We start from the raw sequence: 41,543 nt of genomic DNA on the forward strand, positions 1-41,543 counted from the left end.
GGCCGCATAAGAGACACCAAACTGCAGCGCCTCTTTCAGCCAGAGATGATGTTGTGCCCCTTGAATGCGCAATACGGCATGCCAGCCGTCAGATGCCTGTCTGATGGCGCCCGATGAAAGGTCGGCAAGCTGTAGCCCCGCGCCGACCGTTTTTGAGCCGGACGCGCTGCGAACGACCGGCACCACCGTCGGCAACGCCTCAGGTGCCCAGAAGATAGTCTGTTGGTGAAAGGACCCCTGCGGGTCATGGGCGAAAGCAGACGCCCCATCTCCTTCGGAACTCGGAGGTCATCTGGGATCGATTTTCACGATAGGAAGCTCGATAGTTCGGGCTGCGCCGCAGTGACTCCCAGGCGAAATCCGCCATCTCGCCCGACTTGATAGCGTGCTGATACGCCTCCGGTGAGCGCCAGTCGAACTCAGACATTGCTGTTATCTCCTGCCGTAACTCGATTGCGGCGCAATGTCTATGAAGCTTGGGATTGTCGGGGAAGTCACCAATTATGCATTGCGTGATGCCTGCAGGCGATCACGCGTCAGCGGGGAAATCTGTTCTCAAGTGCGAATTCTTCATGACAGATTTTGCTATTTAGGAGCGCCGCCGCGAAGCAAGTCACGGTAGCCGTGGTCTGCCATCCATTTTGCGCGGGCCAGATGACTATCAAACGCATTGCGAGCGCGATCCGGTTCACGATCGGGATCGATGTGCAACACGATCCGGGTCACTTCTTTCCAATCCGCGCCATCGGCTTCGGCATCAAGAAGTCGCCAGTACGTCACGAGATGCTGCTCGTCATAGGTCGTCAGCACCGGCTCATGCGGCGCAACATCCGCGACATCGGGATCTAACGGTGGCTTCGTCATGTAGGCTTATGCGCGCACTTCGCTAATCTGCATTGTAAGCGAAACTTACCAAAATAGTTCGGTTATAGCCAGTGGTTTGATGGTCTGCCTAATGGCTGTTTGAGCGCATGAAAGCTCGTGCGCTCGTTGCCTGGAATGTGCGCCGGATCCGCGTGGATCGCGGTATTCCGCAAGAGCAACTGGCCTACGATGCCGGGATCGACCGCTCATATATGAGCGGCCTTGAGCGGCAATCCGAGAATCCGACAATTGATCTTCTCGACCGGCTCGCCGAGACGCTAGGCGTTCATTTATCTGAATTCTTTGTTCAGCCACCCAGGGGAGCGGCCACACCCAAGACATTGCCTAAGGGTCGCAAGTCAGCGCGTCTGCGTTCCAAGAAGCAATAGCATCTGGGCGAGTTCAAGCCATGCGGACAAGCGCCACGTAAGTGCGTGTCTTAAACTTGAAAATCGACGCGACCAAGCCGGTCCAGCTGCAGCTTTGCTCGGTCGGCTTTTCTCCAAGAGGGAGCCCCGCCCGAGGTCGTCGGGAGGGGCTTGGCGGTAATGAGCCTCACTCTCCGTTCTTGCGCGGCCGCGACCAGAGCAAGGTGTAGCCTTCGCCGCCTTCCTCATCGAACAGGTTCGCGTAGATCGGCGCGTTGAACGAGGGGTCGTCGAGCTTGAGCGAGAGGTAGTCGCGTCCCTCTTCGGAGCGCTTCGACCAGGCTGCCCCGATCTCCGCCCGGCCTACATAGATGCGGTGGCTGGGAGCGTTGTCGTTGGAGCGGTTGGTCTCGGCGACGATGCGGACGCCCTTGGCCTGCAAGCTCAGGGTGATGATCTCGCCCTGGAAATCGTTGCCGACCTTCTTGAAAGAACCGATGTTAGCCATGTCTCTTCTCCTGTTGTGTTTCGAGCCCGCGACCACCGCGGCCTCGATGGCGATCTAGAGGCCGAAGACGATTGGCGACGCACCCGCTCGCGGGCCGTAGCGCAGCGGAGGACGTCGTTGTGGCGACTTTCTTGTCTCGCGCGGAATGGGCGAAGCCCAGGGGAAGAAAGTCGCGTCAACGGCGTTGCGGCTCAGACGATCGAGGCGCAGCCGGTCTTCGGCCAGATCAAGCCATCAAAGAGGCCACGTGGTCCGCGTGCTGAACCGCAATCTTAGGAAGAAGACTGGCGAATCTCGGTTGCGCTGAACAAGGGGTTGGTACGGTTCGGCGCAGAAAGAGAAACAATCTGCCGCAAAGGGCGGTATCGTCCCGGAAGGAATGATCGAACGGAGCGCGTCGCTTCACCGCAGCTATGTGGGCCAGACAGAGACCGGTACGGCTTGCTTAAGCGCCCCGAGGAGGGAACGCGGTTACCTCTCGCTCAAGCTCGATGATCCCTCGTTCAACGTGACGCCCTGTGCCGTCTTGCTCGGCCGATGATGGCGACGAAGCCTCACCGCTCGTGCGCGGCGGCTGTGAGAACTGGTTCAGGCGCATTCTCCACCACCCCGGCCGACTCCGACGGGAGGGTCCCCGCAAAAACGACCAAGCGTGTCCATGCCGTGCCGCCGATGCAAACCGCTCCTAGGCATGCGAACGCCTCGCGCCAAGCCAATGAAGGCACCCCGATCTGCGACAGGGCAAAAATCACCTGATAGCCGGCGATCGCTGCAGGGACCGTGAATACGGTTGCGATGGCGACGCGCAAGGTCAAGGACCGGCTAACGGCGACGGCGACCTGACCAGCGGCAAGCGTCAGCGTGCCAGAAGCAATTCCGATAAGCAGTGCGCCGAAGACGCCCGCGCCATGACGAAATACCAACATCCCGACACTGAGTGCGACGAAAAATGGCAGGGCATACACAGCGAGCGCAAAGATGGCCCAGCAGAACAAGCCAATGCCGAGTGTGTTGAGAACAAGTCCAAGCGCGAGCATGGTGGTGGCTCCATGTGCATGGATTTATCGATCGCGCCTTCCACCACCACCACGGCGCAGTTTTGGATGTAAAAACGAAACGAGGCGGAGTTGCGGCGTGCAACTCCACCTTGGCGTCTTGGAGGCGACGGCGCTCACGCGCCGCCGAACCTCCAGACGGGAATGCCGAGCCGCTTCGCCTTGTCGGCGAGATTGTCCTGGATTCCCGTGCCCGGGAAATGCATGACGCCGATCGGCAGGAGTTCGAGCATCGCATCGTTGCGCTTGAACGGCGCCGCCTTGGCGTGTTTCGTCCAATCGGGTTTGAAGGCGATCTGTGGCACCTTGCGATTGGTCGCCCATTTCGAGGCGATCAGTTCGGCGCCTTTCGGGGAGCCGCCATGCAGGAGGACCATGTCGGGATGCTTGGCATGTACCTTGTCGAGCCGATCCCAGACGAGGTGGTGGTCGTTGAAGTCGAGCCCACCGGTGAGTGCGATTTTCGGCCCTGGTGGCAACATGACCTCAGTCTCGGAACGACGCTTGGCGGCGATGAAGTCGCGGGAGTCGATCATTGCCGCGGTGAGCGTTCGGTGATTGACCAATGATCCCGACCGAGGACGCCAAGCTGAGCCGGTGTTGACCTCAAATCGCGCGATGGCCTGATCCCGGAACAGTTCCAGGCAATTGCGGCGCTCGATCAGCGTGATGCCTTCGGTCGTCAGGCGCTCGAGTTCGACCGAACGTACTTCGGAGCCGTTCTGTTCGCGCTGGCTTTGGTGCTGCGCCTGCTCGTTGTCGTCGAGGTGGCGTTCGATGCGATCGACGGCACGGTGGAACAGGTTCACGGTCGACCAGAGCAGATCGTCGAGGTCCGGCTCGAGCCGCGTGTCGTTCAAGGTCGCAACCAGGGCATCGAAGATATCGGCCACGGCGCCGGCGATCATTTTGTCCTCCGGAAGGGGTCTTGGATCGGGCTGGTCGTCGAAGGGGCGGTAGCCGAAGAGCTGCAATTCGGTGAGGACGTGGTCGGTCGGGGAAGAGGCATGCGGCGGTTCGATGTCGTCATGGTCGGTCATGGAAGGGTCCTTTGCCGGATCGGCCGCGACCATCGCGGCCTTCGTGGCGATCCTCTGACGGCAGGCGGAACGGGCCAGAACCCGACAGGGCCGAAGCGGTAGCGGAGGATGGCGGAGGCCGGCTATTTTGCTTCGCGATGCAAAGCGCGCTGGCCACATGCACAATGTGTCTTTCCGTCGCTGGCGCGCGGCGGAAAATAGCCGGACGCAGCCATTGCCGGCCCGGGCCGCTTGCCGTCCGATCGCCCTCTAGAAGGCCGAGGTCGCGTTCTCTTCCGGTATTGGCCTCGCCTACGACCGGCCGATACACCGTCGATCGGAGACCAAGAGCTATTCCGCGGCCACCGTCGACGAATGCAGAAAGCGAACGACGTCCTCTGGCACGAGCTGAAGCCGCAATGCTGCTCGGAGGGCGTCGAGGCCGAAGACATGCAGATCTTCGTTGAAGTCGCCCAGCTGGGGCGACAGTACGACCGCTTCAATGCCGGCGTCTGCTGCGCGCTGGCTGAGAATTGCCAGCACCGCATCACCGGCGGCATCGGCATCTCGCGCAACATAGAGCCGGCGCAGGCTAGACGGGAGCATCATGGCTGAGAGGTGATTGGCCGAAAGCGCAGCCGCCATCGGCATGCTCGGCAGCACGTAGCGCAACGACAGCATGGTTTCGATACCCTCGCCGGCAGCGAGCACGTCGTCCACCACGCCGAACCGAACGGCATTGCCGAGAAGGTCGCCCATGGCGCGTCGTGGAGTATCGATCGGAGCCTTGCCGAGCCGAACACGATCGAAGCTGTCCGGATCGAGCCAGGTGCGATGTACGCCGGTGATCTGTCCTTCGAGATCCGTGACGCAGGCGATCATCGCCGGCCAGGTCTCGGTCGGCAGATGATCGTCCGGTCGATAGTAGCAGCGTGGATGGAAGCGCAGGCTGCCACCATGGTGGATGCGCCCTATTCCGCGACGCTGCAAATATGCGTCGACCACGGTCCCCTCGATCGGTTGCGATATGACAAAAAGCCGTCTTGCCGTCTCTTGCGATCCAGCCGGTGCTAATGGACGAAAGGGTTTCGGGACGAGTTCCGGTTCAGTACGAGGCAGCCTCAGAAATCGCCTCGCCTCCTCGGCGACTTCGTGGAAGTCTCGCAAAGCCAGGCTTTCGCGGATGATGTCGAGGAGGTCGCCATGTTCCCCCGTTGCCGCATCGGTCCACTTGCCCGCCGGCCCCTTCGGCGATTCCTGGAGCCGCACGAATAGCGAGCGGCCCGGGGTGTTGTGGACGTCGCCGACCAGCCAGTACCGGCCCGCCCGCTTGCCATTGGAGAGATAGTGTCGGCACACCGCCTCCGCCTCGCGCGCGAGGCGGCCTGCCAGTTCGGAAGCATCGCGGGGCATCAGGCGGCCTCCCGCTCACCGATGCGCGCAACCGGATAGGTATCGAGCACCTTCGACAGGATCTCGACGCCGCTCGCGTCCGTCGGCACGAACATGCGCAGCTTCCAGGAGATGATCTCTCCAAAGAGGCCGTAAGCCCGCAAGCGATCGCGCATGGTGTCGTTGAAGCCCGAGAGTTCGATGCGGTGTGCGCCCATCACTCGGACACGGCGAAGTTGGAGTCCCTCCGCAAGCTCGAGGACGGTCCGTCCCTCCATCAGCGCGGCGAAGGCAGCGTCCGGCGTCAACGCCGGCGCGTCCGCCGCAAGGGCATTCGCGACCCAGGTCGCCGAGACCTTGCGGCCGATGATCCGCTCACCCGCATCGGTCTGCAGCCGATAGACCCGGGTCGACTCGTTCGGCAGCCGCGTCCAAATCGGCAGCAGCAAGCCGGCCACGACGTGGATCGTGCTGTCCGTGAACTCGGGCACCTCGGCAAGCTCCGCGAGCCAAGCCGCGGCGAAGCGTTCACGGTCCGCCCCGACCCAATGGCTTTCCGCCATCATGTCGAGGGGGATGCTGTGCTGCTCCATCGGCCGGATCAGGCGGACGCGCCGCTCGATCTCGCCGTCGTCGAGCATAAAGCTTGGGGCTGGGACATGCACCGCGGCTCGCCCCGAGCGCTCATTGATCATCAAGACAGCACGAAGATCGGAAAGACGACCGAGAGCGTCATCCAGGCTCACAGGATGATTGCGCTGGCGCTGGGTGATCGTGAGCAGCCGGGTCTCGGCGCTTGTGCTCGGATGGACGTAGATCGTCCGCCGATCGGTGACGACAAAGCTCTCAGCTCGGAGCGTTTCCAGCCCGACGTCATAGCTGCCCGACGCGACCGCGCCGTCGATCCGATCGGTCAACAGCTGCTCGAAGACGGTGAACAGGATATTCTGAAGATCGATCGTGAGCGCCAGCAACCTGTTCAGGAAAGTCGTGATCGGCGGCAGGTCATCCCTGAGCCCATTGGGATCCGTGAGCTTCAGGCCGGTCGCATCCTCGAACCTCTCGAGCAAGCAGCCCTCGACCTTGCCGCGCGCGAGCAGCGTGTGGAGTTGGCGCAACGCATCACGCCCGTACTGACTTTCGAGATTGTTCTCGGGCCGGAACAGGCCCTGCCCTCCGGTCTGGCGCTGGCCGCGCGTGATCGCGCCCAACGTGTCGAGCCGACGGGCAATGGTGCTCAGAAATCGCTTTTCGGCCTTCACGTCGGTAGCGATAGGACGAAACAGCGGCGGCTGCCCCTCGTTGGTCCGGTTGGCGCGGCCGAGCCCCTGGATCGCGGCGTCCGCTTTCCAGCCGGGCTCGAGCAAATAGTGGACGCGCAGGCGGCGATTCCGCGCCGACAGCTCGGCATGGTAGCTCCTCCCCGTGCCGCCCGCGTCGGAGAACACGAGGATCCGCTTAACCTCATCCATGAAGGCCGACGTCTCGGCGAGGTTTGCGGAAGCGGCCCGGTTTTCAACGACCAGCCGGTCTCCTTTGCGAACGATACGGCGCGAGCGGCCGGTCACTTCGGCGACCATGTCGGTGCCGAAGCGCTGGACGACCTGGTCTAGCGCCCCAGGCACCGGCGGCAGCGAGGCGAGCTTCTCGATGAGGCGGTCCCGGCGGGCGACGGCCTCCCGGCTCTCGACCGGTTGGCCGTCGCGATAGACGGGCCGGGAGCAGAGGTTGCCCTCCGAGTCCGAGAAGGGCTCGTAGAGCTGGATCGGAAAGGAATGGGCGAGGTAATCGAGGACATACTCGCGTGGGGTGATGTCGACCCGGACGTCGCCCCACTCCTCGGTCGGGATCTCGGCGAGCCGGCGCTCCATCAGCGCTTCGCCCCTCGAGACAATCTGGATGACGGCGGTATGGCCGGCGTCGAGATCGCGTTCTATCGATCGGATCAGCGACGGCGTCTTCATCGAGGTCAGGAGGTGGCCAAAGAAGCGCTGCTTGGCGCTCTCAAAAGCAGATCGCGCGGCCGATTTGGCCTGGCGGTTCAGCGTGCCGGTCTCGCCGGTGATGTTTGCGGCCCGCATCGCGGCATCGAGATTACTATGGATGACGCTGAACGCGCCCGCGTAGGCATCGTAGATGCGAACCTGCTCGGGCGTGAGCTGGTGCTCGATGAGCTCATAGGCGACGCCCTCGTAAGAGAGCGAGCGGGCCGTGTAGAGACCGAGCGCCTTAAGGTCGCGCGCGAGGACCTCCGTGGCGGCGACGCCACCCTCCTCGATCGCCTCGACGAACTCGGCACGCGTGGCGAACGGGAAATCGGCGCCGCCCCATAAGCCCAGCCGCTGGCCATAGGCCAGATTGTGCACGGTCGTGGCACCGGTCGCCGAGACATAGACGACGCGGGCATTCGGCAAGGCGTGCTGGAGCCTCAGCCCCGCGCGCCCCTGCTGGGAGGCCGCCTGGTCGCCGCGCTCGCCCTTCTGGCCTGCCGCGTTCTGCATCGCGTGGCTCTCGTCGAAGACGATCATTCCGTCGAAGTCGGAGCCCAACCATTCGACGATCTGCCGCACGCGCGAAAGCTTCTCGCCGCGCTCGTCGGTGCGCAGCGTAGCGTAGGTGGTGAATAGGACGCCTTCCGCGAGCCGGATCGGTGTGCCCTGCCGGAAACGTGACAACGGCGTCACCAGCAACCGCTCCATGCCGAGCGCGGACCAATCGCGCTGCGCGTCTTCGGTCAACTTGTCGGATTTGCTGATCCAGACGGCACGGCGCCGCCCCTTGAACCAGTTATCGAGCAGGATGCCGGCGACCTGCCGCCCCTTGCCCGCGCCGGTGCCGTCGCCCAAAAACCAGCCGCGGCGAAAACGCACGGCATTCTCTGCGTCGTCGCGCGCGGCCGCCACCACGTCAAAGGTCGCATCGACCGTCCAGGAGCCCGCAAGAAATTCGGAATGCGCCTCGCCTGCATAGATGACACTTTCAAGTTGGGCGTCGGACAGGATGCCGTCCGCCACGACATTGGCCGGCAGATGTAGCCGATGCGACGGCTTCGGCGGCGCGACCGAGGCCATCGCGGCAGACTGCACGAGTTTCGTCGGAAGCGCACGCGAGTCCGGAATGCGGATCGCCTGCAGTCCATATTCCTCATAAAGCGCGTCGGTCAGTCGGGCGCCTTCGGGCGGCGACCATTCGACCGTCTCGTTGATCAGTTCTACGCCTTCGGGCGCTACGCGGCTCGAAGCGGACGATGGGCGTGGCGCAAATGCGCCGACCACTCGTGATACTGCAGGGCGCCTGATGACGTCGACCGCTATCGGCGTCGCGATGGGCAGCCTCGGCGGCACATACTGGGTCACCCAGTCAAGCAAGGTGGCGACATCGCGAAGTGAAGCCGGAAGGACTTTCGAATCTGCGGCGGGCAACTTGTCGATCACAAGCAGCCTTGTGTCGGTCTGCGTTCCGTGTTTCGCATAGACCGCGCCGTCGATGGCGACAGAAAATACCACCCGCCCGCTCTCCTGGAGACGAACGAAGGCGTCTCGCCACGCCGGATTGTCCGGCGCAAAGCTCGCGCCGGTAATGGCGACCAGACGCCCGCCATCGCAAAGGCGCGCCAAGGCTGAGGCGATGTGCCGGAAAGCCGCGTCCGCCATCCGTCGATCGACGTTCGCCAACGCGGAGAACGGCGGGTTCATCAAGACGACGCTCGGTACGACACTCGCATCGAGGTGATCATTGATCTGGGCGGCGTCGAACCGCGTGACCGTAACCTTGGCAAATAGTTGGTCGAGCAACGCCGCGCGGGTCTCGGCCAGTTCGTTCAGTACCAAGGTGCCTCCAGCGAGCTCGGCAAAGATGGCGAGCAAGCCGGTCCCCGCAGAGGGCTCCAAAACCCGATCGGACGGCGTGATGCCGGCCGCGGTGCATGCGGCGAGCCCAAGCGGGATCGGCGGCGAGAATTGTTGAAGGGCCTGGCTGTCCTCCGAGCGGCGTGTGTGGGTGGGAAGAAGACTGGCGATCTTCGCGAGCATCGGCGGCATCGCGGCCGTCGAGTCAGCCTTGGTCCGGATGGCCGGACCGAACTTGCGAAGGAACAGAACGGTTGCCGCCTCGCAGACATCGTAGGCGGTCTTCCAGTTCCAGACGCCAGTGGCGTCGGAAGCGCGGACGGCAGCTTCCATGGCGCCGCGCAGGACAGCGGCATCGATGCGCCGGCCGCGCTCGAGATCGGTCGAGAGCTGTCGGGCGGCCCTGACGGCGGCGGAGGTGAGAGATGCAGCGGCGCGCATCGAGAGCGGCGCGGCGGCCGCGCCGCCGGCGAGAGATTCGGTCATGGCAGGGTTCTTTCGGAGAGCAGGAAACGGGTCGAACCATCAGGTGCTCTCCTTAAGACCCGACGGCTCAAACCCTTCCCGGCCCGGCTCTCCCTCTCAGCTCTCGCCCATAAAAATGGGGACCGGCACGGCACACCGGTCCCCAAGCAATTGCCGGACGGCCGGAGCCGTCCCTTCTGCGATGTCACTCAGCCGCGTCGAGCTGTTGCGGATCATCGTCGCTCGCGTTGTCCCGATCCTCGTCCTCGGCGAGGAATTAGGGCAGCGGGCCCGCTTCACTCTCCTGCTCCCCTGACGCCGCATTGGGATCGACAAGACGCAGTGGCTCCGGCAACCAGCCCGAACCATCGAGAAGACGCTCGGCCTCCTTGGCCATGTCCGCCTTTTTCAGGTGGTCGATCAGTTGCGCGGACGATTCGCCTCTTGCTTCCCGCACCGCCTCCAGAATGCGCGGCTTGGTGACCCGGCCGAGATAATTGTCGACGGAGGGCTTCCAGCTCGCTTGAACCATGTCGAGGCCGGGCCGGCCGCTCGTGCCAGCACGTCAGCCCGGGCGAGCCGGGTGCGGACGCCGGGGGCGGATACGCGGCCCTGATTGTAGCGGTTGGCCGGCTCATGGACGGCGTTGACCGCAAATGACGCACAGTGAGCGAACAGGGATGCCTGTGCGGCGCCGTCGAGGGCTGTGAGCGCATCCCAGAGATCATTCTCGCCCTTCGGCAACCGTGCTTTCCAGGAATCGTGCCGGGCCTCCACGGCCTTCGCGGACGCGCTTTCCCTCAAGCCAGTCGCTTGAGCCGGAAAGGTCGGCGTGCGAAGGCTGATCTCAAGGCAGCTTCCGGTCGATGCGAACCGGTAAAAAGCCATCAGCACGAAGTTGTACAGCACCGCCTGGAACGCAATTGCAGGATTTTCCGCCAGCGCATCCCGCAATGCCAGCGTGCGATGCGCTGTCAACTCCGTGATCAGGCGACCCGGCAGAGGTTTGGTCGCGTCCTCGTCATCGTCTTCAGTATCAGCAGCGCTGCCAGCAAACGCGATGACCGTGCGCTGGACGGAGCTACCTGCCTCCTTCGCCTCGATCCATTGTGTATCGGCGCCCTGACCGACATCAGGATCGACCGCGGCCACCTCGTCCTCCGGCCGGACGTAACCCCGATCCACCGAGAGGCGCACTTCGAAATCGATGCTGACGAAGACGCCGGCGCGGGCGATCTCGGCCGGATCGTAAACCATCGGCCGGTCTTCGAACGCGAGTAGTGCCGTCTCGATTTCGCCGAGACGCTGGTCGACGTCGTCGGGCAACTCGATAGTCGGCTTCAAGCTTGGCTTGCTCCGCGCCGAGGGTGTCGACGGTGGCCTGATCCTCCAGGGAAAGATCGACAGGTTTGCCGTCGATTTTGCGCAGGGCCTCCGTGTGGCCGTAGGGGAATTCGACGGCGACCGAAATCCACTTCCAGCCTTCGGCTGCAATCGTCTCGGCTTCGGCTTTGAGCTTTTCTGTCACGAGACGGTCGAGCAAAGCAACGTCCTGAAGCCAACCGCCATCATCGTGCTCGAACAGATCCCGCAAAACGCCGCCACCAGCCTGCTCGTAAGCATCCAGCCCAATGAACTAAACGCGGCGATCGGACGCGCGCACGGTATTTTCCGTGAGCATTCGCCGGATCTGATAGGACTCATCATAGCCGGATCGGCTGACGTTCTCCCAGACCTGCTCCTGCCTGGCGTGGTCGGCTGTAACAGAGAAAGCCATGAGCTGCTCGAGTGTCATGCCGTCTTCGGCATAGACGTCGTGGAGCTTTGGCGACACCGACGCCAGCCGGAGGCGTGGCTTCACGACGGCCGGTGTCACGAAATGCCGGGCAGCGATATCCTCGTCGGACAATCCGGAGCCACTCAAGGTCTGGAATGCCCGGAACTGATCGAGCGGATGAAGCCCAATTCGCTCGCCATTCTCCGCAAGCGAATCGTCCTCAGCGATGCCCCCTCTCGCACAACGCAAGGAACTGCCTGGGTCTTTGCCATGCGCTTCTGCTTGACGAGAAGCTCCAGCGCCCGATAACGCCTGCCGCCTGCCGGCACCTCGAACATGCCGGTTTCATTGCCTTCGGTGTCCACAACCGCCCGCACATTTAGACTTTGCAGCAGCGTACGCTGCGCGATGCTTTCAGCGAGCTGCTCGATGGAAATGCCCGCCTTCACATGCCGGACGTTGGACTGGCTGAGGACCAGCTTGTTGAACGGAATGTCGCGTGAGGGGGACAGCGTGATCTTTTGGACAGCCTTCGTCATATCGATTCTCCACGACGGGCAGCCGAGAGCCTCTCTCTCGACCTCCAACCCGTCGCGGAAACGCCCCTGCCCTCTCACTCTCGTGCTCGCGGTGACGGAGGAGAACCTCACGCCGCTTCCTGATCCGCTCTTTCCGTGGTGATGTCGACAACCACTTCCGGCAAGAATCCAAGGAGATAGTCCGCGACCTTGCTGGCCTGGGAAGCGGCCCGGACAATTGCACGATTGTCCTCGCGCAAGACTTCAAGCCACGAGCCGATATAGTCGGCGTGCCGCACCGTGGGCACGATACCGAGCGAGGCGCAACCGAACGCGGACGAGATTTCCGCAACCAACTCCTCGAAGGCGTACTTCCTGGTACCAAAGCTGCCCGACAAGTCGCGGTTGAGACGTGATGGATGGCCGCTGGCATGCACGTTATGCCGATATCGGCATAAGGCGCATAATGCCGCGATCCAGATTATGCCGCATCTGCTCGGCTGGGCCCGGTTGGCGGCATGATCCCGCCAATCCCATTCGGCATAATCTTCGTCGCTCCAACAACAAGGAGCACGAAGATCATGTCTCAATATTTGCAGACCTGCATCGAGCCGCATCTTGGCTCGTTCGCAGCGAGTTTTGCGGCGGAGAATTACAGCGCCGGCACGGTCAAGACCTACCTATCGATCCTACGAAAGGTGGGTCACGCGATGGATGTCCAGGGCATCGGTCCTTCAGCGTTGACGCTCGATATGGCCGAGCATCTGGGACGCAAGGTGCCGCGTAAGAAAACCGGCACGATATGGCCGTATAGGTTGGTCCGCCGGTTCGCGCAGCATCTTCTCGATATCGGCGTGACGCATCCAGTGCCGTTGAGCGAGGCGCAGCAAGCGCGTGCGGCCCTACTGGCGGACTTCGAGACCTATTTGGTCAAGCATCGCGGCCTTAGTCCGCGGACGATCTATCACACGCTGCGGTTCGCCAACCGGTTCCTCGATCATCGCTTTGGCGATGCGATGGTTGATCCGGGGCGGTTGCGGCCCGCCGACGTGATCAGCTTCCTTGAGCACGTAATGGCAAGTGCGCGGCGCGACAAGACGGTAGCGACGCATGTTCGTATCTTCCTGCAATATCTGTTCGGCAGTGGCGCGACAGCGACCAATCTAGCTCTGAGTCTGCCTAGAACGGCGAAACGCTGGGGAGCACGACTGCCGCGCCATCTGGTGCCCGAGGGCGTTGAGGCGGTGCTCGCCTGCGTGCGCCACAACCCGCGGCACGGGGCTCGGGACTATGCGATGCTGCTCATCATGGCCCGGCTTGGCTTGCGTGCTGCCGAGGTCATCGCGATCCGGTTGGACGACGTCGACTGGCGCGCGGGCGAACTCTTGGTTCGTGGCAAGGGCAAACTCCACGATCGCGTGCCGATCAGCTCGGAGGTTGGCGATGCGCTGAGCCGCTATCTGCGCGAGGAGCGCGGCCCCACGTCCTGCCGCATGATGTTCGTTACCCATCGCGCGCCACATCGTCCGTTCAATGACGGCCAAATCGTCAACGCCGTCCTAAAGGATGCCCTGAAGGCGACCGGCCAGAAACCGGTGACGCCCTATGTGGGATCGCACCTGCTGCGTCATAGCCTTGCGGTCCAGTTGGTGAACTCGGGTGCATCGCTCGACGAGGTGGGCGACGTGCTGCGGCATCGCTCACGCACATCGACCATGATATATGCCCGTCTCGACATAGATGGGCTGCGATCGATAGCAATGCCCTGGCCCGTAGTGGGAGGCGCGCAATGAGCCTCACCTCCCAACTCGATCGCTATCTGGCCGTGCGGCGCAGCCTCGGCTACGACCTGAGCACCAGCGAGCGCATCCTCCGCCGCTTCACGCGGTTTGCCGACCGCGAGCGTGCGACGCATATCGACACGGCGCTGTTCCTGCGCTGGCATGCTACGCTCGACGAGGCCAACGGCAGGACGCGAGCGGCGCGGCTTACCGTCGTGCGCCTCTTCGCGCAGTGGCTAAGTAGCTTCGAGCTGGCGCATGAAGCCCCGCCCCGGGGATTGTTGCCGAATACCGTGATGCGCTCCCGACCGTATATCTACAGCGACGCGGAAGTCGCTTCGATCATCGCGGCCGCAATGGCACTTCCGTCGATTTGCGGATTGCGCGGGCTGACCTGCTCGACGCTGTTCGCACTCATCGCGATCACGGGCCTGCGCGTCAGCGAGGCGCTCGCGCTCGATGGAGACGACCTCGATGCCGATAGTGGTGCGTTACGCGTCCGACAAGGTAAGAACGGTAAGGAGCGACTGCTGCCGCTCGACCCCAGCGCCGTCGAGCGACTGCTAGACTATCGCGTCAAACGCGACCGGTTGATCGGTCATCCGGCGAAGCCGATGTTCATAACTGACAAGGCGACTCGGCTCACCGACTGTGGGGCCCGCTACAACTTTGCGCAAGCATGCCAGCAGATCGGATTGCGATCCGAGCAGCAGTACCAGCGTCACGGCCGGGGACCGCGCATCCACGACCTGCGCCACACCTTCGCCGTGCGTACGATGATCAACTGGTACCGGACTGGCAAGGACCCGGCGCGCGAGATGATCCGGCTGACGACCTATTTGGGTCATAGCAACCCTTCTGGAACATATTGGTATCTGGAGGCGGTCCCGGAGCTGCTCGATCTAGCGATGGGCCGCGCCACCGCGAGCGGCGGGGAGATGGCACAATGAGCACCATCGCCTTACCTGCGCTGATCCAGCGCTTCTTCACCGAGCGGCTTTGCACGCAACTGGAGGCGAGCCGACATACGGTCGCTGGCTATCGCGATACGTTCCGGCTACTGCTCAGGTACGCGAGCACTCGCCGCAACAAGCCGCCCAACCTGACGGTCGAAGATATCGACGCCGATCTGGTCGCGGACTTCCTCGCCCATACCGAGACCACGCGGGGCAATAGCGCCCGCAGCCGCAACACCCGGCTCGCGGCGATCCGATCGTTCTTCCGCTTCGTCGCGATGACCGATCCGACCTGGCTACTACACTGCCAGCGTATCCTGGCCATGCCCAACAAGCGCTATGTGAAGCGTGCAGTTACGTTCCTCGATGCCGACGAGATGGCGGCGTTGCTGGCGGCTCCGGATCGCACCACATGGGCGGGCCGGCGCGATCATGCTCTGCTGTTGCTCGCAATCCAGACAGGCCTGCGAGCTTCCGAACTGGTCGGCCTTACCCGGGGCGATGTCGCGCTTGGAACCGGCGCTCACATCCGTTGCATGGGCAAGGGCCGCAAGGAGCGCGCCACCCCACTTCGCCGCGAGACAGCCAAGCTGCTGGCGACGTGGATCGGCAACGACAAAGACCAGAGCAAGCCGCTGTTCCCGTCGATCCGGGGCGAACGGCTGAGCCGTGACGCTCTTGAGCATCTGGTCCGCAAGCACTGCCTCACGGCGTCGCGCGCGTGCCCGAGCATCGGCACCAAGCGGGTCACACCGCATACGCTGCGCCACAGCACGGCGATGGACCTGCTCCATCATGGCGTCGATCCTGCGGTGATCGCGCTCTGGCTTGGTCACGAGAACGTCGAGACCACCTAGATCTACATCCACGCCGATATGCGGATGAAGGAAAAGGCGCTCGCTCTCGTCGCCGCACCATCCGCGCCGCCGGGTCGGTTCCGGCCGGACGACAAACTGCTCGCGTTCCTTGAAGGGCTCTGATTATGCCGAACAGCCGCATGGCCAACACCGGGATATCCAGCCTCCAACAGAGGCCATGCGGCATAATCTGGATCGCGGCATTATGCGCCAATTCGTGCAGGGCCGTTCGATGCCAATTGATCGGTTCGAAATAGGCTTGCGGTGGGGGCACCTGCACATAATCTTCCGTCGGCGCATAGAAGGCGCGGTTGCCGCCGATCCGGAAGTCGATGCCGCTCGCCTTGATCAGAGCATCGACCGTCGGCTCGATCATGCCGGGTGGCGGTGGTGGCGCAGCGGTTACGATGTCCGAAGCCAGCCCGTCGCATTGATCGAGATTGAAAACTGTGAAGCGCTTCAAAAATGGAACAGCTTGTGCCTCTTCGCCGGTCTCATGTGCGCGGCGCTTTTCGTCGACCGGCACAAAGCGGTCGGCATAGACGACGGTCGTGCCGCGCTCGCCCTTGCGGACGTGACCACCGAGCGACAGCGCCTGGCGGAAGGTAAGCCAGCTCTGACCGCTGGATCCACGTTCCGTGGCGGTACCCCAGAGAATTAGAATGTTTATGCCGCTGTATTGACGGCCGGACGCTGCGCTTTTCGGCATGGCCAGAGGCGCCTTCGCCGCCGCGGTACCCCAAGGCTGCACCCATGGCACTCGGCCAGCCTCCAGTTCGGTGATGATCTTGTTGGTGATTTCGTCATAAAGGTTTGCCCGGTCCTCACCGGTGCGCGCCCGAGTATGGTGTCTGGACATCGCGGATCTCCGCGACGGGCGCCGCGAGCCTCTCTCGCAGCCTGTAACCCGTCACGGCAAAACCCGGCCGACACTCTGACTCTCGCCTCTACCTGAGAGAATGCGACATCTGCGACGCGGCCCGCCTTTGGCATTGAGTCTCTAGGCCGCAGGCCCGACCAGGCGTGCGCCAGGGGCGCATCGCCTCCCAATGGCACCCGGAGAGCGTGAGCATAGCGACCCGAAGGGGCACGCGGGTCCGAGTGCCGTGACGAGACCGGTTCAATAGCGGCACCCGGGAACGGGGCAGTGATAGCGATCGCCGCAGGCGAGCCCCTTTTCCGAGTGCCCCCGGCGAGGAGCTCCGCATCCCCTTGCGCGAGGGATTAAAGCCGGATCGCCGAGACGCAAAGCGGCTCGGTTCACGAAAGCCCGATGCGGCGGAGCCGCACGCGCGCGAGCGGAAGAACTCCCCCAAAGCTTGAGTCGGAGAACCTAGATTTCCTCGCGCGCATGCGTCTGCGCGTCATAGATCCTGATCTGAAGCATGGGAAAACGCTTCTTGAGCTCTTCGCCACCTGCCCTGGCGCCGTCTCTCGTTGTAAATTCGGCTTTGAGCCGGCCGTCCACTTCAAGCGCGTAACCAGAGGCCGGCAATTCACGGGTGGCAGCAACCATTTCATTCCCATTGTGCAGTGAGGTGACTGGGAATGATGGGTAGCGTGAGTCGCCCAAACCGCGCCAGAGCCACCGGCCCAAGTTCGGTGATTGGCCAATGCACGTTGTGGATTGGCGCCTTGCCGGGATCGCATCAAGGATGGGCATTTGCATCATCCGAACAGGCGGACGGCTTTCCACGTGCGCGGATGCATGCACGATAGAGCCACGGCTCCACGTAACTGCCGTTCCAGAGACCCTGGCCGGTGCGCTCAGCCTCGCGCAGAGCTTCGCGATATCTGCCCTTCGAGTATTGGGGCCAATCCAACGCAAGACCGTTGCGTACAAGCCATTCCCCGAGATCCACACTAGCGACCGAGCAGGTCGCAACCGTGCGGCCATACGGGTCGAGGCTGACCGGGACACAATTGACAGGACGGCGGGCAATGAAGGCGTCAAGGTCGTTTGCGGCCTGCGCACCGCAACGATATTGCAAGCTGTCTTCGCCGCGGCACAGCTGGCTGCTTTCCGGTGCATCAATGCCCCAAAGCCGGATGCGCACGCCATGCATGTCCAGCGTGTCGCCGTCGATCACGCTGGCCTGTCCGACAAAATCATCGGCCAAGGCCCCGCTCGACAGAATGGCGAGAATCAATGCGACAGCGGTTCGACGCATTTGCAATGACCTTGTAGGTACCGCAAACCATGCGGACTGGATTTCGGCCAGTTATCGAATGTGCAGCGCCGGCGGGTGTTCCAGCCGCTTGGAATCATGAAACTGGCGTGCCGCGCAGCCAGCGCCCCTCGAAACGAGGCCAGAACAGAATTACGTCCGGCTGCCAAGTGAATTCATAAGCCTTTCAGACGCCGTCATTCTTTATATCTTGGCCGGTCGCGTTGACTGCCAGGCCGCCCAGCCGGCAAAATCGCGTAAATTTCGTCCCGGCGCGCCCGTTGGGATGAGGCAAAGGCGCTGCAGCGCCCTTACCGGACCTAGCGCTGAAAGTCGTCATGCGCGAGGTGGACAAGGAAGACAAGATTGCTGCGTGGCTGGTCTTGCACAGAGCGGCGGAACACGTGGACAAGCACCCGCCCCGACGATTTGGAATCGCTGCTCTGTGTTAGCAACCGGAACGAATCGAGGGCTGCAAGGATTCGTCCCTTGGCGGAGGAGCGATCGTGATGCTGATGACCAAGGAGAGCCGATTGATCCCTCGCCCGCCATCGACCAAGCCGTGAATGGCGACTTCCCCTGGCTGGAGATCCGGTGCGCCCGCTGCAAAACGCCGAGCGACGTCGACCTCGCGGCGATGAAGCATCCGCCGACCACCTTCGTGCACGATCTCGCCAGCCGGCTTCGTTGCCGCACATGCGCCAAGGCGGGCCGGCGTCCGTCCACGACTCTGTTAAACTTTGCGTGGCAGCCGCGCCACCTTCGTACCGAAGGCTGACCGATGTGCTGGTGTGGACGGCCTCTCATCCCCACGGTTTGATGGCGCTCTTGGCGTCACAGAAGATGAGAGGAAAGTCTAATGAATGTCCCGTTCGTATCGACATGGATACTTCGAAGTCCGTGTTCCAGCTTCACGGTGTTGATGAGAATGAGATAGTGGTCGTTCGGCGCCAGTTTCGGCGAGCCGAGATGATCCGCTACTTCGAGCGGCTTCCGCCAGTTCTCGTCGCCATAGAGTCCTGCGGCAGCTTGCATCATTGGGGGCGCCTGCTGCAATCGTTTGGACACGATGGGTCGAGGGCGGTCACACCCAGAGCAGCGCGGCTCAGCGCTTCCTTGCGTCATAGGCCGACCAACTGGGAAATTCTGACTTGGGCGGAAGCCGATTGGCATAATGCGAATAAGAGTATTGGGGCCAATACTCTCGCCGATACGGCGAAACGACGGGAGAAATTGATCATATAGCAACAACCATAGGCGCGTCGTGTTATCCTACAGGCGCGAAGCCCACGTCGCAAAACCAGTCACTCGCTGCCCAGGCTTTATATGTGGCGGCACGCCAACCGTTACGTCGAGCCAGCGAGCAACTCGCCGCGCGCGTCTCCAGCTCGCTACGCACGACTTCTAGCCCTCCGTCGCGATGCATCTCAACCAGCTGATGGCGAATATTGACAAGTTCTTCCGCCGCTTCCGACGCATAGAGTTTTCCGAGGCCAAGCGTTTGGAAATGGTTCTTCACGCGTGCCGCGAGAACGCCATCCCGGCCGGCGGGCGTGACCACATGAAAACGCAGTGCCGCTGGTGCCGTCTCCACGACGCGTGCGGCAAGCCAGACCTCGTCATCAATTTCATCGTAATACGGATGCAGGCCGACCTCAGTGGCCTTTTGGGGGACAGCGCTTAGCTTCGCCTTGTTACAATCGGAGCAGGATGGAACGAGGTTTAGAGGAGTAACAGCCAATGCTGGATAATGCGCCTTGGGAAGGTGATGATCTAGCGTTGCCACGGGGCGCTGGGCACATAATGGGCATCGCCCTTGGGGTGAGGAACTAAAAATCTCGTCGTAGATGGCGCGCCCCGGAGCGCCGCTCTTCGCCATGCGCTGGGTATATACCTTCTCCATCTCCTTCGTGGTGACGGTGCCACCGACGAGTGGATCCTGCCCGAGTTGATGCAAGGCGTGCCGCTTCGCGGCTGCATCAAATGCAGTCGATGCATCGACGACTGCCTGAGTTACACCCTCCAAGCGCGCCTTAAGCGCTTGATTCCGCACCCGGCTGATGCAAGCAGTGAAGGATGCACGTGGCGTCGGTGCCGGTCGATCAAGCGTCCACATTAATTATCGTCTTCGCCATCAGCGCCGCGCGCGGCGAGTAGCCCTCGAATAATGGCCCTCGCCTCACCACCGAGCTCATTATTGAAACTTTCGACTATGGCGTCAAAATCGGCCTCGCGAGCAACCGCGTCTCTGAGCATCTTGTGAAAGCCAGAGTTTGTAACCTCGAGACCAAAAACTTCACGCGTTAGAATTCCTACATTCTCGCCCGAAAGTCTCGATGTCGGGTCGCTCTGCTACCGAGCGCGCACCGGTACGACGAATCTTCCAGGCGCAACTTCGCGGCACCTCTTGGAGAACGACGGGAGAATGGGTGGCGATGACTGCCACTCCGTTTCGGTTGATTAAAAGATCGGACAGTGCGCGCACAAAAGCTGATAGAAGAGGTGGATGAAGGTGCGCTTCCGGTTCGTCGAGAAGGACGAGGGTCTTTTCTTCAACAGTTTCGACGAGCCGGGTAATCGTCAGCAGAACAATCTTGTGTCCAGAACTCAGCTTTGCGAACAGCTTACGCGCTTGCACTTTCAGTTCATCGTCGTCGATAATGTCATCGGCCAAGGCTGCGACTTCGGCGTCACGGAAGATCGGGTCAGCCTCCAACATCTCGAGCGCGCGGCGCCATCTGCTAGCCCGAGCCCCTTGCCGGCAAACTGAAACGCTGGTCCCGAACTCGATCGACAAGCGCTCCGGCGATTTTGGCGGAAGCGGCTTCCCGTCTTTGCTGAGGCCTGCCCGTTTGAGACCAATATATGCGTATTGCACACCTTCCGATTTATCCTGCCGAACCGGTAGTGGCTCGAATGGATCGAACGCACTGAAAGTCACTGACACCAAATTGGTGAAGAGCCGCTCCTCCAGCAAGTCATCAACCTCGATCGAAAACGCGCCAACCTCGGACGCCTCCGCATTCTTCTCGACGATTGCGCGGGTCATATTGTTGAGCAGTGTCGTTTTGCCGACACCATTCCGACCGATCAAAACATGAATGTTCGTTGGTGGCTGAGACTCCGGCTCGACAACGAACGCCAGGGTCAGCGGGTTGATGCGTCGCGAGGTCGGTCGTGGTGCTGTATAGCTGAATTCGTAGCGCGTCAGACGGACGCCGCCCCTGGCCATGCGATGGAATTGACCGCGAACGGTTGCCGGCGACACTGAGCGCAGCAGCGATGTGCCTGTGACTTTTTCATCGAGGGCGCGTTCAAATAGCTCGGGGTCAAGTGCGACATCCCGGAGACCGTGCAAAATTCTATCGCGCATCTCAGGGCCGAGATTGTTCAGGTCATCATAGTAACTGTCATCTTGCCCGAGGGAGAAGAACCTCTGGTCAAGCTCATCAAAGCTAGTTGGGATGTCCGGTCGGCGTTGGTTTTCAGCCATGCCGAACTCACCGATCTTGACACCACCAATGTCGTGCCGCTCGCCTTCCGCATCGAAGATGACCAAAGAGTAAAGAGTTGAGAATTTGAACCAATCGTCCCAGTTATCCGTTTGAAGATAGGTTGTCGACTGCGCTTGGACCGGCACCCGGGTGCCATGAGACAAGACAACAAAATATCCTCTTTGGCCCTCCACCATTCAGCTACCCCCTTCGCGGTCCGTCTCGGCTTCGGCCCGATTGGCTGTCGCTTCCAGTGTCGCTAGGGAGGCAAGGATGGCGTCGAAGTCCGGGGCGCGGCCGAAGATCATTGCCTGTGTGTTCGCATAGTCCCGGCGCAGCGCATCCACCATCGCCGGCGACGGTGTAATGGCGAACGTGCCCGGCTCGGCGGTAGCCAGATCAAAGTCCGGCCGGTCAAAGAACATCCTTGCATGGCTGACGCAGTCTTTCGCGAGCGTGACGTCGGCGAGGGCCGCTTGACCAGCATCCGACGAGAGTAGGCAATGCAGATCATAGTAGTGACGCGAAATCCGCTGGCCTTCCTGGCGCAAAACGCCACGACGTTCAAACCACCGTCGCAATCCGTGCGCGATCACGACCTTGTCCCAAAAAGTTCTACCGGATTCGATGGTCGTCACCTCTGGCACCGAGAGGTCGAGCGCATCTGTTTCGTCGGCTACATAAGGGCGGACCAACGCGGGTCGGTTCGGATCGAGCGCTGACTTGGCACCGGACTCGATACGCACCGCTGGACGTACGTAGCCTGCGTCGCGTGGCTCGACTTCGGGATACCACACGAGAAGCGTCTGTCCATCGGGGTCCTCGACATCAACCTCGATGCGGCCGGCCCCTGCGGTATCCTCGGCAAGTGCGGCCGCCAGGGCATTGCGAAGATCCCCGGTGACGTAAGCGTGGCAGGCATCGCGGATCGCGTCGAGACGCGCCCTTCGCTTATTTCCCGATAGTCTCTGAAGCTCCTCGACGGAGGCGGCTTGGTCGAGATCGTCCCGAAAGACTGTGACGTCGATGTCCTCAGAAACCGTTGAATGAGCCCGTAGGCTTTGGAGAGCGACGTACCGCCCTTGAACAGAAGGCGCGGACCGTCTGATGAGAGTCGGTGATAGAGTGTGTTCAAGGTCCAGCAGACCCAAAAATCCTTCTCCACATTGCCGATCGGTGCGCCCAGCCGATTGGCCGCGGCTAGAAAGAGGTCAAGACGATCGCGCGCGGGCGCGGCAATCACTTCCCGGTAAGCTTCAGCACTCATGCCTGCGCCTCCGGCGCCGGTGAGATCAGCTCACGCAGGAAGTCCTGCATCCAAATCGGCAGCGCCGAGAAACCTTGGCGCAGGTCATCGCGGAGCGCAGGTCCATGTTCTGGGTCGGCAAAAAGGCGGCGAAGGTGGTTCGCCACGCGCTCATGCTCCTCTGGAGTGGCCAAGACGTCTTGCATCCAATGGAGCGCCTGGACGACCCGCATGGCGGGACGACCAGCCCAGAAGAGGCGGCTCGGCGCCGCCGGCTTGAAGTGAATTTCCTGGGCGCCAAGTTTGATCGGCTTGAGCCGCGTATCTACCAGCACTTCGATTCGAGCAGGTACGGCCGTCGTCAGACCAAGATCGTTGGCGGCGGTCATGCCGTCGACAACAAAGCGGGCCTGGTCACGGCGGGTGACAGCGCGGATCACCGCGCGATAGTCAGGTACGGTATCACGCCCTGTTAGCTGATTTCGGCGAGGACGATCATAGAGTCCACGATCAATCCGGCGCAGCTCTCCGGCGGCAACGAGTCGTTGCAGTACTTTATCCACGGCGGCACGTCCCCCGAGGTCAGCGAAGTCCGCTGGCGTCCATACGGTGTCGCCGTCGGACTGGATACGCGGGAGCAAACGGGAGCGGAGATCAGGGCTAGCTGAATCGGGCATGTCCGAAGGATTACGCATTTTTCGGACAAGTCAAAGTTCCGTTGTCCGAAGAAGGCTACATTTTTCGGACAATAGTGCTAGATTATGGCTGTCAGCGACTCGCCACATGGTATGTTCCTATTTTGTTCACGCGAGTCGGCTTGAAAAAGGCGATCGGAGTTTCGGAAGACCATGGCGCGCCCCTATGCGAGTGAAATGGCAAAGTTGGCTGACACCTTTGAGTGGGCGGCCTCGGCTGACGTCAGCCCATTGCGGAAAGCAGTCCGAACAGCTGGTCTGTCTGCCTTGCGCGCCATCGGCTCCGGCGGCTCCCTCACGGCTGCTCACGCGCTGGCAAGCTTCCACCAGCGTTTTACGGTACGGATCGCGGCTGTGGCCACACCTCTGGAAGCCGTCGAAGAACCGCTAGACCAGACTGTCACCACCTGGCTACTCAGCGCCGGTGGTGGCAACGTCGATATCATCGCCGCCGCCAAGGCGCTGATCGGACGCGAACCGCGGCAGCTGGCCGTCCTGTGCGGGCGCGAAGACAGCCCTCTCGCCCAGCTCTGCCGCGCTCATCCGTTCGTGGATCTGCTCATCTACCCACCCCCGGCAGGCAAGGACGGCTTCCTCGCCACGAATTCACTGCTTGGCTTCACCACGCTCCTTGCCCGCGCCTACGAAGCGGAGTTCGGCTTCGAGACCGAATGGACTGACGCCGCAGCGAGCCTCCGCCCGCTCGTGCAAGAGGATTCGAACGCAGCCGCCACCTGGGAAGACGCAACCACGCAGCTATGGTCGCGGCCAACGACGCTTGTCCTCCATGGTTCCTCGACCCGCATTGGCGCCATCGATCTGGAGTCCAAGTTCACAGAAGCCGCGCTCGGCAATCTCCAACTCGCGGACTATCGCAACTTCGCCCATGGCCGCCATCACTGGCTGGCCAAGCGCGGCGAGACGAGCGGGGTTCTCGCTTTCGTCACCGATGACGACCGGTCATTGGCCGAGCGGACCCTGGCGTTGATTCCGCCGGAGATTCCTCAGGCGCAGCTGAGTTTTGCCGGAAACGCCAGCGCCACCGCGCTCTCAGCTCTGGTTGCGGCCCTACGTGTCAGCGGTTGGGCCGGCGCCGCGCGCGGTATCGACCCGGGCCGGCCGGGTGTGCCTGATTTTGGTCGAAAGCTGTACAATTTACCGTTGCCTCGTGCAGGGCGAGCAGAAAGCCTTACCGGCCTCACGGCGCGGGACGCTGCGGCTATAGCGCGCAAGGCCGGCGTTGCTCCCAAGCGTATGGCGGGCGCCGGCGAGCTCGATCGCTGGCGGCTCGCGCTCGACACTTTCCGCGATGGGCTTCGTGCGGCGGCCTTTGCAGGCGTCGTTCTTGATTACGATGGCACTATTGTCGATACACGCGACCGCTTCATGCCAGCCAGCGAGTCGATGTGCGCGCAGCTAGAACGCATCGCAACAGCGGGGGCTTGGGTTGCTATCGCGACCGGCCGCGGCGCGTCGGTCCGCCGAGATCTTCAGGCTCGGCTTCCGAAGACGCTTTGGCCGAAGATTCTGATTGGTTATTACAATGGCGCCGAGATCGCGCGGCTGGACGACGAAGACGCACCGGATGGCTCCGAAGGCACGTGCGCTGCGCTTGCATCGCTCGCCGCAGCGCTGCGCAATCAGCCCGAACTCGCACAGGTCGCTCGGCAAACCGAACGGCGCTATCAAATTACGCTGGAAGTCACTCGAGTCATACCCGAAAGCCGGCTTTGGGACTTGGCACGGCAGATCATCATGATGACCGGTACGGCCGATGTCTCCGTCACCAGATCGAGCCATTCGGTCGACATCGTGGCGGCCGGAGTTTCAAAGCTAAATGTTCTGACTCATCTTCGTGATCTGGCCGGCACAGCGCCGTTGCTTGCCATTGGTGACCGGGGCCGCTGGCCTGGTAATGATTACGAGCTCTTGCGTGGGCCTTACGCACTCGGCGTCGACGAGATTAGTGTCGATCCTGCCACCTGCTGGAATCTGGCGCAGCCGGGACAACGTGGGCCTGCGGCCACGTTCGAATATCTCTCGTCTCTACAAGTGCACGACGGCATCCTCGGCTTTGCAAAGGACGCCCTCGCGTGAATCAGGACCTTGGCCTCAAGATACTGGGCCAGATCATGGACTGGCCCGATGAACGGGCGCGACAGGAATTCCAATGGCTCCGGCTCATGGCACGCCTGAAATACGACGGCTACCGAGACTTCCAGGCCGGCATGCGCTTTATCGAAAGCCTCGCAACCTGGCTGCAGCAATTTACGCCCGCCGAGCGCGAAACCGCATACGCATTTGTCCGCTACACCCTTGTCTATATTGGAACCAGCGAAATGCACCGCCTGGTCGAGCAATTTTATCCTCGAACCGTTCGGGACCGGATCATCCGCACGGTTGCAGCCGAGCGGGGTATCCCGACCTATCGTGTTCTCGCTGACGCCGACGCCCGCGCAGCGGCTGAACGGCTTCGGCGGCAAACCCTGTTCATGGGCCTAAGCGATGGTGCCCGGATCGACACTGTGCGGCACGCTAATGTCGGCTTGATCACCAATGAGCAGCTGGTTCTGGCTACACAGGTCGACAGAGACAAATGGGCGGACTTGCTCGAAAACCTGCGCGCCGACCTCGGCGATCCCGAAGCGCGCTTTCGTTTAGTCTATCTGATTGACGACTTTACCGGCACCGGAACCACATTTCTCCGGTACGATCAGAAAAAGCAGAAGTGGAAGGGAAAGCTCATTAAATTTCGTGAGTCGATCGAAAGTGCGGTGACAGCGCTGGGTGGCGATCGAATTCTCGCGCCGGGCTGGGAATTATGCATCCACCACTACGTCGCTTCGGCCGGCGCTGCCCAAGCTATCGTCCAGCGCCATCAAGAAGCACTGCCGGCACTCAACGGCGATGGATGGGCCAAACAGGTCCACGCTTCCTTCGGCACGATTCTGCCGCAGGATCTGCCAATCAACACCGATAGCCGGCATGCTGCGTTCATCAAGCTGACGCAGACTTACTACGATCCAAAGATCCAGACGAAGCATACCGAAGTTGGTGGCGCGCCCCATCTGGGTCTTGGCTATGGCGGCTGCGCGCTTCCGCTGGTGCTTGAGCACAACACGCCCAACAACTCGGTCGCGCTGTTGTGGGCCGAGACTGACGGTGGTGTACAGGAGAACGCAGTCGTGCCGGCGATGCGCCCCCTGTTCCGCCGCCGTCAGCGGCACGCTTAAAAGGGACGGCATGGCGAACCCTTTCGAGAAACGAGCGACCGAATATCTCCGAGACGACGAGGCTTTCTTAGCCGTCGTGACGCCGGAGCCGCTTGCGACCTTCTTCCAGAAACCTGCCAAAGAGGGGCGACTGTACGACAGGCTTGCGATGATCATCGGAACGCCGGGCAGCGGTAAGACCACTCTGGCGCGGCTCTTCCAGTTCTCGACGCTGACGACACTGCTTCGCAACCGCGGCCTGAACACCTATAAGGCATTGATTGACACCTTGACGGCTTGTGGAGCGATCGAAGACGAACGCCCAACTGTGATCGGCGGCCGCCTGCCGCTTGAAGCCGAGTACCGCGAGTTTTGGGAATTTCCCTATCCTGAGGATCTCAAGACGGGCCTCATGATCGCGCTGTTGCAGGCGCGAACCGTACTAACTTGGCTCCGCAACTTTCAAGCCGCTGGGATACCGCTCGATCGCGTGGAAATCATTCCGCGCGCTGAAGCTGACGCCGCGCTCACCGCGATTGGCGGAACGCATGGTCCCGCCCTGCTTACGCGGGCGCGCGAGGTTGAGCTGGCGATCTATAAAATCTCGGCGGCGTTGATGCCTCCCGACATCGAGGACATCGATCGCGAAGCCGCGGCCGTATATCGGCCGTTCGATGTGATCGAGTCGTTCCGTATTACCGACGGCGAACAGGTACTGCAGCTCAGGCCGCTGGTCATTTTCGATGATGCCCATAGCCTGCATCCGACGCAACTCGCTGCGCTGCGCCGGTGGCTCACCCGGCGCGAAATGAAGGTCGCCAGATGGGTGCTGACCCGTTTGGACGCGCTAACGCCCGGCGATGTGTTGCTGGATAAGATCCCGGGGCCCGAGGAACCCGGGCTGAAGCATACGCGCGAGATCACTGACATCTGGATGCAGAGCAGCGATGATCGCGCGGGCCAGCGTCGCGCGTTCCGCAAGATGGCGAAGGACATGGCTGGCCGATATCTGAGTCAGATGGAGGTGTTCAACCGACGGCGCCTTAATAACCTCGGCGACTTGCTTGCGACCGCGCCCGAAACGATACCGCCTGGCAAGCGCGACAGGCTTGCCCAACAAGTCGAGGTCTTGCAACACCGCTACGGCGTTTCCGCCGAGCGGCGGCGAGCGCTGGAACAAGAGGTCGAAACCTATCTGGCCGGCGCTCACGAAGATGGCGAGGACTTGCGGCTTGCCATGCTCGCGATCCTGCTCGAGCGCTACGCCAAACGCACCCCGCAACGGGGCTTGTTCGAGGAAGGCGGCGATGATGCCGAGCCAAACCGGCCCCTCACCGCCGACGCCGACGTGGCCGATGGCGCGCGCATTCACCTGATGCACCGTCACGATCGGCCGTATTATTTCGGTATCGACGCTCTTTGCGACGCCAGCTCCGAGAATGCGGAGCAATTCCTGCAGCTCGCTGCCCGTTTGGTGTCGCAATCGGAAACCCAGCTCATCCGCGCCAAAGCAGCAACCCTAAAGAGTGGTATTCAACATAAGCTTTTGCGCGAGCGCGCCGGTGAGATGGTGCGAGAATGGGACTTTCCCCAACACCAGCAGGTCCGTCGGCTGGCCGACGGAATCGCAGCCGAGTGCCTCGCCAAGAGTCTTGAAGGTAATGCCTCTCTGGGCGGCGGCGCCACAGCGTTTGGCATCCCGCAGGATGAATTCGAGGCGATTCCGGAGACCAATCCAAAATTGGCCCGCGTCCTGCAGTTCGGGGTGGCCTACAACGCTTTCGTGCTTGTGCCGAACCACGGCACCAAAAAGCGGGTGTGGTGCCTGATCGAATTGGGCGGCGTGTTTCTGCTCCACCAAGGACTGACCTTAAAGCGAGGGGGCTTTCTCGAACGGCGTGCTGAAGACCTCCTTCGCTTTCTGGGCGAGGGCTGAAATGGCACGCGACCGTCGCTGGGACCCCTGTATCGCCCATCACGGCCCGGAGGCGGATGCGTTCGTGGCGGACTACTTCGCCCTGAAGGATCGACGCGTATTGTTCGTGGCTGGCGCTGGGTTCGACCCCCGGTCCAGAACCGTGGCTGCACGTCTGGTTGCAGCAGGCGCGTCGGTCCGAGCCATCTTCTTCCAGGAGAACCGTCCGAATGCGCTGCAAGGCTTGATTGACCGCGCAAGCGCAAACACGGATGCGCTTCTTGCGGCGATCGCGGACCGGGAGGTCGTGCCCGTGGATATTTTCGGCGCCGATGGTGCAGTGACCGGTGGCCGAAATGTGGTAGCCATCCTCAATCGCCAGCAATTCGACGGGATCACGGACATCGTGATCGACATCAGCGCACTTTCGGTCGGCACCAGCTTCCCGATAATCCGCTATTTCTTGGAGCGCATCGAGCGGCGGAAGGGTCCAGCAAACCTGCATGTTTTTGTCGCGCACGATCCGAAGCTCGATGCAGACATCCGGTCGGTCCCGAGCGACTCACCCGGGTATGTGCACGGTTTCAAGGGAGGGTCGACCCTCGACAGCTTCGCGACCGCAGCGAAACTCTGGCTACCGCAACTTGCGGCTGGGCGTCGAAGAGCGCTTGGTCGGTTGCACGACTTCGTGGCGCCACACGATACCTGCCCGATCCTCCCCTTCCCGGCCACCAATCCTAGACTGGGCGATGCTTTGGCCGAGGAATACCTCACGGAGTTGGAGAGCGGCTGGTTGGTAGACACGCGCAACATTGTCTATGCCGACGAGAGTGACCCCGTCGACCTCTACAGAACCATTCTTCGGCTGGACGACCTGCGAAAGCCCGTTTTCGCGGAGACGGGCGGCTCGCTCCTCGTGCTCTCGCCCTTCGGAAGTAAAGTCATGGCCTTGGGAGCGTTGATGGCGGCGCTTGAGCGCGATTTGCCGGTCGCGCATTTGGAGCCGATCGGCTACGATCTGGGCTCGTCGGTTCCCACGGAGATCGCCGCACCCAATCTTGTTCATATTTGGTTGGAAGGGGACGTGTATCCTCAACCCCGGCCGGCACTACTCATAGAGGGAAAGACTGCAAAATGACTGCTGTGGAGCGACCAAAAGCCTTTGGAGCTGGCCTGATCGCGCTCGATCTAGTCATCGGCTTGGATCCGCAGGCGCCCGTTCGTTCATGGGCGGGCGGAACCTGCGGCAATGTCCTCTCTGCTCTGGCTTATTTAGGCTGGGACAGTTATCCCATAGCGCGAATGAATGGCGATCCGGCCTCGGTCCGCGTTCGCGACGACATGGCGCGCTGGGGTGTCCGACTGGACTACGCCAACTGCGGTCCAACGGCACATACGCCTATTATTATCCAGGAGATCCGACGCGGGCGCGACGGCAGGCCCAAACATCGATTTTCCTGGTCATGCCCGCAGTGCGGGCAATGGCTTCCCGGCTTTAAGGCCGTGACGATCGAAGCCGTCGAAAAAGTAACCCCGGCATTGAACGACGCGTCGGTGTTTTTCTTGGACCGCTTGTCTCGGGCGACGCTGATGCTCGCCGCGCAAGCGGCCGAGCGAGGCGCGGTGGTGGTCTTCGAGCCATCGAGCAAAGCAACCGACAAACTATTTGCCGAGGCAATCGGCATCGCCCATATTGTCAAGTATGCGGACCAGCGGCTTGCTGGCGTTCAGGGCGTGATGAGGGACGGTACGGCAACGTTGGTTGAAGTCCAGACCCTGGGTGAGCAAGGCCTCAAGTATCGCCACCGCCTCGGACGATCCGTTTCAAACTGGCTTCATCTCAGCGCCATTGCTGCTCCACGTCTGGCAGATACCTGCGGTTCGGGCGATTGGTGCACGGCAGGCCTCATCGCGAAGGTTGCCGGGCGAGGTCAGGCGGGACTGCGACAGTCCGGCGCACAAGGCCTACGCGCTGCGCTTCGTTATGGACAGGCTCTTGCCGCCTGGAACTGCGGCTTCGAAGGAGCCCGCGGCGGCATGTATGCAGTCACGCGCAAAGCTTTTGACCAGCAAGTCACAGCTCTACTTGCTGGCGAGCTCGATAACTTTACTGAAGGCGCGGTGGAATTTGGACCGGAAAGCATCATTGCCTGCCCGGCCTGCCCTCCAAAATCAGCAAATCGAAGACCCTTGGCCCGTGGGCGCGCTCGCTTGAAGAGGGCGGCCGCGTAGACCGCGGTCGCAATTCCGTCGATGGCTTTCAGCAGCTCGAAGTCGCTCATAACGGCGAAGTCTCGATTGATGCACTCAGATCTAACCTGTTTACGACGGCACTGTTTGACTCTTTGAGGGATTACGTTTTTGGTGGCACCGGATCAGCCGCCGCGATGCCAAAGAGCGGAAACCCCGTCAAAGTGGTGTCCGCCTGCTTGCACTTAGTTTGGAGAATGCGCTTCAACCGTCTGGAGCGAGTTCATGCAGCGGGACGAATACGGAATATGACTGATTAGCGCGCAGCCGTGATGATAGCCAAGAGGACTAATCATCTTAAAGCGCCGTCGAAATTCTTCCGAACGAAATCTTCCGGCGAGCGCTTCCAAAGCGGCGTGTCGTAGTATTCCCCGTTTGCGGTCGACGACGAGATCGAGTACCGGTCCCTCGGCCTTCACAGCGCCGCGTGGTAGAACGTGAGGTGGTCAACAGCGTGCGCTCGGTCTTTGGACGGACGTTGCGCGGCACGCCGCGCGACGGATGACAAGCCCGTTCGAAAGCGTACATCGTCCGCGAACCTCAGCGACTCGTGATATGGGTGATCATGCAGTTTCAACGCTATATGGCCACCGACGTGTTCGCGCGCGAGCTGGACTCCCTTCACGCATTTCGTGGCCGGAAAGTCGGGTCAGGGTTGCTTGAATATCTTGAACAGCAGGGGCTGCTCTCTCCGCGGATGCGCATCCGCTATCCTGACCCGGTAGCGCGCCGATTTTGGCTGATGGCGCACGAACATTGGGGCCCACGCCAGTTGCGCCATCCAACCGAGCCGGACGGGCCACGCTGGGACGCCGCTGTCGAGCTGGATGAGGCGCTTTATCGTTGGCGAAATAGCTTGGCTTATGGCGCGTCCGACAATCCGCTCGACGATCCAACACCGCGCTTTTCCGAATTCATCCAACACCCGTCAGAAACGACGTTTGAAGCCTGGCTGGATATGCGCGTCGACGTAAGCAATGATGTCGAGACAAACATGTTCGACGCCATAAATGTCGAGACGTACTATTCTACGTGGCAAGTGCTGTTGGCTGCCGAGTTAGCAGACGCAGGGGTGCACATCAGAATTAATCTGGGCGACGAAGCTACCTTCCAGCGCACCATGGAAGCGCTGGACGCCGGCAGGCTTCCTCACGGTTCTGGCCCTTCCTATGATTTTGCGCCGTTCCATGCGGCGCGGAGATTTGCAGAGCATCAAGCAGCCCTGGATGCGGTCGTTTGGTTCGCCGAGGAGCGTTCGCGTGTCCTGTCGGACATCATCAAGGGACAAGGCGGCGGGCGCTTTCGGCTCAGCCCGACGCAGAGCGCGCAGTACGAACAAGAGACAGTCGCGTTGTCGGCGGCGGCGGTTGGCCGCTTTACCGTAAATCTCGACCAACTCATTGCGGCAATCCGGTTTCTTGTGGAACGTTGGTCCGAATGGAAGCGAGAGGGGCGCCCGCTGATTGCGGACGGCTATCAAGCCGTTCTGGCAAAAGCCGTCATCCTGGCCCGGCTGGCCGGCAATGTGAATTTCGCCGAGTTGCGCGACCGTATCGGACGGGTCGGCGGATGGTTCAAGCCGGCTTTAGATGTCATATGGCCGGATTGGGCGGCGGAGGAGAAAGAGCGCGTACATGTTACGCTCAAGGCATCGCTGGCGACGGTCGGTTCAACGAGCGTTTCGGATGCTGATATCACCGCTTTTGTCGACTTCTTGGCAAAGGAAGGCCAAGAGGCGTTCTTCTGGCGGTTGCGATCATTCGAGGAGCATGCGCTGCGCGGCAACGAATTCGCGATCGAGGGTATGAAAAGCGATGTGCAGGGACTATCCGTCGTCGTCGAGCACATCGCGGCGGCCTTGGGCGGCACCGGCACCCAGCTTTTCCAGAAATTCAGGCAACTCTGGAAGGATTCGCAGGTCTTGCGTCTACTCGATCGCAGTGACGTTACGGATCTGCGTAAGCAGTACACGCTTCCGACCAACTGGGCGGCACAGAAAGCGGCGTTCCAGGCCTTGCGCGCTGAACCGGGCGGCGAGATTGTGGCCGACCTGGTAGCGGCACATCGAATCCGCGCGTCCGTCCATGAGGCGCTACCGGAAGACGACCGCTTCGAACTGGAAGCATTCTTCATGGGTTTGATGCGCGCTGCGCTGCTTACCTTTCTGCAGGTCCGCGGCCAGGCGAAGCGACCACTCCTTCGAGGCCGACAGTGCGCGTAGACCGTTACTGTTGGGGGCGATATGTGCTCATATGGTCCAAGGCATCGACCAACTCTTCAGGATGGGAGTGTCCCACGACCCACTCAGGCCGTGTGGTAGCCCGGCCAGGCCGAAGACCTTACTATGTGACGGATGCGCAATCGACCGATCGCTACTTTCACGGCCGACGGCGTGAACGGTCGCCTGAGTAGCCGACGTGGATTTTTTCTTAGATTAGATAAGCCGAGAAACCGCGAAGACGATATCCTTTGTTGGCTTTTCGTCCCCGAACAGAAATCGAGCACATTCGGCCAAGATTTTAAACGACGGTCTTTGTTTCTCGTTGTGAGGCGCTGCTTTCAAATATTGCTCGGTCTGTGGGCCCGCGCAAAGTGTTTGCCTGACGTCATGGGCGAAGACGCTTTCCTTTGCGAGCATACATCGGCTCGTAAGAATTGCGCCCTCCGCGACTGAGAGCGTGACTCCCCTGAGAAGGACCTGTTCATCGTCAAAAATAATATTGAACAAGGACATGCGCAAATCCACGGAGCTGCGTGGGCTTGCGATGATATACAGGTTCTCATCCGAGCAGAAATAGGCGCCAAGCGACCGGCGAACCCCGCCTGGGACTTGACGCCACGATCGATAAATCGGCGCGTAATCAGAGCCGCGTTGTTTCGATAGCCGGCTTCTGGCCACAACCACATTTTGTTCTTCGTCTAATGCAAAGTGCAGATAGTTGCCGCTGTATTTCTGGATGACCTTGTCACTGAGATCGGTATCGATCCCCAGCGCTGAAATGAAAGAGTGACGCCGCGATCTTTTGTTGTCGCTCCATTTTTGGTCTCCTGAAACGTGCTCGTCATCGGGTGAAGGTCCAGTATCGGAGGGATTGGCTTGCGCCGCGCGCGGGGGCTCCTTCAGAAAAGCCAGACTTTCTACCGCTGTGTTGCCGGGGTCGAGATGTTCCGCGAGTTCGCGGTCTTCCCGCCATTTGGCCGATTTCGCTTCCCAATATTCCAGCAGGACGATTGCCAGGTTCTCAGATGGCCGAACGCGTGGCCTGCCGTTCGCGGTGTAGGCGACGCCAGCCAAGCGCTGGCCCGGCGTGACCTTTTTCGTCTCGTTGAGCATCAGGGGCCTGCCATTGGCTAGCTTGAACAGCTCCGTGTGTAGATCTTCCCAATCCAGCCCCTTCGAACACTCTTTTGCCGCGGTCAGAAGTGCTTGAACCGCCTTTTGGGCGTTAAGATCTAAAGGCATGCATCCCCCCGGTCAGCCCCCGATACAAGAGTATGCGGGCTTTTTACACGGAAATCGCAGAGGTTGCATACTTTCATCAGTTCATTAGCGGGTACGGATTTCGCTCTCGCGACTTGAACCGTCGAGGCACCGCGCCGGGATATTCCCATCGCGAGTAGTCCAGACGAGGAGCAAGTGATGAGGACTTTTCTACTGGCCAGCGTCGCCGCGGTCGTGCTGACGACCGCCGCGTTCGCCGAGGATAAGCCGGTGACCGAGCCGCAGCCCGCCGTAGGCTCCACGGCCGGACGCGGCAGCACCAGCCAGTACATCGTGCCGACGGCGCCCGGCGGCAATCCCGGTGCCCAGGCGGGCATGAACTGGACATCGCGGAGCGGCAACACCAACCTCGGCGGTTACGTCGCTGGCAACACCGGCGGCGGTTACGAGGGCGGCGCGCGCGTTCAACTTCACTTCTAGCAAGACCGGTGTGTCCCGGCCTATTGCGGCGGGGACACACCATTCCCTCTCAGGCCAAGGAGTTACTCCATGAAACGTCTCGTTCTGTCTGCTACGGCAGCTGTGGCCCTTGCGGGAGTGGCATGGGCCGATCAGCCCGACCGCCGGACCGATATCCATCACACCGACGGTTCGACCACGACGGTCACGACCGACCGTTCGGGCACCTTGGCCGTCACGCCCGGCCATGGCGGCGGTCAGGCCGGCCGCGGTATTCCGCACGACGATGTCGTGAAGGAATACAAGCGACCGGGAAGCCAAGTCCAACCGATCGAGCGTCGGTAGAACGAATACCCCCACAACGTCTCATAACAACAGGAGAGAAAGATGAAGTCAGCACTGAAAATTGCCGCCTACACGCTGGGCTTTCTTGCGGTGATGCAGTCCGCTCACGCGGCGGATTGCACGCAGATCATGGGCAACGCCGAAAGCAAAGAAGGGGTCAGCGTCTGCAGCGACGGCAGCGTCGAGGTCGGCGGCAAGATCAAGGACGTGTCCACGCACACGCCGCTCGGTGGGCCGAACGGCTTTCCCCAGGAGACAGGCCGCAAGGCCGAGGAGACCGTCCATGCCGTCGGCGCGGGCGTTGAACATGCGACCCACGAAGTGGGCAAGGCCTTTGCCAAGGCGTTTGGCTGGTAGCCCAAGGGACGACCTTTGTCCCGACTACAGGTGGGTCTCGTAAGATTGGATGGAGGGCCGATTTCCGGTCCTCCATTTACCTATTGGGTCTCCCGATTTCTTGGGTGCCTCGAGATCCGATCTTTTCCTGACGGATCAGGCCCAGATGTCGCTTGGCGCCGGAACAATGCGCGTGGTAGTGCGCTAAGGGATATCTGTCGCTCCGCCCGGGTATTGAGGGGTGCAAACCGGCTGCCTCGTTTCGAGGTAGCCGGCCTCAAAGCTTCGGCGGGGATCTCCTCGTTCGTCGAAGCCTGACCCATCGGAAATTCACTTCCGGAAAGGAGAAATGGGTTTGCGACCCGGTCGGACCTCGATCATCCCTGGTTGATTCAACTGCTCTTATTGCCTTGGGGTTGCACGCTGCTATTGTGGCACCCTCGAATCAAACGACTCCTTCGGACCAGGCCACTTGCTCAGCCATGTCACCAACAACCACTGCCTCCTCCACCCCATCATCCATCAAGCGGTCGTTTCGAGACCTGTCGGATATCGAGGTCGCGGATATCGAAAGAGCATCAAGTCTCTCGCGCATGGGCTGGAGCGGTGGTTTTGGTTGGGACGAGCTGTTGCTCTCGCAACGCGTGGTCATGGTTTCCGAAGCTGGCGCGGGAAAGACTTACGAGTGCCAAACACAGCAGGCCAGGCTCTGGAAGGCTGGCGAACCAGCATTCTTTCTGGAACTCGCGACGCTGGCCGGCAGTTCAGTCCGCGATATGCTGACCTATGACGAGGAGCAGCGCTTCGAGGGGTGGCTACGCTCCCAATCCGCGATTGCGACCTTCTTCCTGGACTCCTACGACGAACTTAAGCTGACCCTTCGGAGCTTTGAGCAAGCGCTGAAACGTCTCAACAAGGCGCTTGCGGGGCAGCTCGGACGCACGAGAATAATCGTCACAACGCGGCCGGTACCAATCGACCGCGAGCTTTTTGCGGAACATTTGCCGATACCAACTGCGAGAAAGGCGACGTCTACAGCCGAAGCGTTCGCCGAGATGGTGATGGACCGGAACCAACAAAAGACCAAGGATGAAACCAGGCCAAAGCCATGGCGCAATGTCAGTCTGATGCCGCTATCGCCGGAGCAGATGCGCGAGTTTGCCGTTCTCCAGGGCGTGACCGATCCCGACAAATTGCTGGCCGACATCCGGGAGCGCGATGCGGAACAATTCGCGGAACGTCCCCAAGACTTGATCGAGTTGTGCTCGGATTGGCGCGAACATCATCGCATTCGTTCCCATCGAGAACAGGTTGAGAGCAACATCGCCACCAAGCTGAAGCCGAGGACGGTTCCGAAGGAGAGAGTGGAGTTCTCGCAAGAAACGGCGATTGAAGGCTCCAGCCGCCTGGCTCTCGCTGCGTTGCTGACTCGGAAGCTTACCCTGCGCCACTCGGCAGATGCGGACAGCGTCCACGCAAGCGAGGCAGCGCTGGACGTTTCCAAGATCTTGCTGGACTGGAGCGACGCGGCACAATCGGTCCTCTTGGAGCGAGCGTTGTTTGGCTTCGCCAGCTATGGCCGCGTTCGCTTTCACCACCGGTCCGTGCTCGAGTTTCTTGCCGCGAAGCGGCTCGACGCGCTGCTTTCCCGCGGTGTTTCGATCAAATCTATCAAGCGGCTCTTGTTCGTAGAGACGGCGCAAGGGGTACGGACGGTCCGCCCTTCGATGCATCCGGTGGCGGCGTGGCTTTCTCTTTGGCACCACACCATCTTTGATGATATCGTGGAACTTGATCCGGCTGTCGTTTTGGATCACGGCGACCCGCAATCGCTGAGTGCGGCCCAGCGGATCAGAGCGCTCGAAGCTTATGTCGAGCGCTACGGCCGCGGCGGCTGGCGTGGCCTCAGCACCCCGGAAATTCAGGTTCATCGGTTCGCCTCGCCGGAACTTGCGCCGAGTATTAGGAGTCTGTGGAAATCCGGGATCGAAAATCCGGAAGTGCGAAGCCTTTTGCTCCGGATCGTCATTGCCGGAAAGCTAAAGGCGTGTGCGGACATCGTTTATGCGATTGCGATGGATGCTGCCGGCGATGATTATGAACGCAGCCTCGCAACTGAAGCCTTGGTGCAACTGAGCGACGAGCATCTCGAAGCACTGGCAGACTCGCTCGAACACGAGCCTGCGCGATGGCCTGACGCGATGGCCCGCCGTGCGCTGATCACCTTGTTCCCCACCCACCTTTCGGTAAGCCGATTGTCACGCATATTGAAGCGGGTAAGGCAGAATGTCCGTAGCATCGGCGAACTAAATCACCGTCTGCCACACGAGATTGAGACCGCGGGCCTCTCACCGGAGGATCTTGATGAATTGCGCCAAGCGCTGACGGATCTGATCCTTGATGGGATCGCGTGGGCCCCTGATAAATACCCGCTGGTACGAACCAAACGCTACGAGCTGTTGCCGGCACTTATCGCAACATGCCGCCGGCAGGAGGCTGAAGGCGTCCGGACGGAAGCGTGGATTTCGTCGAGCCTACTCGCAATTCGGCTCTCAAAGGACGAGCATGGTACCGAGAAAGAGGCTCTAGCCAGATTGCGGCGCGCGCTCGGAGAACTTTCTCCGGAAGCGCGAGAGACGGCCTTTTGGAAGGAAGATGCTTTTATCGCGACGATTCATAAGGTCAAGGACGCCTGGCAACGCATCTTCGACTTGTCCCACCATGGCGGCATCCCGCTCAGCGACAAGGATGCTGCATGGGTTCGAAAACGCCTCGCCGACAGTCAGGAGCCGCTCGATCATCGCGAGATGATGCTATGGGCCGAGATGGTCTTGCTCACAACCAACGCGACCGATCATCGGACGCTGCTTGACAGCCTCAAGCCGCTTGTTTCGGACTCGTCCGCCCTCACAACGATCATCGATAATCGCCTGAAGCCGCAGGAGGGCTCAGCCGAATACCGCCGGACGGAGGCGGAGCGAGCAAAACAGGCAAAGCAGGTCGAACGTCGCACAGCCAAGGCACATGCGAGTTGGGTGATGTTCTGGCATGAGATCGTACAAAATCCGGACGCCGTCTTTGCTGCGGACCGCGCCGAAGGCGCGGCTTGGGACTTATGGCGCGCGGTCGAGCGCTCCGGCGAAAAAAGTCGGGCCTCGGGATGGAACCGGCACTTCATCCAAGAACAGTTCGGCGCAACTGTCGCTGACCGGCTTCGCGAAACCATGATGGCCGCTTGGCGCAAGGATTGGCCGACGCTGCGTAGCGAACGTGCCGAAGAACAGAAGAACACGTTCCTCGTACGATGGCAGTTTGGTCTCGCCGGGATTGCAGCGGAGGCCGAGGACCCAAATTGGGCGAAGCGGCTGACGGAGAGCGAAGCTGAACTCGCCTGCCGTTATGCGCCGCTGGAGCTCAACAGTTTTCCGTCGTGGCTCGAAACGGTTGCCGTCGAGTATCCGCAAGCCGTGGACCGCGTCCTTGGTCAGGAGCTCAGCCTGTCTCTGCACGAGGTCGCGAGCACAAACGGCTATTCAATGTTCCTGCAGAATATCAATCACGCACCGGCCATCGTAGCCACCCTCTTTGTTCCGCGTATCCGCACTTGGTTGGCCGAGATGGCGCAGAGTGAGACTCGCCCCAGTGATCCGCAGCATGAGCAAAACCTGCGTCAGGCGATCGAAATCCTGGTCAAATCGGGTACCGATGATGATCGCAGCTTCATAGAGCTGACCGCACAGCAACGTCTCGCTGTGGGACTCACCGGTCCTTTCGCAAAGGTGTGGTTGCCAGCGCTTCTAAACCTAAATCCGGGCGCAGGCATCGATCTCCTGGAGAAGGGACTCGCGAATATGCCGGCCGCCAAGCTGGGCTCGGGCGTTCAGTTATTTGCGGACCTTTTCGGCCACGAATACGGCGGTCTTGGTTTCGATCTCCACGGGCCTGGATTTACACCACCGCTTTTGCTTCGCCTTCTCCGGCTCGCCTATGCCCAAGTTCGGATAGGCGACGATACGCAGCACGAAGGGTCGCATTCTCTTGACACGCGGGACCACGCTGAGCGGGGGCGGAGCGCAATCTTAAGCGCGCTGTTCGCTTCAGCCGGCCCTGAAGGCTGGGCGGCAAAGATCGAAATGGCCGGCGATCCGTTGTTCGTGCATATCAAGGACCGTACCATGGCGCTCGCACAGCAAAAAGCGGCGGAGGAAGCGGACAGCGTTGCGCTTACGGAGACGGAATTCTCAATTCTTGATAAGACCGGAGAGGCGCCGCCAAAGAACCGCGAAGCGATGTTTGCGCTCATGCAGGACCGTCTCGATGACATTGACGACCTGTTGCTTCAGGACGTTTCGCCTCGCGAGCTATGGGCCAGCATCAGAGACGAGCACGTGATGCGGCGAGCATTAGCTGGCGTCCTTCGGGACGCCGCCAGGCAAAACTACACCATCGATCAGGAGGCGGTGACGGCAGACGAGAAGGAGACCGACATTCGGTTTCGATCGACTGCATCCGGACAGCAAGGAACGATTGAACTCAAACTCGGAGATGAGCGTTCCGGAACCGGCCTGTTCAACACGATCCACGATCAACTCTTGACCAAATACATGGCCGCCGACGAGTGCCGTGCAGGATGTCTTCTTGTGACCATCGCAAAGATTCGCGAATGGGAGCATCCCCAGACCGGCAAGCTCATTGGGTTCGAGGAATTAATGTCCTTACTGGACGATGAAGCGCAACGAATATCGAGGGAACTCGGAGGGACAGCCAAGCTCATGGCAAGGGGATTGGACTTGAGACCTCGACTGTCTTCGGAAAAGAGCTCTCGGGCAAAGCGCCGACTGGGCTAGGTTACTTAATGGCCGGTCGTATCGGCCTCATAAAGCTGACCAGCTTTGTATCGATGCCGTGAAAGACGGCAGCGAAGTTCGGCTGCCCAGAACTCTGTAAGTTGCTTTCTCTCGCTCCTCAGGGCACACAAAGATACTGTGGTGCTTTCCAGCGATTTCGCTCAGCGACTATCCCGTTGAATGGAGAAATTTGTTGTTGGCGGTTAGAACTGTTCCGTCGATGCTAAACTCGGCAGCGGTCTGAGCCGGTACATTGCCCTAACGATTGCCTTTTCGTCCGCAGACGAGCTTTTATTTTGCCAACCAAGCATCATCAATGCTCCCGGGAAGCGTCAAAATGAAGATAAGTGGATTTTGCGCGGCATCTTGAGTTGATGCTAATCGACTTTACGCGACCACTTTCTCCGAGCGTGCCTTTAACAGGTAAATTTGTCGTTGATCGGTTGCAAAACAGACGGCGCTCACCCATTGTGAGATGTTGGGTGGCCCGCTGGGCACTGTGATTCTGATTGCCGCAGCATCAGAGCCTGAGCGCTGTGAGGATATTCTCTTGGACGATCTTGCTATGGTCAACGCAGAGCTTGCTCAGTGCCGTGCAGAACTCGAAGCAATCGGACGAGACGTAACTAGGCTGCTCGCTTGCGCCGCCACGCGAGGCGCCGCGGAAATTTTGCCCGAATTGGAGAAGGCAGCGACGCGAATGCGCCAGGCGGCACAGCAATTCGAGGCAGTGACGCGGGCGATCGCTGAAGGCAGCCAACGGCGTATTCATTGAAAACGGCTGCAGTCTGGTTGCGATCGGCCCCGCACTTCAATGCGCTGGGCCAGCGGCAACAAGGCAGCGTCTTAGATTGCGCCAACTTGCATTTCCGAATTCCGATAGCTTCTTGAAGCAACTATGATGTTGCGCATTATGAGACCGGCGGCATTCGTTGGTTAATTAGCAGGAAGAACAACCGTCCTCACCTCAACCGCCCCCGGCAGGTAAAATGGTGGTCGCATCAAAGAATTCAAAGTGGTCGGGGGCGGCTTGGGCTTGACGGGTCCACCAGTAGCCCAACCGCCCTCCCTTACGCTTATCGAACGGGAATTTACGCACTCTCGATTGTTGGACGAGGCGTCTCCTGCTGCTCTGCCGAAAAACGACAGGAAAGTTAGTGGGAATGAAATCACGGCATGGCAATCTGCACATCATATATCGGTCCACTAGCCGCGCGTTTTCCGATCAAGGCGTCCCGCTTTTTCCTAGTTCCGGACGTCTTTATTTCAGCTTGGGGGCTTAAATGAATGTTCGCAGCGAGTTCGCCGAGTTGTTCCGCGACATTAAGCGTCGCCAGCGACGCATACGCGATCAGGAATTTCTTCTGGAGGTCTTGGAACGCGACGGTCACGACGTGACCGAACAGAGGAGGCCGCTAGAGACAGATCGAGCGCACCTCGCTTCTCTCATTGCCGAACAGCTGAGGCTTTGCACGAAGTAAGTCGGCCGTGGAGTTGAACAGAACGGACCACACCCGGATAACGAGCACTGGTCCAAAGGAGTGCGTCTTCTCCCGTTTGCACCGCAATCAGCGTTCTAAAGAGTCGTCCGTGAACAAGGCTCTAAGCGATTGAGCAGGAGTCAGTTTTCCGGTTGGGGCGGCATTTGGGATTGCAGGGATTGGGGGCTTGAGGCCCCCAAACCTTGCAATTTTCGTTTGTGGATTCCCTTTCGCTGCGGACCATG

General features: G+C 60.9%; 31 protein-coding genes and 5 pseudogenes (1 of these 36 only partly in view). 17 read left to right on the forward strand and 19 right to left on the reverse strand.

All coding sequences use genetic code 11. The features are described from left to right. The 3 genes from AC0L20_RS30630 to AC0L20_RS30640 all read right to left on the reverse strand — a co-directional run. On the reverse strand, positions 1–186 hold the 5' end (the start) of the coding sequence (locus tag AC0L20_RS30630; RefSeq protein ID WP_473294349.1) for a DUF2285 domain-containing protein. It extends 336 nt beyond the left edge of the window; the window shows 186 of its 522 coding nt (coding positions 1–186); the start codon lies at positions 184–186; its stop codon lies beyond the left edge, outside the window. 58 nt (positions 187–244) lie between these two features. Further along, positions 245–427: a transcriptional regulator domain-containing protein gene (locus AC0L20_RS30635; RefSeq protein WP_317245281.1), complete on the reverse strand. Its 183-nt coding sequence runs from the start codon at positions 425–427 to the stop codon at positions 245–247. A 158-nt stretch (positions 428–585) separates the two neighbouring features. Further along, a complete protein-coding gene (locus tag AC0L20_RS30640; RefSeq protein ID WP_148778166.1) occupies positions 586–864 on the reverse strand; it encodes a DNA -binding domain-containing protein in 279 nt (92 codons plus the stop codon). A gap of 107 nt (positions 865–971) precedes the next feature. Here AC0L20_RS30640 and AC0L20_RS30645 point away from each other — a divergent pair, with 107 nt between their 5' ends. Further along, positions 972–1,253 (forward strand): helix-turn-helix domain-containing protein, encoded by a 282-nt coding sequence (locus AC0L20_RS30645; RefSeq protein WP_317245282.1) that lies wholly within the window; start codon positions 972–974, stop codon positions 1,251–1,253. A 166-nt stretch (positions 1,254–1,419) separates the two neighbouring features. Here the strand turns inward: AC0L20_RS30645 and AC0L20_RS30650 are convergent, their stop codons facing one another. The 7 genes and pseudogenes from AC0L20_RS30650 to AC0L20_RS30680 all read right to left on the reverse strand — a co-directional run. Next, the gene (locus tag AC0L20_RS30650) at positions 1,420–1,740 is read right to left on the reverse strand and encodes a DUF736 domain-containing protein (protein ID WP_007605948.1); all 321 of its coding nucleotides are present in this window, start codon (positions 1,738–1,740) and stop codon (positions 1,420–1,422) included. A 554-nt stretch (positions 1,741–2,294) separates the two neighbouring features. After that, positions 2,295–2,777: a hypothetical protein gene (locus tag AC0L20_RS30655; protein WP_473294325.1), complete on the reverse strand. Its 483-nt coding sequence runs from the start codon at positions 2,775–2,777 to the stop codon at positions 2,295–2,297. A gap of 134 nt (positions 2,778–2,911) precedes the next feature. After that, positions 2,912–3,835 carry a DUF2493 domain-containing protein gene (locus AC0L20_RS30660; protein WP_473294326.1) on the reverse strand — a complete coding sequence of 308 codons (924 nt, stop codon included), beginning with the start codon at positions 3,833–3,835 and terminating at the stop codon, positions 2,912–2,914. Positions 3,836–4,165: 330 nt separating this feature from the next. Continuing rightward, positions 4,166–5,227 (reverse strand): DUF7146 domain-containing protein, encoded by a 1,062-nt coding sequence (locus AC0L20_RS30665; RefSeq protein ID WP_473294327.1) that lies wholly within the window; start codon positions 5,225–5,227, stop codon positions 4,166–4,168. After that, complete coding sequence (locus AC0L20_RS30670) at positions 5,227–9,540, reverse strand: strawberry notch-like NTP hydrolase domain-containing protein (RefSeq protein WP_473294328.1); 4,314 nt, start codon at positions 9,538–9,540, stop codon at positions 5,227–5,229. The genes AC0L20_RS30665 and AC0L20_RS30670 overlap by 1 nt, the downstream gene beginning before the upstream one ends. A gap of 184 nt (positions 9,541–9,724) precedes the next feature. After that, positions 9,725–11,835 (reverse strand): annotated as a pseudogene (locus AC0L20_RS30675) (ParB/RepB/Spo0J family partition protein). Between the two features lie 107 nt (positions 11,836–11,942). Beyond that, a pseudogene (locus tag AC0L20_RS30680) lies at positions 11,943–12,248 on the reverse strand (zincin-like metallopeptidase domain-containing protein); the annotation flags it as partial. Positions 12,249–12,395: 147 nt separating this feature from the next. On the opposite strand from AC0L20_RS30680, the gene AC0L20_RS30685 reads away from it, so the two are divergent. The 3 genes from AC0L20_RS30685 to AC0L20_RS30695 are packed head-to-tail and all read left to right on the forward strand — an operon-like array spanning position 12,396 to position 15,408. Next, positions 12,396–13,607: a tyrosine-type recombinase/integrase gene (locus AC0L20_RS30685; RefSeq protein WP_354101608.1), complete on the forward strand. Its 1,212-nt coding sequence runs from the start codon at positions 12,396–12,398 to the stop codon at positions 13,605–13,607. Continuing rightward, positions 13,604–14,545, forward strand: coding sequence for a tyrosine-type recombinase/integrase (locus AC0L20_RS30690; RefSeq protein WP_473294329.1), 942 nt, complete (start codon positions 13,604–13,606; stop codon positions 14,543–14,545). Before AC0L20_RS30685 ends, AC0L20_RS30690 begins: the two co-directional genes overlap by 4 nt. After that, positions 14,542–15,408, forward strand: coding sequence for a tyrosine-type recombinase/integrase (locus tag AC0L20_RS30695; protein ID WP_473294330.1), 867 nt, complete (start codon positions 14,542–14,544; stop codon positions 15,406–15,408). The genes AC0L20_RS30690 and AC0L20_RS30695 overlap by 4 nt, the downstream gene beginning before the upstream one ends. Here the strand turns inward: AC0L20_RS30695 and AC0L20_RS30700 are convergent. The 3 genes from AC0L20_RS30700 to AC0L20_RS30710 form a co-directional block, all read right to left on the reverse strand. Beyond that, positions 15,299–16,267, reverse strand: coding sequence for an ArdC family protein (locus tag AC0L20_RS30700; protein WP_473294331.1), 969 nt, complete (start codon positions 16,265–16,267; stop codon positions 15,299–15,301). The two genes, AC0L20_RS30695 and AC0L20_RS30700, sit on opposite strands and share 110 nt — an antisense overlap. Before the next feature lie 474 nt (positions 16,268–16,741). Beyond that, entirely contained in the window at positions 16,742–16,924 is a 183-nt protein-coding gene (locus AC0L20_RS30705) for a hypothetical protein (protein ID WP_007605933.1), read from the reverse strand. Positions 16,925–17,057: 133 nt separating this feature from the next. Further along, positions 17,058–17,579 (reverse strand): thermonuclease family protein, encoded by a 522-nt coding sequence (locus AC0L20_RS30710; protein ID WP_317245288.1) that lies wholly within the window; start codon positions 17,577–17,579, stop codon positions 17,058–17,060. 520 nt (positions 17,580–18,099) lie between these two features. Between AC0L20_RS30710 and AC0L20_RS30715 the strand changes: the two are divergent. Both AC0L20_RS30715 and AC0L20_RS30720 read left to right on the forward strand, forming a co-directional pair. Further along, positions 18,100–18,354 (forward strand): annotated as a pseudogene (locus AC0L20_RS30715) (hypothetical protein); the annotation flags it as partial. Between the two features lie 65 nt (positions 18,355–18,419). Then, positions 18,420–18,680 (forward strand): annotated as a pseudogene (locus AC0L20_RS30720) (hypothetical protein); the annotation flags it as partial. Positions 18,681–18,843: 163 nt separating this feature from the next. On the opposite strand, the gene AC0L20_RS30725 reads toward AC0L20_RS30720, so the two are convergent. The 4 genes and pseudogenes from AC0L20_RS30725 to AC0L20_RS30740 all read right to left on the reverse strand — a co-directional run bounded on the left by AC0L20_RS30725 (position 18,844) and on the right by AC0L20_RS30740 (position 22,993). Continuing rightward, a complete protein-coding gene (locus AC0L20_RS30725) occupies positions 18,844–19,692 on the reverse strand; it encodes an HNH endonuclease (protein ID WP_317246507.1) in 849 nt (282 codons plus the stop codon). Positions 19,693–19,872: 180 nt separating this feature from the next. Continuing rightward, positions 19,873–21,267, reverse strand: coding sequence for an AAA family ATPase (locus AC0L20_RS30730; protein ID WP_473294332.1), 1,395 nt, complete (start codon positions 21,265–21,267; stop codon positions 19,873–19,875). Then, positions 21,268–22,337: pseudogene (locus tag AC0L20_RS30735) on the reverse strand (nucleotidyl transferase AbiEii/AbiGii toxin family protein). Continuing rightward, a complete protein-coding gene (locus tag AC0L20_RS30740; protein WP_473294333.1) occupies positions 22,334–22,993 on the reverse strand; it encodes a DUF6088 family protein in 660 nt (219 codons plus the stop codon). The pseudogene AC0L20_RS30735 and the gene AC0L20_RS30740 overlap by 4 nt, the downstream one beginning before the upstream one ends. Before the next feature lie 171 nt (positions 22,994–23,164). On the opposite strand from AC0L20_RS30740, the gene AC0L20_RS30745 reads away from it, so the two are divergent. The 6 genes from AC0L20_RS30745 to AC0L20_RS30770 all read left to right on the forward strand — a co-directional run bounded on the left by AC0L20_RS30745 (position 23,165) and on the right by AC0L20_RS30770 (position 32,609). Then, on the forward strand, positions 23,165–25,108 hold the full coding sequence (locus AC0L20_RS30745) for a sucrose-6-phosphate hydrolase (RefSeq protein WP_473294334.1): 1,944 nt from the start codon (positions 23,165–23,167) through the stop codon (positions 25,106–25,108). Beyond that, entirely contained in the window at positions 25,105–26,244 is a 1,140-nt protein-coding gene (locus AC0L20_RS30750; RefSeq protein WP_473294335.1) for a phosphoribosyltransferase-like protein, read from the forward strand. Before AC0L20_RS30745 ends, AC0L20_RS30750 begins: the two co-directional genes overlap by 4 nt. A 10-nt stretch (positions 26,245–26,254) precedes the next feature. Further along, complete coding sequence (locus AC0L20_RS30755) at positions 26,255–28,159, forward strand: ORC-CDC6 family AAA ATPase (RefSeq protein ID WP_473294336.1); 1,905 nt, start codon at positions 26,255–26,257, stop codon at positions 28,157–28,159. Position 28,160: 1 nt separating this feature from the next. After that, positions 28,161–29,276 (forward strand): hypothetical protein, encoded by a 1,116-nt coding sequence (locus AC0L20_RS30760; protein WP_473294337.1) that lies wholly within the window; start codon positions 28,161–28,163, stop codon positions 29,274–29,276. Then, positions 29,273–30,370: a PfkB family carbohydrate kinase gene (locus tag AC0L20_RS30765; protein WP_473294338.1), complete on the forward strand. Its 1,098-nt coding sequence runs from the start codon at positions 29,273–29,275 to the stop codon at positions 30,368–30,370. Before AC0L20_RS30760 ends, AC0L20_RS30765 begins: the two co-directional genes overlap by 4 nt. 583 nt (positions 30,371–30,953) lie before the next feature. Next, on the forward strand, positions 30,954–32,609 hold the full coding sequence (locus tag AC0L20_RS30770) for a hypothetical protein (protein WP_473294339.1): 1,656 nt from the start codon (positions 30,954–30,956) through the stop codon (positions 32,607–32,609). Positions 32,610–32,822: 213 nt separating this feature from the next. Here the strand turns inward: AC0L20_RS30770 and AC0L20_RS30775 are convergent, their stop codons facing one another. Further along, on the reverse strand, positions 32,823–33,851 hold the full coding sequence (locus AC0L20_RS30775; RefSeq protein WP_473294340.1) for a hypothetical protein: 1,029 nt from the start codon (positions 33,849–33,851) through the stop codon (positions 32,823–32,825). A 177-nt stretch (positions 33,852–34,028) separates the two neighbouring features. Here AC0L20_RS30775 and AC0L20_RS30780 point away from each other — a divergent pair, with 177 nt between their 5' ends. From AC0L20_RS30780 to AC0L20_RS30800, 5 genes are all read left to right on the forward strand, one after another. Further along, positions 34,029–34,310, forward strand: a complete 282-nt coding sequence (locus tag AC0L20_RS30780; RefSeq protein ID WP_473294341.1) for a hypothetical protein — start codon at positions 34,029–34,031, stop codon at positions 34,308–34,310. 69 nt (positions 34,311–34,379) lie between these two features. After that, positions 34,380–34,634, forward strand: a complete 255-nt coding sequence (locus AC0L20_RS30785) for a hypothetical protein (RefSeq protein WP_473294342.1) — start codon at positions 34,380–34,382, stop codon at positions 34,632–34,634. A 42-nt stretch (positions 34,635–34,676) separates the two neighbouring features. Beyond that, on the forward strand, positions 34,677–34,991 hold the full coding sequence (locus AC0L20_RS30790; protein ID WP_473294343.1) for a hypothetical protein: 315 nt from the start codon (positions 34,677–34,679) through the stop codon (positions 34,989–34,991). Positions 34,992–35,452: 461 nt separating this feature from the next. Beyond that, complete coding sequence (locus AC0L20_RS30795; protein WP_473294344.1) at positions 35,453–39,817, forward strand: NACHT domain-containing protein; 4,365 nt, start codon at positions 35,453–35,455, stop codon at positions 39,815–39,817. A gap of 550 nt (positions 39,818–40,367) precedes the next feature. Beyond that, positions 40,368–40,592, forward strand: a complete 225-nt coding sequence (locus AC0L20_RS30800) for a hypothetical protein (RefSeq protein ID WP_473294345.1) — start codon at positions 40,368–40,370, stop codon at positions 40,590–40,592. A 394-nt stretch (positions 40,593–40,986) separates the two neighbouring features. On the opposite strand, the gene AC0L20_RS30805 is transcribed toward AC0L20_RS30800, so the two are convergent. Continuing rightward, positions 40,987–41,208 (reverse strand): hypothetical protein, encoded by a 222-nt coding sequence (locus AC0L20_RS30805; protein WP_473294346.1) that lies wholly within the window; start codon positions 41,206–41,208, stop codon positions 40,987–40,989. Positions 41,209–41,543 lie beyond the last annotated feature (335 nt).

This window comes from Bradyrhizobium sp. Kon58 (genome assembly GCF_055807455.1).

Excerpts from the sequence above, each read along its gene's own strand:
- AC0L20_RS30775 (WP_473294340.1), bottom strand. The coding sequence starts at position 33,851 with ATGCCTTTAGATCTTAACGCCCAAAAGGCGGTTCAAGCACTTCTGACC.
- AC0L20_RS30700 (WP_473294331.1), bottom strand. The coding sequence starts at position 16,267 with ATGTCCAGACACCATACTCGGGCGCGCACCGGTGAGGACCGGGCAAAC.
- AC0L20_RS30710 (WP_317245288.1), bottom strand. The coding sequence starts at position 17,579 with ATGCGTCGAACCGCTGTCGCATTGATTCTCGCCATTCTGTCGAGCGGG.
- AC0L20_RS30790 (WP_473294343.1), top strand. The coding sequence starts at position 34,677 with ATGAAGTCAGCACTGAAAATTGCCGCCTACACGCTGGGCTTTCTTGCG.
- AC0L20_RS30740 (WP_473294333.1), bottom strand. The coding sequence starts at position 22,993 with ATGCCCGATTCAGCTAGCCCTGATCTCCGCTCCCGTTTGCTCCCGCGT.
- AC0L20_RS30650 (WP_007605948.1), bottom strand. The coding sequence starts at position 1,740 with ATGGCTAACATCGGTTCTTTCAAGAAGGTCGGCAACGATTTCCAGGGC.
- AC0L20_RS30770 (WP_473294339.1), top strand. The coding sequence starts at position 30,954 with ATGCAGTTTCAACGCTATATGGCCACCGACGTGTTCGCGCGCGAGCTG.
- AC0L20_RS30760 (WP_473294337.1), top strand. The coding sequence starts at position 28,161 with ATGGCACGCGACCGTCGCTGGGACCCCTGTATCGCCCATCACGGCCCG.
- AC0L20_RS30655 (WP_473294325.1), bottom strand. The coding sequence starts at position 2,777 with ATGCTCGCGCTTGGACTTGTTCTCAACACACTCGGCATTGGCTTGTTC.
- AC0L20_RS30635 (WP_317245281.1), bottom strand. The coding sequence starts at position 427 with ATGTCTGAGTTCGACTGGCGCTCACCGGAGGCGTATCAGCACGCTATC.
- AC0L20_RS30795 (WP_473294344.1), top strand. The coding sequence starts at position 35,453 with ATGTCACCAACAACCACTGCCTCCTCCACCCCATCATCCATCAAGCGG.
- AC0L20_RS30765 (WP_473294338.1), top strand. The coding sequence starts at position 29,273 with ATGACTGCTGTGGAGCGACCAAAAGCCTTTGGAGCTGGCCTGATCGCG.
- AC0L20_RS30685 (WP_354101608.1), top strand. The coding sequence starts at position 12,396 with ATGTCTCAATATTTGCAGACCTGCATCGAGCCGCATCTTGGCTCGTTC.
- AC0L20_RS30705 (WP_007605933.1), bottom strand. The coding sequence starts at position 16,924 with ATGGTTGCTGCCACCCGTGAATTGCCGGCCTCTGGTTACGCGCTTGAA.
- AC0L20_RS30730 (WP_473294332.1), bottom strand. The coding sequence starts at position 21,267 with ATGGTGGAGGGCCAAAGAGGATATTTTGTTGTCTTGTCTCATGGCACC.
- AC0L20_RS30695 (WP_473294330.1), top strand. The coding sequence starts at position 14,542 with ATGAGCACCATCGCCTTACCTGCGCTGATCCAGCGCTTCTTCACCGAG.
- AC0L20_RS30670 (WP_473294328.1), bottom strand. The coding sequence starts at position 9,540 with ATGACCGAATCTCTCGCCGGCGGCGCGGCCGCCGCGCCGCTCTCGATG.
- AC0L20_RS30660 (WP_473294326.1), bottom strand. The coding sequence starts at position 3,835 with ATGACCGACCATGACGACATCGAACCGCCGCATGCCTCTTCCCCGACC.
- AC0L20_RS30745 (WP_473294334.1), top strand. The coding sequence starts at position 23,165 with ATGGCGCGCCCCTATGCGAGTGAAATGGCAAAGTTGGCTGACACCTTT.
- AC0L20_RS30755 (WP_473294336.1), top strand. The coding sequence starts at position 26,255 with ATGGCGAACCCTTTCGAGAAACGAGCGACCGAATATCTCCGAGACGAC.
- AC0L20_RS30725 (WP_317246507.1), bottom strand. The coding sequence starts at position 19,692 with ATGTGGACGCTTGATCGACCGGCACCGACGCCACGTGCATCCTTCACT.
- AC0L20_RS30785 (WP_473294342.1), top strand. The coding sequence starts at position 34,380 with ATGAAACGTCTCGTTCTGTCTGCTACGGCAGCTGTGGCCCTTGCGGGA.
- AC0L20_RS30780 (WP_473294341.1), top strand. The coding sequence starts at position 34,029 with ATGAGGACTTTTCTACTGGCCAGCGTCGCCGCGGTCGTGCTGACGACC.
- AC0L20_RS30640 (WP_148778166.1), bottom strand. The coding sequence starts at position 864 with ATGACGAAGCCACCGTTAGATCCCGATGTCGCGGATGTTGCGCCGCAT.
- AC0L20_RS30665 (WP_473294327.1), bottom strand. The coding sequence starts at position 5,227 with ATGCCCCGCGATGCTTCCGAACTGGCAGGCCGCCTCGCGCGCGAGGCG.
- AC0L20_RS30645 (WP_317245282.1), top strand. The coding sequence starts at position 972 with ATGAAAGCTCGTGCGCTCGTTGCCTGGAATGTGCGCCGGATCCGCGTG.
- AC0L20_RS30690 (WP_473294329.1), top strand. The coding sequence starts at position 13,604 with ATGAGCCTCACCTCCCAACTCGATCGCTATCTGGCCGTGCGGCGCAGC.